This window comes from Corallococcus sp. CA049B, assembly GCF_003611685.1.
GTDB lineage: Bacteria > Myxococcota > Myxococcia > Myxococcales > Myxococcaceae > Corallococcus > Corallococcus coralloides.
The window spans coordinates 1-53,530 of record NZ_RAWC01000040.1; the positions used below are offsets into that span (position 1 = coordinate 1).

General features: G+C 69.7%; 32 protein-coding genes and 1 pseudogene. 15 read left to right on the forward strand and 18 right to left on the reverse strand.

Annotated features, from left to right (window positions below; translation table 11 throughout):
- Positions 1–5,806, reverse strand: a 5,806-nt coding sequence (locus tag D7W82_RS12215; RefSeq protein ID WP_199727732.1) for an FG-GAP-like repeat-containing protein, incomplete at its 3' end; no start/stop codon positions are given.
- A gap of 94 nt (positions 5,807–5,900) precedes the next feature.
- A complete protein-coding gene (locus tag D7W82_RS12220; RefSeq protein WP_120618509.1) occupies positions 5,901–11,219 on the reverse strand; it encodes a hypothetical protein in 5,319 nt (1,772 codons plus the stop codon).
- Between the two features lie 174 nt (positions 11,220–11,393).
- Between D7W82_RS12220 and D7W82_RS12225 the strand changes: the two genes are divergently transcribed.
- From D7W82_RS12225 to D7W82_RS12240, 4 genes are all read left to right on the forward strand, one after another.
- Positions 11,394–14,714, forward strand: a complete 3,321-nt coding sequence (locus D7W82_RS12225) for a kelch repeat-containing protein (protein WP_158617640.1) — start codon at positions 11,394–11,396, stop codon at positions 14,712–14,714.
- Positions 14,715–14,891: 177 nt separating this feature from the next.
- Entirely contained in the window at positions 14,892–15,425 is a 534-nt protein-coding gene (locus tag D7W82_RS12230) for a hypothetical protein (RefSeq protein WP_120618511.1), read from the forward strand.
- A 23-nt stretch (positions 15,426–15,448) separates the two neighbouring features.
- Positions 15,449–16,465, forward strand: a complete 1,017-nt coding sequence (locus D7W82_RS12235) for a hypothetical protein (RefSeq protein WP_171422456.1) — start codon at positions 15,449–15,451, stop codon at positions 16,463–16,465.
- Position 16,466: 1 nt separating this feature from the next.
- Complete coding sequence (locus D7W82_RS12240; RefSeq protein ID WP_120618513.1) at positions 16,467–17,780, forward strand: peroxidase; 1,314 nt, start codon at positions 16,467–16,469, stop codon at positions 17,778–17,780.
- A 12-nt stretch (positions 17,781–17,792) separates the two neighbouring features.
- Here the strand turns inward: D7W82_RS12240 and D7W82_RS12245 are convergent, their stop codons facing one another.
- The 3 genes from D7W82_RS12245 to D7W82_RS12255 form a co-directional block, all read right to left on the reverse strand.
- On the reverse strand, positions 17,793–18,761 hold the full coding sequence (locus D7W82_RS12245; RefSeq protein WP_120618514.1) for a M91 family zinc metallopeptidase: 969 nt from the start codon (positions 18,759–18,761) through the stop codon (positions 17,793–17,795).
- Positions 18,762–18,944: 183 nt separating this feature from the next.
- Positions 18,945–21,818, reverse strand: coding sequence for an Ig-like domain-containing protein (locus D7W82_RS12250; RefSeq protein ID WP_158617641.1), 2,874 nt, complete (start codon positions 21,816–21,818; stop codon positions 18,945–18,947).
- A 222-nt stretch (positions 21,819–22,040) separates the two neighbouring features.
- Positions 22,041–22,853, reverse strand: coding sequence for a hypothetical protein (locus tag D7W82_RS12255; RefSeq protein WP_120618516.1), 813 nt, complete (start codon positions 22,851–22,853; stop codon positions 22,041–22,043).
- A gap of 200 nt (positions 22,854–23,053) precedes the next feature.
- Between D7W82_RS12255 and D7W82_RS12260 the strand changes: the two genes are divergently transcribed.
- Positions 23,054–23,887: a HEAT repeat domain-containing protein gene (locus D7W82_RS12260; protein ID WP_120618517.1), complete on the forward strand. Its 834-nt coding sequence runs from the start codon at positions 23,054–23,056 to the stop codon at positions 23,885–23,887.
- 51 nt (positions 23,888–23,938) lie between these two features.
- Here D7W82_RS12260 and D7W82_RS12265 read toward each other — a convergent pair whose 3' ends face one another.
- On the reverse strand, positions 23,939–24,556 hold the full coding sequence (locus tag D7W82_RS12265; RefSeq protein ID WP_120618518.1) for a glutathione S-transferase family protein: 618 nt from the start codon (positions 24,554–24,556) through the stop codon (positions 23,939–23,941).
- 177 nt (positions 24,557–24,733) lie between these two features.
- Between D7W82_RS12265 and D7W82_RS12270 the strand changes: the two genes are divergently transcribed.
- Positions 24,734–25,090, forward strand: coding sequence for an alpha/beta hydrolase (locus D7W82_RS12270; protein ID WP_233587441.1), 357 nt, complete (start codon positions 24,734–24,736; stop codon positions 25,088–25,090).
- Positions 25,091–25,289: 199 nt separating this feature from the next.
- On the forward strand, positions 25,290–26,657 hold the full coding sequence (locus D7W82_RS42335) for a M57 family metalloprotease (RefSeq protein ID WP_120618519.1): 1,368 nt from the start codon (positions 25,290–25,292) through the stop codon (positions 26,655–26,657).
- Positions 26,658–26,693: 36 nt separating this feature from the next.
- Here D7W82_RS42335 and D7W82_RS12280 read toward each other — a convergent pair whose 3' ends face one another.
- The gene (locus tag D7W82_RS12280) at positions 26,694–27,518 is read right to left on the reverse strand and encodes a hypothetical protein (protein WP_120618520.1); all 825 of its coding nucleotides are present in this window, start codon (positions 27,516–27,518) and stop codon (positions 26,694–26,696) included.
- 14 nt (positions 27,519–27,532) lie between these two features.
- Complete coding sequence (locus D7W82_RS12285) at positions 27,533–27,817, reverse strand: hypothetical protein (protein ID WP_120618521.1); 285 nt, start codon at positions 27,815–27,817, stop codon at positions 27,533–27,535.
- Between the two features lie 196 nt (positions 27,818–28,013).
- Here D7W82_RS12285 and D7W82_RS12290 point away from each other — a divergent pair, with 196 nt between their 5' ends.
- Positions 28,014–28,943 (forward strand): hypothetical protein, encoded by a 930-nt coding sequence (locus D7W82_RS12290; RefSeq protein WP_120618522.1) that lies wholly within the window; start codon positions 28,014–28,016, stop codon positions 28,941–28,943.
- Positions 28,944–28,978: 35 nt separating this feature from the next.
- Here the strand turns inward: D7W82_RS12290 and D7W82_RS12295 are convergent, their stop codons facing one another.
- The 3 genes and pseudogenes from D7W82_RS12295 to D7W82_RS12305 form a co-directional block, all read right to left on the reverse strand.
- Complete coding sequence (locus D7W82_RS12295) at positions 28,979–29,272, reverse strand: hypothetical protein (RefSeq protein WP_120618523.1); 294 nt, start codon at positions 29,270–29,272, stop codon at positions 28,979–28,981.
- Positions 29,273–29,540: 268 nt separating this feature from the next.
- Positions 29,541–29,933 (reverse strand): hypothetical protein, encoded by a 393-nt coding sequence (locus tag D7W82_RS12300; protein ID WP_120618536.1) that lies wholly within the window; start codon positions 29,931–29,933, stop codon positions 29,541–29,543.
- 149 nt (positions 29,934–30,082) lie between these two features.
- A pseudogene (locus D7W82_RS12305) lies at positions 30,083–30,332 on the reverse strand (protein kinase); the annotation flags it as partial.
- A gap of 66 nt (positions 30,333–30,398) precedes the next feature.
- On the opposite strand from D7W82_RS12305, the gene D7W82_RS12310 reads away from it, so the two are divergent.
- Positions 30,399–36,602 (forward strand): Ig-like domain-containing protein, encoded by a 6,204-nt coding sequence (locus D7W82_RS12310; RefSeq protein ID WP_120618524.1) that lies wholly within the window; start codon positions 30,399–30,401, stop codon positions 36,600–36,602.
- Between the two features lie 100 nt (positions 36,603–36,702).
- The gene (locus D7W82_RS12315; protein ID WP_120618525.1) at positions 36,703–37,029 is read left to right on the forward strand and encodes a protease inhibitor I42 family protein; all 327 of its coding nucleotides are present in this window, start codon (positions 36,703–36,705) and stop codon (positions 37,027–37,029) included.
- On the opposite strand, the gene D7W82_RS12320 is transcribed toward D7W82_RS12315, so the two are convergent.
- Complete coding sequence (locus tag D7W82_RS12320; RefSeq protein WP_158617642.1) at positions 36,976–38,946, reverse strand: C1 family peptidase; 1,971 nt, start codon at positions 38,944–38,946, stop codon at positions 36,976–36,978. The two genes, D7W82_RS12315 and D7W82_RS12320, sit on opposite strands and share 54 nt — an antisense overlap.
- A 541-nt stretch (positions 38,947–39,487) precedes the next feature.
- Here D7W82_RS12320 and D7W82_RS12325 point away from each other — a divergent pair.
- Positions 39,488–41,776, forward strand: a complete 2,289-nt coding sequence (locus tag D7W82_RS12325) for a kelch motif-containing protein (protein ID WP_120618537.1) — start codon at positions 39,488–39,490, stop codon at positions 41,774–41,776.
- A gap of 172 nt (positions 41,777–41,948) precedes the next feature.
- Here D7W82_RS12325 and D7W82_RS12330 read toward each other — a convergent pair whose 3' ends face one another.
- Complete coding sequence (locus tag D7W82_RS12330; protein WP_120618527.1) at positions 41,949–42,785, reverse strand: DNA alkylation repair protein; 837 nt, start codon at positions 42,783–42,785, stop codon at positions 41,949–41,951.
- A 212-nt stretch (positions 42,786–42,997) separates the two neighbouring features.
- Between D7W82_RS12330 and D7W82_RS12335 the strand changes: the two genes are divergently transcribed.
- Together D7W82_RS12335 and D7W82_RS12340 are read left to right on the forward strand one after the other, a co-directional pair.
- Positions 42,998–44,080: an alpha/beta fold hydrolase gene (locus D7W82_RS12335; protein ID WP_199727733.1), complete on the forward strand. Its 1,083-nt coding sequence runs from the start codon at positions 42,998–43,000 to the stop codon at positions 44,078–44,080.
- A gap of 279 nt (positions 44,081–44,359) precedes the next feature.
- Positions 44,360–44,782 (forward strand): SRPBCC domain-containing protein, encoded by a 423-nt coding sequence (locus D7W82_RS12340; RefSeq protein ID WP_255417123.1) that lies wholly within the window; start codon positions 44,360–44,362, stop codon positions 44,780–44,782.
- Here D7W82_RS12340 and D7W82_RS12345 read toward each other — a convergent pair.
- Entirely contained in the window at positions 44,770–47,040 is a 2,271-nt protein-coding gene (locus D7W82_RS12345) for a kelch repeat-containing protein (protein WP_120618529.1), read from the reverse strand. The two genes, D7W82_RS12340 and D7W82_RS12345, sit on opposite strands and share 13 nt — an antisense overlap.
- 275 nt (positions 47,041–47,315) lie before the next feature.
- Positions 47,316–47,795 carry a transposase gene (locus D7W82_RS12350; RefSeq protein ID WP_120618530.1) on the reverse strand — a complete coding sequence of 160 codons (480 nt, stop codon included), beginning with the start codon at positions 47,793–47,795 and terminating at the stop codon, positions 47,316–47,318.
- A 136-nt stretch (positions 47,796–47,931) separates the two neighbouring features.
- Between D7W82_RS12350 and D7W82_RS12355 the strand changes: the two genes are divergently transcribed.
- Both D7W82_RS12355 and D7W82_RS12360 read left to right on the forward strand, forming a co-directional pair.
- Positions 47,932–48,297 carry a helix-turn-helix transcriptional regulator gene (locus D7W82_RS12355; RefSeq protein ID WP_120618531.1) on the forward strand — a complete coding sequence of 122 codons (366 nt, stop codon included), beginning with the start codon at positions 47,932–47,934 and terminating at the stop codon, positions 48,295–48,297.
- A gap of 10 nt (positions 48,298–48,307) precedes the next feature.
- On the forward strand, positions 48,308–48,781 hold the full coding sequence (locus tag D7W82_RS12360) for an SRPBCC domain-containing protein (protein ID WP_120618532.1): 474 nt from the start codon (positions 48,308–48,310) through the stop codon (positions 48,779–48,781).
- 292 nt (positions 48,782–49,073) lie between these two features.
- On the opposite strand, the gene D7W82_RS12365 is transcribed toward D7W82_RS12360, so the two are convergent.
- From D7W82_RS12365 to D7W82_RS12375, 3 genes are all read right to left on the reverse strand, one after another.
- Positions 49,074–50,228: a protein kinase gene (locus D7W82_RS12365; protein WP_120618533.1), complete on the reverse strand. Its 1,155-nt coding sequence runs from the start codon at positions 50,226–50,228 to the stop codon at positions 49,074–49,076.
- Positions 50,229–50,388: 160 nt separating this feature from the next.
- Positions 50,389–52,197: a serine/threonine protein kinase gene (locus tag D7W82_RS12370; protein WP_120618534.1), complete on the reverse strand. Its 1,809-nt coding sequence runs from the start codon at positions 52,195–52,197 to the stop codon at positions 50,389–50,391.
- Positions 52,194–53,069, reverse strand: coding sequence for a DUF2381 family protein (locus tag D7W82_RS12375; RefSeq protein ID WP_120618535.1), 876 nt, complete (start codon positions 53,067–53,069; stop codon positions 52,194–52,196). Before D7W82_RS12375 ends, D7W82_RS12370 begins: the two co-directional genes overlap by 4 nt.
- Between the last annotated feature and the right edge of the window lie 461 nt (positions 53,070–53,530).

Genomic DNA, 53,530 nt, shown 5'->3' on the forward strand with positions numbered 1-53,530 from the left:
CGCCACCTCCGCTGGGGGTGGGGCTGTCGCCGCCTCCTCCCTTCTTCTGGAGCGCCAGGAAGCGGGAGGTGGCGTTGGCGATGTGGACCGTGCCGTTGACGCCCACGACCACCGAGCCCGCCATCATCGCGGAGCCCGCGGCGACCGCTGTCAGGCTGACGCCCGCGGTGGCCGGCGTCCCTACCACGCCCGCCACCGCCAGCGTCCCGCCCGCGCCGAACATCGCGTCGGCGAAGACGAGCTGGGCGATGCCGCCCACCAGCTCTCCGGCGATCTGCCCGTACTGGTTCTCGATGGGCAGGTCCACGGGGAGCCGCGGCGCGCCCACCGACTGCGCCAGGCCGGACAGGAAGCCCACGCCGAACTCCCGCGCCTTGGCGGCGAACTCGGCGTCCTTGCCGTCCGGGTCCCAGTAGAGGACGGGGTTCTGGCGCACGTACTGGTAGGGATTGAGGTCCCACGGCGCCAGGAGGAAGCCCTCGTCCGGCGCCTTCACCGGCGGATCCGGCGTCAGCCATTGGGCCGTCTCCGGCGCCAGCCACCGGGCGCCGTGGTCGCTCCAGCCGGTGTGCGCGTCCGTCAGCTTGTTGAGGGTGTTGAGGGGCTCCTGCTGGTGGTCCACGTTCCCCACCACGCCGCCGCCGCCCACCAGCTCCCGGTACGCGTCGATGGGCGCGCCGAAGGGCTCGTAGCGCCGCTCCTCGAAGACGCTGCCATCCGCGCGCGTGATCAGCGCGGGGCCCGCGGCCACGCCGGTGTGGAAGTAGAGCGTGCTCGCCACCTCCACCAGCGCCGCATGCTGGAGTGACCGCTGGGAGGCCCTCACGCCCGGCTCGCACGCGGTCCCCAGCAGGGCCACCGCCACCAGGCCCGCCACCAGCCGGGGCCCTCGCGTCCGCGTGGACGTGCGCGGCAGGAACACCGACAGCAGCATGAGCACCAGCGCGCCCACCACCGTCCCCGTGAGGCCCCGCGACACCGCGCCGTCGAGCGCCGCGCCCCGGGGACCGCCGAAGTCCGCCAGCGGGCCTGAAGCGCCCGTCGCGGTCTGCGTGATGCGCGCCAGCGTCCGGTCCCCCAGCTTCACGTAGCGCTCGCGCGTGGTCGGGGTGCGCTGGGTGAGCTGGGGCGAGAACCAGTACTGGGTGTCCCCCGCGGCGCCCTGGGTCAGGGTGCGCTGGCCGTCGTAGCCGTAGCCGTGCTGTACCAGGGCCAGCGTGCCGCCCGGGCCGGGCATCGTCACGCCGATCAGCTGATCCAATCCGTTGTACTCCAGCGTGCGCGCCCCCTGCCGCACCACGCGCCCCGCCGCGTCGTAGTCCAGCAGCGTGTCGCCGGAGGGGGACGCCACGCGGGTGAGCTGGCGGGGCCCGAAGCCCCGCTCGCCGTGGTGGTAGGTGCCCGTCAGCAGACCCAGCGCCTTGGGCCCGGTCGCCTGACGCTGCAGCAGGTTCTGCAGGCCGTCGTAGCCGTAGCCGAAGCGGAAGGAGTCGGGGCCCTCCGTCAGCATCCCGTCCGGCATCCGCACGGCGCCGATGACGGCGTCGGTGAGGCGTGCGGCCGCGTCGTAGGTGAAGAAGGCGGAGTGGTTGAGGCCCACTCCGTCCAGGTCGCTCACCGTGGCGGGCGCGCCGTAGGCCTTGCGGGTCAGCGTCACGTCATAGAGGGCGGCGCCGGTCCCGCGCAGCGTCTGGACTTGAGAGGCCAGGCCCATGGCGTCGCGCTGGTACGACTGGCGCACGCCGTTGCCGTAGCGCTCCTCCAGCACGCGGCCCGCCGCGTCCAGCGTCAGCGCCTCCCAGTAGCTGCCCGCCCGCATGGGCCGGCCCGCCGCGTCGTAGCCGTTGTCCACGCGCACGCCGTCCACCGTGGTGGCCAGCGTCAGCCCGGAGGGACTGAAGACGGTGGACTCCTCGGCGGACAGGCCGTCGATGATCCGGCGCCGCGCCACCACCCGGCCGGCGGCGTCGTAGGTGAAGTGCACCGAGCCGCGCGGCTCCTCCACCCACGCGAGCCGGCTGGCGGTGTGGCCCGTGGTGCCGCCGCCCTCTGCGACGTCGTAGTGGTAGACGAAGGCGCTGCCGTCCTCGCCCTGCGTGCGCACCAGGCGCCCCGCGTCGTCGTAGAAGAACTGGCGCGTCTGGTTCGCGCCGTTCGTGTGGTGCGTCAGCCGGCCGCTGTCGGCGTAGCGCAGGATGCGCTGCCCGATGTCCGGGTCGTGCGCCGCCACCATCCGGCCCAGCGTGTCGTAGGTGAAGGCGTGGGTGACGGCTCCGCCCTGCAGGCTCACCGTGAGGAGGCGATCCGCGGCGTCGTAGGCGGCGTCCACCGACTCCATCACCGTGCCCACCTGCCGCTGCGTGCGCAGGATGCGGCCCAGGCCGTCGTGGCGGGTGGTGACAGGCGCCAGGTCCTGGACGGACTCGGTGGACTCGAAGGCGCGGTAGGCCATGCTCCGCAGCGCCAGCGTGGGCAGCGTCTGGGTGACGGGCCGGCCCAGGGCGTCGTGGGTCAGCACCTGGCCCACGGCGGTGGATGGGCGCACCGTGGGCAGCGCGCCGTCCGCGTGGAAGCTGTCGGCCGCGTACACCACCTGTCCCCGGGCGTCGCGCTCGCGCCAGCCGGAGACGATCCACCGGTCCGCGCTCAGGCGCGTGGCCGAGTACAGCTCCTCGCCCACGCCGTTGGTCACGGCCACCGTCTCACGCCATGCGCCGCCGGCCTGCCACGCTCCGGTCCAGCTGCCGTCCAGGTCCTCCGCGGCCCCGTCGAAGGAGTAGGTGAACGTCCGGGGCCGCGGCGCGGACCAGTCGTAGACGAAGCGCAGGTGCGGGGGCTGGGTGCCCAGCGCCAGGGTCGAGGGCCGCCCCAGGCTGTCGTAGCTCAAGTGGGTGACGGCGCCCGTGGGGTCGGTCATCGTCGTGGGCCGCCCCAGGACGTCGTCCCAGGCCATGCCCCAGGACAGCGTCTGCCCCACCTCCGGGCTGATGCGCTCCTCGGTGGGGTACAGGTGGTGGCTGTCGTAGACGAGCGTGCGCCAGCTCCCCAGGGAGTAGGTGCGCACCGGGTTGTCCCAGGCGTCGTACTCCGTGGCGGATTGCAGCACCCAGCGCGGGTTGGTGGCGTCCGCGAGGAAGCCGTGCGTCTCGCGCGCCAGCCGGCCCGCGCGGCAGTTCGCCGCGTCCGTCCAGGTGAACACCTGCCCGGCGTCGCCGTAGAAGTTGCGGGTGTGCGCCACGAGCGTGCCGTCCGCCTCGCGCACCTGCTCCTCGCACAGCACGTCCTGCACCCACAGCGTGTCGTCGCTGGCCCAGACGCGCGTCGTGAAGCGCTCGTCCCCTTCGAGGTCCAGCCGCCCGAAGCGCTCCTCGCGGATGGGGCGCACGCGGGCGTCGTAGGCATACAGCGTCTTCGTCACCACCGGCGAGCTGACGCCTTCATGGTGCAGCGTGCGCTGCTCCAGCAACGCGGCCCGGCGCAGGAGCGCCGTGTCCGGCAGGCCCTCCACGGGCCGCGCCTCGTACACGGACGTCTCCACGGTGAAGAGCTGCCCCGTGCCGTCCTGGGTGCGCACCTCCAGGGGCGCTCCGCGCAGCGCGCGCTCGGCGCCCAGGCCCGGGTGGTAGCGCGTCTCCTGGTACAGCGTCGTCGCCGGGGTGTCGCCCGGCGTCGTCATGCCGCCCACCAGGAAGCCGCCGAAGCGCCGCTCCTGGCCATCCCAGAAGCCGTCCCGCACGGTGTACTCCACCGCGCGCACGGGGCCTCCCGCGCCGGGGTCCACCTCCACGCGCACCGGCACCGGCACGGACACCGGCAGCTTGCGCGTCCACGGGTTCGGGGTGGACTCCGCGGCCACGGAGAGCTGCGCGCTGGACGCGTACTGGAGCGTCACCGTCTTGCCCAGGCCGTTGTCCAACCCCACCAGCATGCCCGCCGTCGTGGGGCCCGCCAGGTCCATGGCCCACATGCCGGAGGGGCCGCTCCACACCACGTCCTCGCTGCCGTTGCCGTTGACGTCCGCCAGCGCCACCACCGTGGAGGAGCCGTCCGCGGACGGGGGCACCAGCCGCGTGGCCGTGGCCTCCACGCCGCCGCCCGCCTTGCCCCGGTACCAGTGCACGTAGCCGCCCAGCACGTGCACCAGGTCCATCAGCCCGTCGCGGTCCAGGTCCGCGAGCTTCACGTTGGCCGTGTTGGTGCTGTCCCCCCACGGGTAGGCGAAGCTCCCCGCCGCGGCGAAGGTGCCATCCCCCTTGCCCAGGAAGACCTTGTAGCTGCCGGTGAGGAGCTGGACGACGTCCGCCAGCCCGTCGCCGTTCACCTCGTGGAAGCGCGCGTTGGGGCCGGGCAGCAGCGCGACCCCGTCCACCGCCGGCCGGTTCACCGCCGCGTTGAGGCAGGGCGTCTGCGTCGCGGGAGCGCCCGCGCAGGTGGCGCGGTTCCAGCGCACGGACAGGGACTCGCTGCCGGTGCGCACCACGTCCACGCGGCCATCGCCGTTGAGGTCCGCGAGGAAGGTGTTGGTGGCGAAGAGGGCCAGCGCGTCCGTGCCGTGCCACTTCGCGGCCGTGGTGCCCAGGGACTCGCCCTGGAGGGTGTTCACCTGCCAGGACTCGGAGAAGCTGCGCACCAGCTCCGGCTTGGCGTCACCGTCCACGTCCAGGAAGCGCGCGCTGGCGAGCTGCGCGCCGGAGGCCCCCGCGAGCGTGCGCGCCGGCCCGAAGCCCGCGCCCGTGCCCTTGCGCCACTGGTGCCCGGAGGAGGTGCCCAGCCGCACGAGGTCCGCCATGCCGTCGCCGTCCACGTCCAGGAAGCTGGTGCCCGTCGTGCTGAGCAGCCAGCCGGAGGCGGGCTCCACCTGCACGGAGGTGGGCTCCAGCGCGGGCGCGTAGTGGAACGTCAGCGTGGGCAGCTGCCCCACGCTCCCGCGCCCCAGCATCGTCACCCGCTTGAGCCGGCTCAGGGCCCGGGACTGCTCGTAGCCCAGCGAGTACACGCGCAGCACCTCGCCGAAGGCGTGCACGCGCACCTGGGACAGCCGCTGCGCCGTCCCCACCGCGAAGCCCGTGCGGTAGCTCACCGTCACGTCGGGGCGGGGCTCGTGGAGGAACTCCGCGCGGAAGGCCTCGTCCGGGCCCCACTTCACCTCCGACAGGTACTGCTGCCCCTGGTGCTGGGTGTAGTGGAACGTCAAGACCTGGCCGTTGGGGTGCGCCACCTCCTCCACGAACCAGGCCGCCACGCGCGCGCCGTCCGCCTGGCGTCCCGCCGCGGTGACGCCCAGCCGGAAGCGCACGCCGCCGCTCTCCGTGACGACGAAGCCGTCGCCGTCGCGCTCCACCTTGATGCCGTGGCCCTGGCTCTCCGCGCGCCACGTCCCGTCCGGCAGCGCCACCAGCCGGCCGCCGCCGCCCACGCCCAGCAGCTCCAGCTCATCCGCCGCGGTGTACGCGGGCACGCCCTGGCGCGTGGCGCGCCGGATGGAGGCCTGCGGCAGCGCCCATCCGACGCCCAGCGGGCCGTTGCCCAGCTCTCCCGAGTACGCCAGGTCCAGCTTCGGCCCGAAGCCCGCGATGCCCTCCGGCAGCTCCAGCGGCACGCGGTAGCCCAGCTGCCCGCTGAACACGTTCACGCTGGGGCTGTCCGCGAGCCCCCGCACGCTGCCGGGCCCGTCCGGCAGCTTCACCGTCTGCGCGGTGGCGGCGCCCGGGGCAGGGTCTCCCGCCCCCCATGCCGGTACGCCCAGGAGCAGGGCGCCCAGCGCCGCGCCCCACCCTCCGAATGAACTGCTCCGCCGCCCGTGCATGGACAGCCCCTTTTCTTTGAGATGTGTGGGATTTCGACGTGAAGGACAGACATCCCTCCCGCGCCAGACAGACGCGGGAGGGAGTGAGGCGGCTTCAGGGATAGACGTGCGTGGTGGCGGCGGAGACCTGCTCGAAGCGCAGGTACACGTCCACGATGCCGTCCAGCGGGAAGTGCGTGTCCACGCCGTCCCGCGTCAGCAGGTTCACCCAGGGGAAGATGACCTCGTATTCCCCATAGAGCCCCCGGCCCTTCCACTCGGTGGAGCCCTCACCCGTGGGGGCCTGCTGGAACCCCAGCACCTCCTGTCCCGTGGAGGCGGCCACGCTGACCGGCGTGAAGGTGGTCTCCTCACCCGGCCGGGCGGTGCCGGTGTACCCGCCGCTGCGCAGCGACGGGCGCAGCGTCCGGGTCTGCAGGCCCGGGTGGTCCGGGTCGCACAGGTGGCTGGAGAACGTGTTGCGCTTGCGCAGGATGAGCGGCGCCAGCCCGCGCGTGGTGATCCACGACGTCAAACGGTCATCGCCTGACAGGTGCGCGTGCACCGTCCACACCTTCTCCCCGCAGCGGATGGCGTTGGGGCCCAGGCCGTCGCGCAGCGTGAAGCGCAGGCCCTGGCCCAGGTAGCGGCCGTTGTCGTCGTACACCGCGCTCTCCGGCGACAAGAGCCGGCGGGTGAAGCGCTCCTGCTTCGTCAGGCTGCGGTCACCGGGCACGGTGGCCACCTGGTCCTCCAGCTTGAACACCCCCGAGCGCAGCGTCACCACGAAGGTCTGCGCCTCCACGTCCCGGCCGTACACGGTCTTGTCCAGCACCGCGAAGCTGTAGGCGTTGAGCGCGCCCAGCAGCTGCAGGGGACCCTGCGCCGACAGGATGGCGCCCAGGGCGGCGGAGCTCTGCTGCTTCTCGTACTCCAGGGCCCGCGCGAAGAGGTACGACAGCCGCTTCGCGGTGGCGAAGGTGTCGCGCGCTGCGGTCAGCTTCTCGTGCAGCCAGAAGTCGTGCGAGAAGAGCGGCACCTGGCGGTCCTGCTCGCGCGCGACGACCTGGTCGCCCTCCATGAGCAGCTGGTGAATCCGTCCCTCCAGGCCCTCCAGCTGGAGCAGCGCCGCGTCCACGCTCGTCTCCACCTGGTCCACCTGGAGCGCCGCGGTGTGGATGCCCACCGCGTACATGTTGGACTCCGCGTAGCACTGGCGCACGTTCGACTGGAGCTGGAGCGCCTCCATCTGCGCGCGGTGGGTGTTCTCCGCCTGGGAGATCTTCTCGCTGACGCGGATGGCCTGGTCCTTGTACCGGTTCTCCGCGCCCCCTCCCAGGAGCTTGAGGCCGCCCCAGACGGCCCCGGCGAGGCCTCCCTGCGCGAACGCGCCGATGATGCCGTCAGACTTGCTGTTGATGTCGCTGAGGTTGTTCACGCGCCGGTCCACGCGCGCCTTCTCCGCGATGAGATCGTGCATCTGCTGCTCGAAGGCCGCGCTCAGCGCCAGCTGCGTGTTGGTGTCCTCCTGGAGGAGCGCGCAGCGCTCCCGCGCGACGCGGAGCCGCTCCTGGGCGTCCGCCCACTGGGACTGGGCCACCTGGACGCTCTGGTTCGCGCCGATGAGGGTGAGCACCGCGGCGCCCATGTCCCCCCGGTAGCAGCTGCTCTCCAGCTTGTAGCCCAGGCTGGAGGCGGTGGGCAGCTGGCTGCCCGCCGTGCCCAGCTCCTGGAGGCACGCGGTGTTCGCGGCCGTGAGCGCGTCCGGGGCCAGGTCCTTCGCCGGCAGCGGCAGTCCGTACAGCTTCGCCACGGGCATCGAGGTGCCGCCCCAGGAGACCACGCCCGAGCCCGCCGCCACGGTCGCGTCCGCGTAGTGCTCCACCAGGGCGCGGACCGCCGCGTCGGTGTAGTCGGCGGGCGAGGCCACCAGCTTGCGCCAGGTGCACAGGGTGAAGCGCGCGTGCTCCGTCTTCACGCGGGAGTGGATCACCGCCGCGGGCTGCTGGCACTCGGGCTTCACGAAGCAGGTGGCCGGGCTCAGCGGCCAGGCCGTGCGCGCTGGATCGAAGCGCGCGAGCACGTCCTCCGAGGCCACGTCCGTCAGCCCGCACATCTGCACGATGGGGGCGCCGTACTGGCGCTGGAGCTCCAGCACGCGCTGGTCCTTCATGCTGCCCTGGAACTCCTCCTGCACCTCGCTGTTGCGCAGGTTCACCCAGGCCGCCTCTGCCTGCACCTTGGTGGCCACCGCCGTCTCCACCGCGCCCTTCGCGTTGGCGTGCAGGTACGTGGAGCTGCCGAAGTAGCGCTCGATGGGGCCCGTGGGCGTGGCGCCGAAGGCGATGGGCGCCTCGTCCAGGGGCATGCCGTAGGGCGTGCAGTCCGTGAGCGCGCGCAGCTTCTCATAGGCCTGGCGGCGCACGGCCTCCAGCTCCGCCTGCGCGTCGCGCCAGCGCTTGTCCCAGGACAGCTCCCCCAGGCCCATGGCGGGCGTGCACGCGGCGCGCTCCCTCGCGTACGCGGAGCGGGCCATCGCCTCCACCAGCACCTCGTAGCGCAGGGTGCGCCCGAAGCGCGCCAGGGCCAGGTCGCGCACGGAGCCCGCGGACACCGGGCCGCAGGAGGCCAGCGTGGTGCGCGCGGTGGTCTCCAGGTCCTCGTTGAGCAGGCGCAGGTGCGCCGTCAGCCCCTCCAGCATCAGCGCGGGCAGCCCCGCCGTCGCGTCGTGCTGCGGCTGGGAGCCGGGCAGGGGCGACAGGTCGCCGGCCGGCGCGTCGTAGAGCGTGCCCTGGGTGATGGCGTCCTGAAGCTGCGCGTCGTCCACCAGGAAGTCCCACGCGGCCAGCCGGTTGCCGGCCGTGCCGGACACCTTCTGCCGGAAGGGTGGGACGAGCGAGAAGTGCTGGAAGCCGATGTCCACCGTCGAGGGCGCCACGTACGCGCCGCTCGCGTCCATCCGCCGCCAGTCCGTGCCCCGGTCCACCACCGCGAGGGCCAGGGCGCCGGTGGTGCGCGGCACGCTCCACGTCCAGGTGGACACGGAGCTGCCCGTCAGCCCCTTCTTGCGCGCCGCCACCGCGGTGAGCTCCCACGCGTCCGTCCGGTCCAGGCACGTCACCTGGAGCGAGCGCGGCGCGCTGGCGACGCCGTCCGCCGCGTAGGAGGCGAACGCCAGCTCCACGGGCGTGGTGGTGCTGGTGCAGTTGGCCGCGAGCGACGGGGTGTGGAAGAAGAACGTGCTCTTCGCGCGGTTCCAGCGCGCGCCGGGGCCCCGGTCCTGCACGGACGCCTGGGAGGCGTTGACCGTCCAGGACGCCACCGGCGGGGGCGGCAGCCGGTAGTCGGGGTTGAGCAGGCTGCACGTGCGGGTGGCGTCATTGCCCGGCACGAGCGGCGCGTAGGCGTTGTCCAGGAGCAGGTCCCAGCCCTTCTCGAAGCGCGCCATCAGCGCGGGGACGGCGTCCCAGTCCGACGGCGGCGTCTCGTTGAGGAAGGCGGACAGCTCGCGCTGCTGCACCACCTGCTGGGCCACGTAGCCGTGCGTGGCGATCCACTGCTGGAACAGGCGCCACGCCAGGCGCTGGTCGCGGCTGGTGGACTCCCGGGCGCTCAGGTGGAGCGCGCCGTAGAAGCGCGCCAGGTTGAAGCAGCGCCCCGGGGTGATGCGGCTTGGGGAGGACAGGCTGGCGCGCTGGGTGAGGACCGCGTAGCGGGTGCCGTAGCGGTTGGCGAACCAGGGGCCCGCGGCCAGGCTGGGGCCGGACACCACCGGGCGCTTCAGGTCCGCCATGCACTCGGAGAGCATCTCCAGGTCGGTGAGGCGGTCCGGGTTCTTCAGGCCGTTCGTGTCCGGGTAGCGGTCCCACGTGTTGAGCAGCTCGGCCTCATAGGGCAGGCCGCCGTTGGCGCAGAGGAAGTCGCCGGAGCGGGCGCGCACCAGGGCCTGCGCCGCCGTCACGGTGGCGGCGGCCGGGAAGCCGCTCACGTCCTGGGGGCTCGAGGGGTTGCCCTGGTGGCAGAGGATGCCGCGCGCCAGCCGCGAGGGCGTCAGCGTGGCGTCCAGGGCCAGGTACTCGGTGAGCTTGGAGGAGGCCTCCTGGTCCCAGGCGGCGCGCTCCTCGCTGACGACGGTGTTGGTGGGCGCCGTCGCGCCGACGCCGGACCACGCGCGCACGCCGGGCACGCACACGCCCAGGTCCGGCTCGCACACCTCGCCGGTGGCGCACGCGGAGGCCGGGCAGGCGGTGAGGGGCAGGTCGTCCACCCCCGTGGCGGTCTCCACGCGCAGGCGGGACAGCTGGTAGCGCGCGGCCACGCCCCACGTGCTGCCCACCGGGCGGGGCAGGCGCACGGTGAAGGTGCCCGACAGCCGGGGGCTGGAGGCGCCCGAACCGTCATACCCGCCCTCCACGTCCACGGTGACGGCGTCCGCGGTGTTGGAGCCGGAGGAGGACGGCAGCCACTCCTCGCCGTGGCGGTTCGTGCCGGAGGTGAGTCGCAGCTTCCCGGACGGGGACAGCGTGCGCGACGCGTCGTACAGGTACAGGTGGGTGTCGTTGGCGAAGCCGCGCACCGGCAGGACGATGGGATCCACGCCCGCGTCCGCGGAGGCGTCCACCGCCAGCGTCACCGTGCCGTGGAAGGGCCGCACGCCGCCCACGCCCGGAGAGGACTCCAGGAACTCCGCGTCCACGCGGGTGCGCCGGGGCGTGCCCCGGGCGGCCTCCAGCGTGACGTACCAGCGCGACAGCGTGCTGTCGGAGCGGGGCCGCACGTCCACGTTCACCGTGGCGCGCTTGCCCGTGCCGAAGTCGCTGAACGTCCACGTGCTCACCGTGCACTCGCTGGCGAAGACCGTCGCCGGCGCGTCGCCCACGCTGCACGCCACCTCCATGCCCGGGCCGCCCACCACGCGCACCGGCTGGTTCGCCGCCTTGGTGGCCTCCGTCGCGTTCAGCGCCGCCACGCCCACCACCAGGCGCTGTGCCGTGAAGGGCGCGCTCGAAGCGGGCGTCGCGAAGGACAGCGCGCCGGGGGTGACGTCCACGCGCGGCAGCGTCCCGGGCAGCTCCAGCGGCACCTCGGGGCCCTCGGCCGCGCAGCGTCCCTCGCAATCACAGACCTGACCCGTGGCGCAGCCGGTGCCCGCCGGGCCGCCCGCGAGGCAACTCCAGTCACACTGGCCCGTGCTCTCATTGCAGAAGGACCCCTGCGGGCAGTCCTCGTCATAGGTGCACGCGCGCGCGGTCAGCGGCGACTTGAGCGACTGGAGCAGGGCGTTGTTGCGCTCCTCGCAGGTGGTCTCCAGCGCCTGCCGGGACAGGCGCACGAGGGTGTCTTCGGGGACATCAGGAGGGGCGTCGGGGATGCCGCAGGCCGTGGCCCAGAGCAATCCCAGGACGCCTGGGGCGAACCAGCGGGACGAACGCATGTCGGGGGACTCCAGAAGGGAAAGGCAATGACTTGCATTCCTCATACGGGGAGTGGCTCCGGCGCTGGTCGTGCCGGGGCCATTTCGCGAAGGGTTGAGCCAGGGGCGCCGGGCCCTTGCGTATCAGCGCCAGGAATTCGAGGAGGCGCCTCGCCTTCTTCAAAGGAGCAAGGGATGCAACGCAATGTGAGTGCGGCGCGGGGCCTGGCGCTGGCCGTGTTGATATGTCTGGGGTGGGGCTGTGACTCCGCCCCGGCCGTCTCCTCCCGTCCCAGGTTGCCCTCCCACGCGGGCAGCCTGTCGCGCGCGGCGGCCGGCGGGGGAGGGGAGCTCGCGCGGGCGGAGCAGGCGTTGGTGGCAACCCCGCCGTCCACGGCGCACCAGTGGAGCACCACGGGCAGCCTGAGCGTGGGGCGCACGGGCGTGGCGATGGCGCGGCTGCCGGATGGCCGGGTGCTCGCCAGCGGCGGCTGCACCGGGTCCTCGTGCATGGCCTCGGCGGAGCTGTACGACCCGGCCACCGGCACCTGGACGTCCACCGGCAACATGCTGCGCATGCGCGCGGGTCATCATCTGGTGGCGCTCCAGGACGGCCGGGTGCTGGCCCTGGGCGGCGTCTGGTGGCCGCTGGGACAGTGGGGGAACGGCGTCACCGACACGGAGGTCTACAACCCGGCCACGGGCACCTGGTCCTTCGCGGGCACCATGTCGCACGAGCGCGAGCTCTTCACCGTTACCCCGCTGGCCAACGGCCGCGTGCTGGTGGTGGGCGGGGAGGAGAACTATTCGCCCGACGCCGCGGTGGAGGAGTTCGACCCCACCGCCCCCAGCGAGAGCGCGTGGACCCAGGTCTCAAGCCTGCCGGTCGGGCGCGCCTACCACAGCGCCACGAGGCTGCCGGACGGCAGCGTGCTGGTGGTGGGCGGTACGGACGGCGAAGGGGTGATCTACGACGACGCCTATCGCTACCACCCGGCGACGCGCACCTGGACGCCCGCGCCGGGCCTGTACCAGGCGCGCTACGGCCACACCGCCGTGGCGCTGTCCAATGGCCGGGTGATGCTCTTCGGCGGGTGGGTCTGGGGCTGGACCGAGTGGGGCGAGGAGACGCAGATTCCCGCGGACTCCGTGGACGTCTTCGACCCGGTGGCGGGGACGTGGGGCTATGGCGCGCCGCTCGCGCTGCGCAGCGAGGGCTTCGCCGTGCCGCTGCCGGGCGGTCAGGTGCTGGTGGCGGGCGGCCACCGCAACTACGACTACGCGGTGGCTTCCCATGCGGAGGCGTGGTCCTGGACGATGGGGCCCCGCTCGGCCGGCACGTCGATGCAGCGCTCGGGGGCCGCGGCGGTTCCCCTGGCGGACGGGCGCGTGCTGGTGGCGGGCGGCTACCGCAATGGCGCGATCTCCGCGTGCGAGCTGTTCACGCCCGCGAGCAGCTTCGGGCCCGCGGTGCGGGATTGGGTCTACCGCGAGCATCCCCTGCGCCGCTCGCGCGCCGAGTCGGCGGCGGTGGTGCTGCCTTCCGGGAAGGTGCTGGTTTCGGGCGGTTATTCGGATGAGGACTACCTTGCGGCCGCGGAGCTGTACGACCCCGCCACGGGCACCTGGGAGCTCACGGGCTCCATGGCGACCCGCCGCGCACGGCACTCCCTGCGGCTCCTGCCCAACGGCAAGGTGCTGGCCCTGGGCGGCGTCAACGGACAGGTCCTCTCCTCAGCGGAGCTGTACGACCCCGTCGCGGGGACGTGGAGCGCCGTGCCCACCCCGGTCGTGGGGCGCACGGACGCCACGGTGACGGTGCTGCCCTCCGGCCAGCTGCTGGTGACGGGAGGCCGGACGCTGGCGGGCCTCACGGTGAACACCGTGGAGCGGGTGGAGCCGCTCACGGGCACGCGCACGGTCCTGGGCAGCCTCCAGAAGGTCCGGCACGGCCACCAGGCGGTGCTGCTGCCCTCGGGCAAGGTCGCGGTGTGGGGCGGCTGGAAGCCGGACTACTACCCGGAGGACCAGGCCGAGCTGTACGACCCCGTTACGGGCACCTCGTCCGCCGCGGGCACGGTCCCCGTCCGGGGCTCGGACGGCGTGGTGCTGCGCTCGGGGGCGGTGCTGCTGACGGGCGGCACCTCGTCCTCCGGGACGGTGGTGGCGCCGGCGCTGTGGAACCCGGTGACGGGCACCCTGAGCCCCGCGGGCACGCTGGCCTCGCCCCGGACCAGCCACCGCGCGCTGCTGCTGCCGGACGATCGCGTCCTCGTGGTGGGCGGCTACTCCGCGACCGCCTACGCCATCCTGGCGGAAGGCACGGAGCTGTACGACCCCGCGACGAACACCTGGAGCGCGGCGGGGCGGCTGGGCACGCGGCGGTCGATCTTCGCCGCGGTGACGTTGGCGAGCGGCCAGCCGCTGGTCATCGGCGGAGCGAGCGCCGCCCGCGTCCTGGACTCGGCGGAGCTGCTGCCGCTGGGCGCGTGGCGGACCGTGCAGCCCCTCACCACGGCGCGCTATTCGCACACGGCCACGCGCCTGGACTCCGGCAAGGTGCTGGTCGCGGGAGGCATCCGTGACGCCTCGAGCGCGCTGGCGACGGCGGAGGAGTACGACCCCGTGGCCGACACCTGGAGCCTGACCCCGGCGATGCCGGTGGCCCGCTACAGCCACACCGCCGTGGCGCTGGACGGCGAGCGGGTGATGGTCACCGGCGGCCTGGCGTCCACGGACGTGGCGCTGGCGTCGTCGCTCATCTACGACGCCACGGCCGGGACGTGGGCCGGCACGCGCGCCATGGCCGTGCCGCGCCTCCTGCACACCGCGACGCGGCTGCCGGACGGCAAGGTGCTGGTGGTGGGCGGGCACGACGGCAACAACGTCTTCGCCTCCGCGGAGCTGTACGACCCGGCCACGGACTTCTGGACGTCCGCGGGGATGCTCGCGAACGCCCGCTTCGGCCACACGGCCACGCTGCTCGCCAACGGCAAGGTGCTGGTGGTGGGCGGCCAGGACGTGGATCCGGTGCTGGGCTACCCCGTCCCCATGGCCACGGCGGAGCTGTACGACCCGGCGACGCACAGCTGGAGCGCCGCGGGCTCCATGGCGTCCGCGCGCGCCTTCCACGCGGTGGCGGCGCTGTCCACGGGCCCGGTGCTCGTCGCGGGTGGCCACGACGGGACGGGCTACACGGCGACGGCGGAGCGGTACGACCCGGTGACGAACAGCTGGAGCGTCACGGGAGCCATGGGCACCCCGCGCGACGGCCACGCGCTGCACCTGCTGTCCACCGGCAAGGTGCTGGCCTTGGGCGGCTTCGACGGCGCGGCGCTGACGCGGGTCACGGAGCTCTACGACCCCGCCACGGGCACCTGGGCCGTGTCAGGCGCCATGTCCACGCCGCGCTACAACCAGGCGACCACCGCGCTGGCCACGGGAGACATCCTGGTCGCGGGCGGCTACCTGAGCCCCAGCGCGCTCAACACCACGGTGGAGCTGTACCGCCCGTGACGTGAACCGGGGACTCACCGCTGTCTTTCAACGGGGCGGTGAGTCCTTGATGCGTCCGTCCCCCAGCCTCAGGAGGTCTGGCGCTTGAAGCGCAGCCTGGCCGCTGGAGGCCGGCGGCCCTTGCCTGCGCCGGGCCCCGTCGCCAGCTTGAATCATGCGTAACAGAGGAGCTTCGCGATGGAACTCACACCTCAAGCAGTGGCCATCCCCAAATCGACCGAGCACCTTGAGAAGGGGAAGTACGGTCCCATCTTTCCGAAGACCCCCGCCTGTTACGGCTTCACCATCGTCGCCAACGTCAAACCGGGGCGCGCCGAGACAATGCGCGGCTACGGTCAGCGATTGGCCGAGTCCCTGAAGACAGAGCCCCACCTGCTGGCGCCGCTCAAGCTCCACTACCTGCGCTGGGTGCTCTTCGATAACGACACCCGGTTCATGTACCAGGGCATCTTCGATACCGACTTCGACAAGTACACCGAGGACGCGGTCGTCATCTTCACACGCTCCGGCATCAACACGGCCTTCGAGAACCTCGAGGGTTTTCCCTTGGACTGGAAGACCAACACGCAGGCGTTCATCCAGTTCATCCGGGACCACCAGTGCACCAGCTTCCTGGAGTACGGGGAGTATCCGTACTTCACGAGCGATGAGATCAAGAAGGCCCTGAAGCTCAAGGCCGCGTTCTCCGAGATGATCGAGCAGATGCAGTAGGACCGCAGCGAGAGGGGCCTGTCATGAGCACCCAGCCCGCACGGACGTACAACCAGGACCACGCGCCCCGGCGATACGCGAAGGGGCATCGGCGCGTCAGCGTCTACACGTCCTGGAGCTACCCCGGAGAGGCCAATCGGGATCCGACCGGAATGGACAATCGGTTCTCGACGATGACCGAGGTCCGCCGGGTGCTCTGGCCCACGTATGAGTCCCCGCAGTGGGCGGACCCGCGGAGGTTCCAGCAGGGCATCTCCGGCTCGCTGGAACTCTTCTTCTGGGCCTGGGTGCGGTTCCAGAAGGTCGTCGAGGAGGCCACCGGGTACGCGGTCCCCATGTTCCAGCGGGTGGATCAGGCGGGCTTCACCCTGCCGCTGGACGAGCGGGTCCTCGCCGACGCGGACACGCTGCTCGTCTTCAGCCTGGACCACAACGTCACCGGGCAGGTGGCCGCTCCGGAGGAGATAGAAGCGGTCCGCGCGTTCCTCGCGCGCGAAGGCACCTGCCTGGTGATAGGCCCCCACCATGATGTCGGGCACTCGGAGGACATGCAGGAGCGCGCCCTCGAATACGCCCACCATGGCGACGCGCTGGTGCCCCGCCAGCAGCGCTTTGGCGGTTATGCGCGCTCGTTGATGCAGGGGCTGGGAATCCCCGTCGAGAATCGCTGGGGCCTCCGCCCCGCGGTCGTCGAGGGAACGAGCCGGAGCGTCCCCCTGACGGTGCGCGAGGACCTGGACACCCGCGGCTGGCTCAACGGGGTCCAGAACTTCAACTTCCACATGCACCTGCCGCACTACGCGGTCACGGCGGACGACGCCCGTTCGGTTCGCGTCCTGGCGACGCAGCCCATTGACATGAGCCGGCCCCATCCCTTCACGAACGCGGGGAACACCGAGTTCAACGCCCTGGTGTGGATGCCGCCTGGCGACGGCAGGGCCGGCGACGTGCTGGTGGCGGACTCCACCATCTTCAGCACCCTGTTCGGGGCGGACGAGAGCCTCGAGCGCTTCTGGAAGAACCTGGCCACCGACCACTGACATGCTCGAACTGGACGACATCCAGAGCGGAGTGCTTCGGCCCCGGCCCACGCCCTATGTCGCGACCTACATCCTCCTGCGCATCGACGACCGGAGGGCAGGGCGGGAGCTGATGCGCCGGCTTCTCCCGGTGGTGTCCTCGGCCGCGCATCCGGAGCGCCCGGCCGCCGAATGCTGGGTCAGCGTCTCGCTCACGTATTCCGGGCTCGAGGCGCTGGGCGTGCCAGGGGACTCCCTGGACAGCTTCGCGTGGGAGTTCCGGCAGGGGATGGCGGCCCGGGCAAAGGCGCTGGGGGACGAAGGGGAGAGCAGCCCCGAGCATTGGGAATCACCGCTGGGAACCCCGGACGTCCATGTCGTGCTGACGGTGCTTTCACCTGAGCAAGCCCGGCGCGATGCCGCGCTGGAGCGCGCGGGCGGGGCCCTGCGGGAGCTGGGCGGCGTCCAGGCCCTCTGGCGTCAGGACTGCCACTCGCTCAGCACGGAGCGGGAGCCGTTCGGGTTCAGGGATGGCATCAGCCATCCGGCCGTCGAGGGGAGCGGCATTCCAGGAAGCAACCCCCACGAGGCGCCGCTCAAGGCAGGTGAGTTCGTCCTGGGCTACCCCGACGAGACAGGCAACCTGCCACCCATGCCCCAGCCCGACGTCCTGGGCCGCAATGGGACGTACATCGTCTTCCGCAAGCTCCATCAGCGGGTGGCCGCGTTCCGGCAGTACTTGAAGCAAAGCGCGAGCAGGCCCGAGGACGAGGAGCTGCTGGCGGCGAAGATGATGGGGAGGTGGCGCAGCGGCGCGCCCCTGGCGCTGTGCCCGCACCATGACGATGCCTCCCTGGGCGCCGACCCCCGGCGCAACAATGACTTCCACTACGCGGACGACCCGACCGGCTACAAGACACCTCCCGGGTCGCACGCCCGGCGCGCGAACCCCCGTGACGCGTCCGTCGCGGGAGTGGTGAGGCTCCACCGGATGATCCGTCGCGGAACCGCCTACGGGTCCGAGCTCCCCGAAGGCGTCCTCGAGGATGACGGCGCCGACCGGGGGTTGATGTTCGCCTTCATCGGCTCGCACCTCGGACGGCAGTTCGAGTTCGTGCAATCCGAGTGGATCAACGGCGGCGAGTTCCTGGGGTTGGGGGAGGCGAAGGATCCGCTCGTGGGCGCCCACGACGGAGCCGGGGAGTTCGCCTATCCCAGGCGGCCCATCCCCCGGTGTCTCAAAGGCCTGTCGCGGTTCGTGGTCACCCGCGGAGGCGAGTACGGCTTCATGCCCGGCCTGCGCGCCCTGCAATGGCTGGCGGACCTGCGGACCTGAACGCCCGGCACATCACTTCTCCAGGTCGCCGACGATCTTCTGGAAGGGCGACGGCTGGCCGGACAGCTTCTGGAAGAAGTTCCGGGCGTCGGTGCCTTCGTCGTAGTTCTTGAAGGCCTGGTCGTTGCTGTTCTTCCCGTCGGGCTTCAGGCCCGAGTAGTCCTGGCGGGAGGGCAGGCCGTGCTCGGCGCGGATGGCGTTCTCGGACGGGGCCCAGTTGTTCTTCGTGTGCGGCGTGGGGCGCAGGCCAATGGTCTCGAACTCCTCCGAGAGGCGGAGGCGGTTGTCGACGGTGGACTTCATGTTGTCCGAGTGCGCCGGGTGCTGCTTGAAGACGTCCGCGTTGCTGTGCTTGCTGGCGGCCAGGGGGCTCACCTGGAGGCCGTTGGACGCACGCCAGGCGTGGACCGACTCGTGGCCCAGGCTGTTGAAGCGCTGGCCGCCGCCGTTCTCGTTGTACTTGATGTCGCTGGCCGTGCCGGCGCCGGGCTGGCCGTCGAAGCGGTACGCCGGGCGGGTGGACGACAGGGTGCCGTCGTTGCGCGGCACGTGCGAGTTGGGCATCGCCGAGTTGCGGCCCGAGTAGATGTCCACCGACGTCAGCGGCTGGCGCAGCGTCCCCGTGGCGCCGGGGTTCACGGCCTGGGTGCGGCCGTTGAGGTCGTTCAGCATCTGGTTGCCCACGGGCCTGCTCGTGAGGCGATTGGTGGAGTTGCGCACGTCCTGCGTGAAGTCCGCGAACTGCGCGCCGGACTGGCCGCTGTCACGGCGGGTCCGGATGCCCTGGAGCTTGGGGTCCACCACGCCGTAGTCCGTGGGCTTGAGGTTGTTCTTGCCCGCCTGCAGCTCCGCGGGAGACGCCACCGGCTTCGGCTTCGCCGTCTCCGGCTTCGCCGGCACGCTGCCGCTGCGGGGACGGGAGCTGGAGCTGGGGCCGAACGACGAAGAGGGCTTGGAGAACGAAGAGGAGCGCAGCTTCATGGGAGGGCCTCGGAAGTGGAGTGCGGCGACGGACCACCCCTACTGCACCCCGCGTGCCCACCTTTTCGCGGCCCTTCACTTCGTGATTCCAGGAGTTTACGTCGAAGTGGAGGCCCCGCCCTGGTGACTGGCGTCGGGGGCCTGATGTCTCCAGACATCAGGCCCCCGATTCACCACCGGCTGTTACTGGAGGGTCCAGGCCACGGTGCCGCTGCAACTGCTGCTCGAGTAGCAGCCAGCACGGAGCTGGTAGGTCCCGCTGCCGCCCGCGGGCACCGTGTAGACGAAGTTCGAACCCACGCCCCCGCACGCGTCATCGCTGAAGGTCACCAGCGTGCCGCTCGGACCGTAGAGCCGCAGGTAGGTGTCACCGGAGAAGCTCGAGCCCGTCACACCGCAGGTTCCCATTGTGAGGACCTGCCCCGCCGTCAAGGTGAGCGTCTGGTTCACCGTGTTCACGGTGGCGCTGCTGGTGTAGCTCGCGCTGTACTGGAGAGGCCCGGCGCCCGGCGCCGCGCTGAGCGTCCAGGCCACGGTGCCCGTGCAGCGGGTGCTCGCGGAGCAGCCCGCGCGGAGCTGGTAGTTGCCGCCGGCGCCCGCCGGCACCGTGTAGACGAAGCTCGAGCCCGCACCCCCACACGCGTTGTCGTTGAAGGCCACCTGTGTGCCATCCGGGTTGTAGAGCCGCAGGTAGGTGTCTCCGGTGAACGCCGAGCCCGCCACGCCGCAGGTTCCCACCGTGAAGGTCTGTCCCGCCGTCATCGCGAGGGTCTGGTTGGCCGTGCCCATCGTCGCGTCGCTCGTGTTGCTCGCGCTGTAGCTGAAGGGGCTGTGGTTGGGGAAGGGCGGATACTGCACCGTCACCATCACGGACGCGCTGGAGGTGACATTGCCCGCGGCGTCATATGCCTTGGCGGATACGGAGTGGAGCCCGGCGGTGGTGTAGATGTACCAGGGCACCGCGTAGGGCGCGGTGGTGCTGGTGCCAGCCGGCATCCCGTCCAGGAAGAACTCGACCCGGGCCACCCCGACATTGTCGCTGGCCGAAGCCGTGACGATGTACGACGTCTCGCGGAGGAGGATGTCGTTCGGCGCGGGGTAGGTGATGGAGACCGTGGGGGCGATGAAGTCATTGTTCAGCGTCACGTTGAGGCTGGTGCTGCCCACGTTCCCCGCGCCGTCGTACGCCTTGGCCGTCAGCGTGTACGCGCCGTTGACGAGCGCGCGCGTGGCCCAGTCATGGGTGAAGGGCTCACTCGTGTCCGTCCCGAGCAGCGTGGCGCCCCGGTAGAACTCCACGCGGGTGATGCCGGAGTGGTCGTCGCTCGCGCTGGCCGCCAGCGTGACGGTCCCCTGGAGGACGGCGCCCTCCACCGGCGACGTGAAGGAGACCCCCGGCGCGACGGCGTCATTATCCACCGTGATGTTCACGGTGGCCGAGTTCGCCAGATTGTACGCCGCGTCCCAGGCCCGCGCGGACACCGTATGGGAGCCATTGGCCAGCTGGGTGCTGGTCCACGTGAGGGTGTACGGCGCCGTGTTGTCGACGGCCACGGTGTTGCCGTCCACCTTGAACTCCACGGAGGTGACCCCGCGGTTGTCGGAGGCGTCGGCCGAGAACACCAGACTCCCCCGCACGGTCGCTCCCGCCACGGGCGAGGTGAGGGTGACAGTGGGCGGAGTGAGGTCGTTGTCCAGCGTGAAGGTGCGCCACTCGGAGTAGACGAGATTGCCCGCCGTATCCAGGACCTCGGCCCGGACCCGGATGGGGCCATTGGGCAGGTTCCGGGTGTACCAGCTGCAGCTGTACGAGGGACTGTAGGCGTTGCACAGGATGGTGTTGTTCAGCTCCGCGCGGAAGTCCACCCGGGAGATGGGCGCGTTGTCCGCCACCGTGGCGGTGAGCGGCACCGAGCCGCTCAGCACGGCGCCCGCCGCGGGCGACGCGACGGCCACCGTGGGCGGTGGGTCCACCGTGATGTGCACGGGCGCCGACGTCGTCACCTTCCCGGAGGCGTCGTATGCGCGGGCCGTCAGCGTATGCGGGCCGGGCGGCGCCGTCTGGGCGTTCCAGGGGATGCCGAACTGGGCCTGGACGCTCGTGCCGAGCAGCACGGTGTCATCGAGGTAGAACTCCACGTGGGTGACGCGGAGGTCGTCGGTGGCGTTGGCCACCACGCTCCTCGACCCGCCCACCGTCGCTCCGTCCACGGGGGCGATGAGGCTCACCGTGGGCGCGGCGTAGTCGTTGCGGATGTACAGATTGACGGACGAGGCCCGGGCATTGCCCACGGCGTCGTAGACCCGCACCATCCAGTAGACCATGCCGTTGGGCACGGAGAAGCTGTCCCAGCTCGCCTCGAAGGGCGCGCTGCTGTCGCTGCCCACGAGGACGTTGTCGATGAAGAAGTCCACCCGGCCCATGGCCTGGTCATCCACCGCCTGGGCCACGAGCGTCACCTGCCCGGAGACGGTGGTCCCGGCGGCGGGCACGTGCGTGACGGTGGGTTGGGTGACGTCCGGTGCGGAGACCGCGAAGGCAAGGTCGTCGTGGTCATGGACAGCCCCGGGGGTGCACGGAGCGCCCTGGGCCTGGGCGGCGTCCACGAGCACGGCGCGCACGGCCTGGAGGCCGCCCGCGGGGAGCTTGAAGGTGGTGGAGAGGGTCTCGGCGCCGCCGGTGGCGGGCAGCGTGGCCAGGTACACCCACTGCGGCGCGGTGGCATCCACGGCCCGGAAGAGCATCAGCGCGCTGCTGGCCGAGGGGGCACCCCACACGTCCGCCTCCACCTTCACCGTCCGCCCCTGGGCGAGCCACGAGACGCCATCCACGGTGGAGACGCGGAGGGCCTCCACGGAGGCGTCGGATTGGAAGGTGCCGTCGTTCCCGTCGGCGCAGCTTCCGCCCAACGTATTGGGCGCGTTGGACTCGGGGCCCACGGTGCCCCGGCCCGTCAGCGTGGTGTTGGAATCACAGAGCGCGCCGTGGGAGGTGCACGCGGGCGCCGCCAACTGGGCGTCATACCGCGCGTCTGTTGATGCGAGCGTCTGGGCCACGGAGGCGCTCGCATCCGGGGCGGAAGTCGTATCGGAAGGGCCGGGGGAGCAAGAACCTCCGGCAAGGCACAACAGCAGGGTTTGGGTCAGTCGGAGTGAAACTCTCATCACGCGTCCTTGGGGTGAGTGGCCAACGCCGGACGCGGTATGGGAAATGGCCCTGACGCGGGCCAGGCGACGGGGCACGTGGGGTGAAATTGCCACGGCCCCTATGGGTTCAGCCTACTGGCAAGACGCCGGATACGACGGGGCGATGACGGTCTGCCCCGACTCCGTGAGGGTCAGGACGGAACCCTCCGTGGCGCCCGTCACGGCCTTCGCCGTGGCGGTAAAGCCAGTCGTTCCGTTCAGCGTGACCTTGTAGATGAACCGGCAGCCCGCCACCCAGGACGCGTCCGGGACGGCGGCGCGGGTGCCATTCGAGCACCCCTCCGGCACGAAGCCGATCAGCGGCAGGTTGGTGGAGTACTGATCCCTCTCCGCGAAGTACGACTGCTCCACCACGTGGATGTAGTTGAGGTTGCTCCGGGCCTCTCGTAGCTGGGCTTCGCAGGTGAAGGATTGCGCCGGCAGGCACTCCGCGGAGTCCACGTAGCGGCGCACGCCCTGGCGCTCCAGCCAGAAGAGGCGGCCGGAGACGGGGTGGGTACCAATCTGGAGGGTGATGCCCGCGGACGGCGTCCCCGCCACGCCCTGCGCCACCGCCGTGAAGCCCGGCGAGGGATGCGGCGTGATGCCGGTGACCTTGTAGGAGAAGTTGCACCCGGACACCCAGCCCGCTCCCGGCACGGGGGCGCGGCTGCCGTTCGGACACGCCGCGGGCGCGAAGCCGGCGCTGGCGAGGCTCAGCGTGAAGACATCATGCTCCGCGAAATACCCAGACTCCGCCGTGAAGAGCGACCGCATCTCGCGGATGGCCTCGCATTCCACCGTGCCGCAGTCCACCGGTGTCCCCGCGTCCGCCCAGGCGGTCGCGGACAGGCCAGTCATTCCCATGCACAGCACGGACAGCCACTGCTTCAGGTTCTGCTTCATGAGGCGTGAGCTCCTTCTCGGGGGAAAGTCGCGCCTTGGACACGCGCGCCCTGTCACCGGTTCCGTTCGCCGGTCGAATGTCGGGTCCAGGCGCCAGCACGCTCTCGAACCTGGGGGGCTCGCGTCCCCAGACGCAGGCTTTGTCCTATTCATCTCGGCCCTCGGGCGCGCTGCTGGCGTCCGGCGCTAGGCTGCCAGGCATGAGCTCCCCGCCCGAAGCCGACCTCTCCACCGATGAGCTGTTCGCCCGCACGCTCCAGGGCGACGAGGAGGACGAGGACGCGTGGTTCGCCATCTGGCAGCTGCACCACCGCGGCGGGGAAGAGATCTTCCAGCGGGCCGCGGCCTGGCTCCAGTCCGCTTCCCCGAAGGAGCGGGGACGCGGCGCGAACATCCTTTCCCAACTGGACTTCCGGCACCGGCCCCCGGAGCGCATCGCACGCTTCGTGGACGCGCTCCTGCCGGCGCTCGCGAAGGAACAGGACGCCGCCGTGTTGCAGGCGATGACCGCCGCCCTGGGCCACCTGGGGGATGATCGCCGCGGGGTGCCCGCGCTCCTTTCCCTGAGGGAGCACCCGGATGCCCACGTCCGCTTCGGCGTCGTCATGGGGCTGTCGCGGTTCCGGGATGCCCAGGTGCTCCAGGCATTGATTCAGCTCTCCCGCGACTCCGACGAAATCGTGCGCGAGTGGGCCACGTTCACGCTCGGCTCCCAGGCGCGGGAGGTGGACACGCCGGAGCTGCGCGAGGCGCTGGTGGACCGGCTCTCGGAATCCAACGTCAAGATTCGCGGGGAGGCCCTCTTGGGATTGGCCCTGCGCAAGGACGCGCGTGTCCTCGAACCGCTGCGGCGCGTGCTGGAGGGGCCCGGGGTCACCACGCTGGACGTGGAGGCGGCCCAGGCGCTGGAGGACGTCTCGTTGCTCCCGCTGCTGCGGGGGCACCGTGAGGCCTTCAACCAAGAGGACGAGGACCACGAGTTCCGAGCGGTCCTCTTCGAGGCCATCCACGCCCTGGAGTCGCTCTCCCGGTGACGGCTGTGGGGTCGGGAAGGAGCATGCCCCCGGGCTACACCTCTCCAGGGCCTACGGCGCCTTGAGGACGTCTGTGATGCGCAGGTGGCGGGGCTGGGCCTGCACCCGCTCGAACCAGGCGCGGATGGCGGGATGGCGGCCCAGGTCGAACCGGCCCTCTTCCGCCACGTGCGTGTACGCATACAGCGCGATGTCCGCGAGGCTGTAGTGCTCGCCCGCGAAGAAGGGCCGCTTGCGCAGCTCACCCTCCATGATGTCGAGCGCGGCGTAGCCCTTCTGGATGCGCTCCTCCAGCTCCTTTTCCTTGCCGGAGGGGATGCCGAAGAAGGTGAGCCACGCCCGGGCCACGGCGATGTAGGGCTCGTGGCTGTACTGCTCGAAGAACATCCACTGGAGCATCCGCGCCCGCTCCAGCCGGTCGGTGGGAATGAAGGGCGTGCCCTCGGCGAAGTACCAGAGGATGGCGTTGGACTCTGCGAGGAAGACCCCGGGCTCCAGCTCCACGGTGGGAGTCCGGGCAATGGGGTTCATGGCCTTGAACTCCGGCGTGCGCGTCTCTCCCGCGGAGAGGTCCACCTCGCGCGTTTCAAACGGAATCGCGAGCTGATGCAGCAGCAGGCGGACCTTGTAGCAATTGCCGGAGGGGTGGAACTGGTGGAGCTTGATCATGGGCGGTGAGTCTATCCCCATGCGAACGCGCGTACCTTTCTCTGCGCAGTCGAGGACACGCGGCTGGCCTGCCGGGGCTTGGACCGCGGTCTGCGTTGGCATGTCCACGGACGCCATCCACCCTCACGGGCCCCATCGTCCGGCGGTGGCCAATCCGAGCTCGGCAACCACCTCATCTTGCGCCCCTTCCCTGGAGCCGGGGCAGGGGATGCTGACGGCTACATCGACCCCGCCTTCTTCCACGAGCTCTTCGCGGGCGACCTCTCCGAGGAGGACGCGGCGGTCCTCGCCGCGAGCCAACGCCCGGCCGCCGCCTCCATCTTCCAGAGCCCCGCCGGCCCGCCCGCGTGGAAGGACCTTCCGTCCTGGTATCTGATTGCCAGCGAAGACCACACCATCCCGCCGGAGGCCCAGCGTGTCATGGCCCAGCGCGCTGGCTCCCAGGCCGTCGAAATCCAGAGCTCCCACGTCGCGATGATCAGCCACCCGGACGCCGTGACAGAGCTGGTCGGCAAAGCCTCCGGATGCCGGTGACTCCGGAGGCTTCTCCTCTTCGGAGGTTCCACATCCAGCAAGGAGGCCGACTGCCATCGTCCCGGCGCTGATGTGCATTTACATGAAATGTCGTTTAGTTAATTTTTGCCTGATTTGCAGTTTTTGGATTGCGTTTGGGGCATGCATGGATGGGGATGCGCGGTCGCGCGCTGTCCTTTCCTCGAACAAGAGGTTTTGCATGCGTAGCCTTTCCATGGCGCTGCTCGTGGGTGTCTCCATTGCCGGTTGCGGAGGCGACCCGGAAGTGGAGAACCGGGAGATCATCTCCAACCTGATCGAGGCCGGCTTTCCGGCCAATGACATCCAGGTCTTCGACGGGAGCGTGTACGTGGGCCGCGACGCCCACGTGACGCTCGAAGCGTCCCGCGAGCTGCTCCAGCCCCTGGAGGAGGGGAGCGCCGAGCAGTACCGCACGACGAACCAGGTCGGCACGGGCGTGACGAAGATCTGCGTCAACCCCACCGCCGCGTTCAACAGTTACTCCAACCTGAGCCAGGGCCTTGACCTGGCCATCGCCAACTACAACGAGCAGGGGCTGCGGCTCACCTTCGCTCGCGGACCGGCCACCGGCTGTACGGCGAACATCTCCGCGGAGACCACGACCGGCACTGGCGGCCAGGCGGGCTTCCCGTCGAACGGGCTGCCCTATGGCGTCTTCTATATCGGCACCGGCTTGGACAGCTACAGCGCGGACGTGAACGAGCACGTCATCACCCACGAGCTGGGCCACGCCATCGGCTTCCGTCACTCGGACTACTACAACCGAAGCATCAGCTGCGGCATCGGTGGCGACGAGGGCGATGCGGGCGTGGGGGCCATCCACATCCCCAACACGCCCACCACGGCCACCGTGGGCGGCTCCATCATGAACTCGTGCTTCCGGTCGACCGAGACGGGCGAGTGGACCGGCTCGGACATCACCGCGCTGGCGGCCCTCTACTCCACGGGCGGCGGGGTCCAGAGCTGCTCGAACTACAACATCCTCTCCTATCGCGGGCAGAACGGGACGCAGATCCGCTGCGGCTGCGACGCGGTGGGCGGCGGCGCCGTGTGGGGGACGGACCTCTACACCGACGACTCGAGCGTCTGCGTGGCCGCGGTGCATGCCGGCGCGATCGGCACGGCGGGTGGGACGGTGGTGGTCACCATCCAGCCGGGGCAGTCCAGCTACGCGGGCACCACGCGCAACGGCGTCACCACGTACTCTTACGGCGCCTGGGCGGGGAGCTTCTCCGTCAGCGGCACGACGCCTCCGCTGAACACCTGCTCCAGCTACAGCTTCACGTCCTACCGCGGCCAGAACGGCACGAGCATCCGTTGCAGCTGCGGTCCGGTGAGCGGCGGCACGGTGTGGGGGACGGACCTCTACACCGATGACTCGAACGCCTGCGCGGCCGCGGTGCACGCGGGGGTGATTCCGGCTTCGGGTGGCAACGTGTCCGTCACCATCCAGCCGGGGCAGTCCAGCTACACGGGCACCACCCGCAACGGCATCACCACGTTGTCCTACGGCGCCTGGCCGGGGAGCTTCTCCCTCAGCCCGTAGGCGCCGTGGAGCTGCTCGGCTCCTGAGCGCAGCGCCTCAGGGGACGCGGATGCCGTGGCGCGAAAGCGGCGCGCGCACCTGCGTCTCCGCCGTCTCCTGGCTCACCGTGACGTAGTCCCGGGACTCCATCCAGCCCAGCTCCGTCACGTGCTCCAGCAGGAAGCCCTCGCTGGTGACGCCGTCCTTCGTGGTGCTGCGAAGCTTCTCCCAGAGTGGGGCCTGCGCATCCAGGGCCTCGCGCGCCACGCGCCCCAGCCGGTCCTTCTCCGCGGCGTCCAGGTCCGGGGCAATCCAGTCCAGGTACAGGAAGCCCAGCCGTCCGTGCAGGGCCTCCTCCTGGACCAGCGTCGTGAGCACCGCACGCGTCAGCGGGTGAGACGTCGCTCGGAGGCAGCCGGACAGGAGCGCGAAGGAGAGCGTCTCTCCCACGCAGCACACCCGCACGATGAGCTCGCTGGCGCGCTGGAGGTAGGAGAGCGACGGGTCGAACGCCACGGCGAATGCCCCGGGAGAATAGGACAGCCGGGTGCCGCCCCCCAGCCGCATCGCCATCCGCGCGCAGAGCTCCACGTGGTGGATCTCCTCCGAGGGGAAGCGCGCCGCCAGGCTCCACAGGTCCAGGGGCACGCGCGCTTCACCCATCACCTGGACCAGCTGTCCCATCACTGTCGCGCTGCCGAACTCGTTGAGCGCCCGCAGCGTCCACGAGTACCGCGCCCGCTCCAGCAGCGCCGCGGGGTAGCGCGACGGCTCCAGCGCATCCCATGGATAGAGCTCCGCCACGTGGCCATACGCCCGCTCATGCAGCGTCAGCGCCGGGCCGTCCGTCAGGTCCAGTTCAAAGAGCGCCTCGGTGCCCATGCCGGACGCCTCCTTCAGGGATCCTGGGGAAGGCCTGCGTCCGTCCCCGCGTCGGTGCCCGCGTCCCGGATGGAATCGTTCGTGCCATTGGACGGGTTGCAGTCATCGTCAACAAGGCCACCGTCGTAGACGCACGGCGCGGGATTGGTCGTCATGAATGGATCGCACGCGACCATCGTGAAGGCCGCGCTCGCGGCGGTGGCGGCCAGCAGCACCCGGCCCCGGCGGCGCTCCGGCGAGGCGGACTCCAGCGGCAGGGGAGGGGATGGCACAACAGGCTTCGGGGGGAAATCGCTCATGGCTTCCTCGCGGTTCGCCGGCCCGACAGCTCGCCCCGGCACCCTATCCCAGACGGTCTGGACCTGTCATGCCCCCGCCCATGGGAGGCGGGGGGCTCATCCATGGCTCGCGCACCAGGCGGGGCACTTCAGTTGAAGAGCAGCTCCGGCTGAGCAACGCGACACCCCGGCCCCGGTCCGTAGTAGGAACGCTCCGATGTCCGAACTCGACGACGACGCGCTCCTGGAACTGCTGGACCTGACCTTCGACGCGCTCTGTGCCTCCCGCGTCTCGGACTGGGTGGACCCCGACCGGGTCCTCGCCGCGGTCGACCTCGCGCTGACGCCCGCGCGGGTGATGGACTGGCACGCACGGTTGGTGGCCCCCATGCGCACGCGCCTGCTCGCGCGCGCGGCGAAGAGCCGCGTCAAGCTCGGCGCGTGGCTGCCCCCCGACGCCACCGCGTCCCTGACGGCGCTCCTGGGGCAGCCGGTGCACCTGCCTCGCAAGGCCATCGACGAGATGGTGGCGTCCGAGCAGGTGCGGGAGACGGTGCGCACCACGCTCCAGGAGACCCTGTCGTCCCTGGTGAGCAAGGTCATCGCGGGTGCTCCCGGGGCGGGTGGCGGCGGGCTGCGGGATGCGCTGAGCTGGGGCGCGCGAGCGGCGGCCTCGGCGGGCAAGGGAATCCTGGGAGGCCTGGGCGGCAGCCTGCAGGACCGCGTGCGCGAGGTCATCGACGGCTCCATGGCCCTGGTGCAGCGGCGGATCGCCGAGCGGCTCGCCAGCGAGGAGACCGCCCGGTCCCTGGGGGCACAGCGCCAGAAGGTCTTCCTGTCCACCCTGGAGAAGACGGAGGCGGACGCCGCGCAGGCGCTGAACCGGGTCCCCCACGAGCAGCTCGACTCGCTGACGCCCCAGGTGATTGGCCACAACCTCGCGCGTCCCGAGGTGCGCGAGGGGTTGAAGGCCGAGCTCCACGCCGTCCTGGAGGACCTGTCACGGCACACCGTGGGAGAGTTGCTCGATCAGGCCGGGCTGCGGGACGCCACACGCCAGTGGCTGCATGCGCACGGTCTGCCCTTCGCGCGCACGCTGGCGCGCTCCGCACCCATCAGCGCATGGCGGGCCCGGCCCGCGGGGTGAGCAGGCCAGGCCCATGCATCGCGAAACGACAGGCTTCAGTAGTAATAGGTGTAGCGGATGTAGAGCTGGTAGTTGATGGCCACGAGTTCACAGCTGCCCATCTTCGCGAAGCTGCTGTGATTCTTGACCATGTGTTCCTCCGCGAGCTTCCGCTGCTCTGGGTTGCAGGACACGCCTGACTCCACGTCGGCCTTCACTTCAAACTCGTCGGCCATGGCGCCCTGGGCCTGGACCGTGCGCTCGTCGCCTGTCGTTGCATCCGACTCGACGCCGCCACAACCGAGCATCAGTCCGCCGGCCAGAAGTCCCACGATGATCCGCATGTGCATTTGTCTTCCTGAGTTGAGGTTGGTCTTACGTCGTGATGACGCAGGCACGAAGCAAAGCAGGCTTCATGCCAATCATCGCGGAGTCCAACGTTCCCAGGGATTCCAGAGTGTGAGTCGGGCACGGGCCGGACGTGGCGAACGGAGATGTATCGATTCACGTCACAGGGGCCTGCCTGGTTGTAGCGCTCCACGCCATGGATGGATATTTACGCTGACGGTGGTTGCAATTGCCTCTCCGCGTGAGGGCCCGTGCCCGGATGCAGCCCGGCTAGTAATTGAGCCAGCGGTAGCCCGTGGTCGCCGAGCCCGAGCACAGCAGGGAGTCCGGCGTGTGGCTCGTGGCGTTGCAGCAGGCCTTCGTTGCGTTCGGGGTCGTGCACCGCTGGTTCACATACAGGCTGCATGACGGCAGGCCGCCGCACGATGACGGGCACGCGGTCGAGACGCCGTCGCACGTCACGCCCTGGTTGTCCGTCGACGTGCAGGTGGTCCCCGTACAGGAGACAGAGGTCCCCCCTGCGCAGGTCGCCGTACAGGTGCCGAACTGGGACACCGTCCGCGCTTCGGCCTCGGAGGCCATCGCGTCGTCAAGGGCCGGGCCTCCGCACCCGACGAGGGAAAGGCCGACCCACATCACCATCGCAGCGAGAGAGAGCTTCATGGAAAACCCCTGGAGGTCCTTCGGGTGGACCTCAATCCCAACCATTTCCGCGCTCCAGGTCTAGCCCCCAATCGTTGGCCGCGCCTGACGCCCATGCCCTCGCAATGGGCACGGAGGTCAGCACGGATTCACCGGATTGATGAATTGGTGAAGAAGGCATCCAGCTCCGGCGGCACCGGCGCGCCCTGGCGCTTGCTGTTCACCGGAGGCACGGGCTGCGTCAGTGACGCCTCAGCGCCTTGCGCGCCGTAGGGCGAGCTGCCCGTGATGCAGAAGTAGAGCACGCCCGCCATCGAGTAGAGGTCGGTTCAGGTCGCGGTGGACGCAACCCTCTTCGTGCGCCAGCCCCAGCGTGGCCTGCTCCAGCAGGTTCACCGCGCGGCGCAGCGTCATGGGCCCTCCGCTCCAGCCCTCACCTTGCACCTGGAGCGCGATCCATTTGACGTCCGTCGCTCAATCTAGAGTATGCGGATTTTTCCATTGCTGGTGGCCGCCAGCCTCACGCTACTGGCTTGCGGCTCGAAGACCTCTTCCGGCACGGCGGAGGCCGACTCCCCGGTGCGCGCGAGCCCGGGCGGCAAGGCGTTCGTCGCCGGCACCCGGCTGCTGAAGACCGAGAAGGCCTTCCCCGGGCGATACATCGTCGTCCTCGAGGACAAAGCCCCGCTGGCCGCGCTCCAGGCGCCGACGCAGCGCGTGGCCTCTGAAGTGGCATCGCTCCACGGGGCGAAGGTCGGGCACGTGTATTCGCACGCCCTCCCGGGGTTCGTCGCGACGATGACCGAGGCCGACGCACGGCGGCTGAGCCTGGACCCGCGCGTGCGCTACGTCGAAGAGGACGGAATGATCAGGGCCGCCAGCACGCAGCCGTCTCCTCCGTGGAACCTGGATCGGATGGATCAGCACGACCTGCCGCTGGACCAGGGCTACTCCTACAGCCGGACGGGCAGCGGGGTGCATGTCTACGTGCTCGACACGGGCATCTGGACGCCCCACACCGAGTTCGAGGGGCGCGCCCGCTTCGAATACGACGTCGCCAGCTACAGCTGGAACCAGGGCAACCCGGACTGCAATGGCCACGGCACCCACGTGGCGGGAAGCATTGGCGGCAAGACCTACGGCGTCGCCAAGGGGGTGAAGCTCCACGCGGTGCGCGTGCTCGGCTGCGACGGCGCGGGTTACGTGTCCGATGCCATCCTGGGCATCGAGTGGGTGACGGCCAATCACATCAAGCCGGCGGTGGCCAACATGAGCCTGACGGCCTATTCCGACACGCAAGCCCTGGAGGATGCGATCACCCGCTCCATCAACGCGGGCATCCCCTACGTCGTGGCCGCGGGTGACACCGAGGGCGGCCCCTTCAACTTCGGCGCGGATGCGTGCTCCCGTTCTCCCGGGAGGCTTCCGGCGGCGATCACCGTCAGCGCGACCACCGACACGGACCAACGGTTCTCGTATGCCAATTACGGCAGCTGCGTGGACCTCTTCGCGCCGGGTTCGGGGATCACCTCGGCCTGGCCGGGTGCAACGGGCACCTATGGTCATTACAGCGACACCCTGCTGACCAGCGGCAGCTCCATGGCCGCCGCCCATGTGACGGGCGCGGTCGCGCTCTACCTGGAAGCCAACCCCACCGCCACGCCCGAGGAGGTCGCGAACAGGCTCATCAGCCGCGTGACGCCGGACAAGATCTCCGGCACCGAGGGCGCGCCGAACCGGCTGCTGTACACCCCGTGCCCGGTGCTGGAGGCGACCGGGTCCCCGCAGGTGGCCCTGACCGCACCGGCGGTCGGAGCGGCGCTGAGCGGCACGGTGACGCTCACGGCCAACGCCACGGATGACGTGGGTGTCACGAAGGTCGAGTTCTACGCGGGCACGCACCTGCTGGGCACGGTCACCTCGCCTCCCTACACGTGGGCCTGGGACACCACCACCGCCAGCAGCGGCCCCACCACGCTCACCGCCAGGGCGTACGACGACGGCTGCGGCTGGACGCAGAGCGCGCCCGTGGACGTGGCGGTGCAGAACGCGGGCAACGCGGCCTTCGATACGCAGTGGCAGGTGCCCGCCTGTGCGAGCGTGAGCAGCCGGTGTGACTCGGTGTGGCTGCTCGAGGGGAGGGGAGCGCTCGGCCCCGAGCCGCATGCCCCGAATACCCTGACGGGGAGCTGCGCGGATGGAACGGACCGGCCGGACCTCCCCAGCCCCGCGCTGCAGCGGCTCGCCGTCTTCCGGGACGCGGGGGATGCGCTCGCGGAGGGCAAGCGGGTGACGATCCAGGCGACGGTCCGGGCCAGCCACCAGTACGGGCAGGAATCCCTGGACCTCTACACCGCGGTCGACGCGAGCAACCCCGTCTGGACCTACCTCACGACCCTCTCTCCCGGCGGCTATCGGGACCGGATCCTCTCGACCCAATTCCTCCTCCCTCCAGGCGGCCTGCAGGCCATTCGCGGGGTGTACCGCACCGGAGGAAGTGCCCAGGCGTGCAACCCGGACTCCCGCTCCGACCACGATGATCTGGCCTTCGCGGTGGGACAGGAGCCGGACCCCTCCGCGCCCACGGTGGCCATCACCTCGCCCACGGCGGGCGCGGCGGTGGAGAACACCGTCACCGTCGGGGTGGCGGCGAGCGACAACTTCGGCGTGGCGCGCGTCGAGCTGTACGACGGCGCGACCCTCGTCGACACCGCCACCCGTCCTCCCTTCTCCCTGACGTGGAACACGAAGGGACTGCCCAACGGCGTCCATCGCCTCACGGCGCGCGCCTACGATGCGGCGGGCCTCGACACCCCGTCGGACCCTGTGGACGTCATCGTCAACAACGACCTCGTCCCGCCGCAGGTGTCCTTCCTCGCTCCCGCGGAGGGCGCGGCCGTGAGCGGGGATGTCCACCTGACCGCCAATGCCAGTGATGACCGGGGCGGGAACGTGCGTGTCGAGTATTACTATCTGCTCCCGCCCTCCAACTATCGCCTCATCGGCGGTAGCTCGACGGCGCCCTACGATGTGACCTGGAGCGCCCGCTATTTCACGAACGGCTCCTGGGCGCTCTATGTGAAGGCCTATGACACCGCGGGCAACGCCTCCATGGCGGGGCCGCTGAACGTCGTCCTGGACAACGACAACACACCCCCGACGGTGGCCCTCGTCTCGCCGGCCTCCGGCGCGAATGTGAGCGGCACGGTCTCCCTCCAGGTCTCCGTGAATGACGATCGGCAGATGGGGAAGGTGACCTACTTTGTCGATGGCAAGCTGCTCGGCACCCGTCTCTCGGCTCCCTATGCGCTGACGTGGGACTCGACGTTCCAGGCCAATGGCAGCCACACGCTGATGGCCACGGCCATGGATGCCGCGGGCAATGGCTCGACGAGCGCCTCCGTCACCGTGACGGTGAGCAACCCGGGCGCCGCGGCGTACGACGCGACCCTGAAGGTCCCGGTCTGCACCACGCCGTCGTCCTACTGCGACTCGGTCACGCTGCTCGCGAACAGGGGCTCTCCCTCCGAGGCCCACACGCCCAACACGCTGGATGGATGCGCCGACGGCACCGCGACCTTCTATCCGGGCACCTCGACCGCCATCGAACGGATCCGTGTGTACCGGCCGGATGGGACGAACCTGGCGGCCGGGAAGCGGGTCCGGATCGATGTCACCGTCAATGCCCTCAGCCCGAACCGTGAGGGGGTGGATCTCTACTACACGAGTGACGCGGCCCACCCCTCATGGACGTACCTGACCACGCTCGGGCAGGGCAATTATGGCTCGCAGACCCTCTCCACGGAGTACCGGCTGCCCTCCGGAAGCGTGCAGGCCGTGCGCGCGAGCTACTGGTTCAGCACGCACACCCAATCCCCGTGCAGCGTCAGCTCCGGCAATGACGTTGACCACGATGACCTGGTCTTCACGCTCGCGGACGAGCCGGACACCACGCCGCCCTCCGCGCAGCTCACCTCTCCGGCCGGGGACACGGTCCTGACTGGGATGGCCACGGCCACGGCCAGCGCGAGTGATGACTACGACGTGGCGCGCGTGGACTTCTACGAGGGGACGACCCTGCTGGGCACCGATGACACGCCGCCGTACAGCGTGAGCTGGAACAGCTGGAACACGCCCAATGGCAGCCGCTCGCTGACGGCGGTGGCCCGGGACGCCGCGGGGAACGCGGGCCCCTCGAGCCCCGTGGTGGTGACGGTGAACAACGACCACGCTTCCATCCTCACAGCGATCACCAGCCCCTCGGACGGGGCGACCCTGGTGGGAACGGTGACGGTCTCCGCCACGGCCGGCAATCCGAGCAAGGTGGCGCGGGTCGAGCTCTACGCGGGCACGCGCCTGCTCGGCACCGATTCCACGTCTCCCTACGCCTTCAGTTGGAACACCCTCGTCGAGCCCACCGGCCCGTACTCCCTGACCACCCGCGCGTACGACGCCTCGGGCAACGTGGAGGTGTCCGCGCCGGTGAACGTGACCGTCGTGCGTGACAACACTCCGCCCACGGTGACCATCACCTCGCCCTCGGCGGGTGCCACGGTCCGCTCGACCGTGCAGGTCCAGGCCACCGCCACCGATGACACGCAGATCGTCCGGGTCGAGCTCTACGTGGACGGTGCGTTGATGGGGACGGACTCCTCCTCGCCCTATGCGGTCTCCTGGAATCCGAGCGCGGTGGCCAATGGCAGCCACACGCTGACGGTCAAGGCCTATGACGCCTATGGCAACGTGGGGACCTCGCCCGTGGTGGCGGTGACGGTGGCCCGCGACGTCACCGCGCCCACGGTCTCGGTGAACTCACCGGTTGAGGGCGCCACCGTCAGCTCCTATGCCTTCTTCGCGGCGAACGCCGCCGATGATGATGTCATCTCCAGGGTGGAATACTTCCTCGATGGACAGTTGCTGGGGGCGGGTGGAGGCAGCTCACCCTACACCCGTGTCTGGGACAGCCGGAGTGTCGCCAACGGCGCCCACACGCTGAGCGCCAAGGCCTACGACGGCGCCGGCAACGTGGGCGTATCGGCCACGCGCTCCTTCATCGTGGACAACGACTCAACGCCTCCGACGGTGTCCATCACCTCGCCCTCGCAGGGGACGAGCCTGGCGGGACGCATCTCCATCCAGGTGAGCGCGAGCGACGATCATGGCGTGCGCGGGGTCGACCTCTACGTCGATGGCAGCTACGCCGTGTCCAGCTCCTCGCCGCCCTTCACCATGACCTGGGACAGCCACTCGGTGAGCAATGGCAGCCATACCCTCACCGTGAAGGCCTATGACGCGGCGAACAACCTCACCACCAGCGCCCCGGTCACGGTGAGCGTGGTCCAGCCGGGTACCGCCGTGTACGACGCCACGCGCAAGGTCCCCGCGTGCGCCCAGGTGTCCAGTGTCTGTGATTCCGAGTCGCTCCTGCAGGGCCGCGGTGTTGTCTCCCAGTTCCCGGAACTCCACCCGCCCAACACGCTCGATGGCTGTGCCGATGGGGCAGGGGGCTCGTCCCCGTCCGGGCGGGTCGGCTGGATCGCGGTCTCCGGCGTGAATGGGGCTTCCCTGGTGGAAGGCAGGCGCGTCCGGATCGAGGTCGGGGCCATGGTCGACAACAGCTACTCCGATGCGCTCGCCCTCTACTACGCGAGCGACGCCGCCGCCCCCGTGTGGACGTACATGATCACGCTCCGGGCGAGCGCGAGTGGCCCGCAGGTCCTCTCGACGGAGTACGTGTTGCCCACGGGAAGCGTGCAGGCGGTTCGCGCCAGCTACCTGTCTGGCGGCAGCACCGCCTCGGCCTGCAGCACCGGCCCCTATGATGATCATGACGACCTGATGTTCGCGGTCGGCCCGCCGGAGCTGGACGTGACGCCCCCGACGGTGGTGCTCACCGCTCCGGCCGCGGGCTATATCCAGGGGACCGTGCAGGTGACAGCCACCGCCAGCGACAACCGGGCCGTCGTGAAGGTCGAGTTCTATGACGGAGCGACGCTGCTGGGGACGACCACCACGGCGCCCTACAGCGTGAGCTGGAATACCGCGAGCGCGGCTGCGGGCACCCATACGCTCACGGCCAAAGCCTACGACGGTGCTGGCCTCACGGGGACCTCCGTGGCGGTCCCGGTGATCGTCGACAACACCCTCCCCACGGTGTCATTCACCGCTCCGGCGGCTACCTCCGTTCGGGGGAGCGTGCAGGTGACGGCCAGCGCCAGCGACAACCGGGCCGTCACGAGGGTCGAGTTCCATGACGGCTCGGTGTTGATCGGCACCGCCACCACCGCGCCGTACTCCGTGAATTGGGACACGGTGGGGATGGCCAATGGCAGTCATACGCTCCAAGCCAGGGCCTATGATGCCGCCGGGAACGTCAAGGTTGATTCGCGCAACGTCACCGTGGACAACGCCGCTCCGGCCGTGGCCATCACCTCTCCGGCGAATGGGGCGACGCTGTTGTCCCTGTTCCTGAGCACCACCCTCCAGGCCAGCGCGAGCGACAACGCCGGTGTGACCCAGGTGGTGTTCTACGATGGCGGCACCGTGCTCGGCACAGACACCAGCGCGCCCTACAGCGTGAGCTGGAACCTCCTGAGCGCGGCCAAGGGCAAACACACGCTGACGGCCAGGGCCACCGACGTGGCGGGCAATGTCACCACGTCCGCGGCGATCTCCGTGACGGTGCAATAGCGGTGTGTGGACGCAACCGCGCGCAGGCCCCGGCAGGAGGGCGTCCAGCACGCGCTCCTGCCGGCTCCGCTCCCGCCCCGCGCGTGCCTAACGTCCCTGCATGAGCCAGACGACGGACGTCCACATGCAGGAAGCAGACTCGGGGCGCACCCTGGACCTCTCGGTGGGGCAGTCGGTGGCGCTCGAGCTGCCGGACCCGGGCCCCACCGGCTACCGGTGGAAGGTGGAGGCGCTCGACGAGTCGGTGCTGTCTCCCGTGGGGACACGCACGCAGCCGGCCGCGGCGGTGGGCGGCACCGGGAAGGCCACGCTGAGCTTCCAGGCGAAGGCTCCCGGCACCACCCACCTAAGGCTCAAGCTGTGGCGCGAGTGGCTAGGCGATGCGTCCGTCATCCGGCGCTTCGATGCGCTCCTCCACGTTCGCTGAGGGCGGCACCCCGGCCTCCTCCGGCCGCACGGCCTCCTCTCGCGCGGCGGCGGCGGCGCTCACCGGGAAGGCCATCTTCGACCAGCCCGTCCAGGGGGCGTTCGCCGGCGTGCCCTGCTTCCAGCACGTCCACAGTGTGTAGAGGCCTCCGCCCGCGGGGCTCGTCAGCCAGAGCTGCAGCCGCCGGTCGGAGAGCACGCCCACGGCCACGCCCTCGATGTTGGCGGTGGGCTGGGAGAAGGACGTCCACGCGCTCCAGTCCGAGTCCGGAGCCGTGCCCTTCTGCACGCAGGCGTACAGCTCGCCCTTGTGGGTGATGACGAAGAGCTGCGGGCGCCCGTCGGACAGGCGGGCCGCGGCGAGCTGCACCAGCTTCCGGTCCTTCACGCCGGAGAAGTCGTGCCACGACGTCCACTTCGCCCCGGGCTGGGGGCTCTGCTTGCGGCAGGCGTGCAGCTTGCCGTTCGTATCGGTGGCGAAGAGCTGGAGCGCGCCGTTGGCCAGGGGCACCGTCGTCAGATGGGCCACCTTCACGTCGTGGATGGGCTGGAACTCGTTCCAGTCACTCCAGGGCAGCGAGGGCTCGTCACGCTGGAAGCGGCTGTACATCTTCCCATCCGTGCCGATGCACCAGTGCTGCAGCCGCCCGCCAGCGATGGCGCCCACGGCGATCTCCACGGGCTTCACGCCGGAGGGCGCGGGGATGGGCGGCTGCCACGTATTCCACTGCGGCGTGTCGCCCCCGCTCGTGCTCTCCACCAGGCCCCAGATCGTCCCGTCGGCGGCGAGCGCGAAGAGCTCCACGTGCCCGTCGGGCAGCTTCGCGGCGGCGACCTGAGCCGCCTGGATGCCCGGCAGCGTGGAGGCGGGCTGAGACCAGTAGGTCGACCACTGCGTCCACGGCGCGTCGGAGGCCGGTGTGGACTTGGCGCAGCTCCAGACGTAGCGCTCGTTCACCGCCCACAGCCGCACGCGGCCGTCGTCGTGGCTCGCGCTGGCCAGCTTCACGCGGCTGGTGAGCGTGGCCGCCTGCTCATGGGGGCGGGTGATGTCCGTGGGCAGCCACATGCTGTAGTCGATGCCGCACACGCCGTAGGCAATCTTGAAGAAGCCCTTGTCCCCCCACCACGGGCCCCAGCTGTTCTTGCAGATCCAGCACCGCTCCGTGTCGCTGTAGCCCACGACACAGACGCAGTGTCCACCCACGGGCTGCGCGCTGCTGGTGGGGGAGTAGACGCCGCCCGAGTAGCCGAAGAAGTCGTCGTAGACGTTGAAGCAGGTGATGAGCTGCCCTTCGTGGGCGAGCCACGCCTTCATCTGGTCGAGGTCCAGCGTCATCTTCGAATTGGCGAGGGTGTAGCCCTGCTTCCAGTTCTCCGGAAGCTGGGCCGGCTGGTCTCCCGGGGTGTAGGGGTAGAGCGACGCGTCGGTGACGCCGTCCTTCAGGTGTCCGGCCGCGCTGTCGACGAACCAGCCCGTGTCGCAGCCGTAGCCCTCCTGCTGCGCGTAGACGTAGAAGAGGTGCGCCTCCGAGCCGAGGATGGGCAGGTAGGGGTCATCCCGCTGGATTCGCAGGGTGCCCTCCAGCGCCGCCAGCGTGCCGAAGGCCACGCACGAGCCGCAGAAGCTCTGGTCCTTCACGGGCGACGTGTAGTCGCGGCCCTGGTGGTCGCGCCAGTCCACCGCGATGGGGACGCCCGGGGTCTCCCCACGCTCGCCCATGGAGGCGCGCCAGGCGGCGTAGCGGTTCCTGGCGATGCGCTCGGCATCCTCGAAGCCAGGCTGGTTGGGGCCGGGAAGGGCGCCCAGCTTCAGCTTGAGCTGGGACAGCGGGAGCGAGGTGAGCGGGTTGGGGGCCGCGCGCCAGTGCGCTCCTTCACGCTGGATGGCGTCGTTGATGCTCTTCACGTCGGTCATGGTGGGTTCCCCTCGTGTGGTTCCCACTTGAAGTGGGGGGAGGCTCGGGCCGGGACAAGCCCCCGTGGGAGGCCCCCTGCACCGTGACGTGGAGGGGGGCGCTGCCTGCCGCATTGGGAGTGCGATAAGGCATGCACTCTCCCAAATGGCTCCTCCTGGCCGCCCTGGCATTCGCTTGCGGAGCCTCCGCGGCCAGCCCCGTTTCCACCTACCAGACCCATACCCTCGGGTGGAGCACCTGGGGTTGCCCACGGCGAGTGCGCACCTGGCCCCTGCGCGAGGGCCGCCCCAGAGCGCGGTGTGTTGAAGCTCAAGCCGCCACTGTTCCTGCCGCGCTGCTGCATGCTCACCGTCGTCCAGTAGATGACGGCGAGCCGCCTGCCCGGGTCATGGACGGTGATGCCTGCCATCCTGGATGTTCGTCTTCATCGCCAGCAGGATGGGCACTCACCGGTGGGGTGTTCTCGCGCCCTGCTCGAAGTCCTCTCATCCGCTGCGACTGCTTCGCGAGGTTCACACTCGCGGCAAGAGGGGGACGTTCATGAAAAGAGCAGGCATTCAGCTGGTGCTGGCGCTCGCGGCGGCGCTGTTCGCGGGCTGTGGCGCCACGCCCGGGGACACGGGGACGGCGCGGTTCGCCGTATCCGTGCCACAATCCCTCTCATCCACCATCGCCCGCGTCGCGGTCGCCTCGGGCGGGCCGGACATCCGCACCGTCTGGGTGGACCTGGCGCCCACGAATGGGGTGTGGGGCGGCACCATCGGCAACATCCCCGCCGGCACCGGCCGGGCCTTCGCCGCGCGCGCCTATGACGCCTCCGGCGCCTTGCTCTTCTCGGGCTCCGCCGACGGCGTCTCCATCCTCGCCAACCAGACGACCCTCGTCGCCATCACCCTCCAGCAAATCAACCCGCCGCCCCCTTTCGACAACGAAGCGCCCATCATCGACTTCGTGGCGGCGAACCCGAGCGCCGTTGCGGCCGGTGGCACCGTCTCCCTCTCCGCCTCCGCCCATGACCCGAACCCGGGTGACACGCTCGGCTACGCGTGGAGCGCCACCGCGGGCACCTTCTCCTCGACCTCCGAGCGCTTCACCTCGTGGACGGCGCCGGCCTCCGCCGGGATTCAAACGCTGACACTCACGGTGACGGACTCACGGGGACTGGCCTCCAGCGCCCTGCTGGTCGTCAACGTCCTGCCCGAGGGGGAGGGTGAGGCTGAGCTGTCCATCTCCTTCAACAGGACCCCTGAAGTGACCTTGCTCGTGGCCTCGCCCACGCAGCTCGTCGTCGGGCAGCCGACGTCGGTGTCCGTCACGGCTTCGGATTCAGACGGGGACAGCCTCGCCTACTCCTGGAGTGCTTCGTGCGCAGGCACCTGGAGCAACGCAAGCTCCAGCATCGCTCGATTCACGCCCTCACTCGCGCCGGCCGAGGCCTGCAACAACTGCCGGCTGAGCATCTCCGTGTCCGACGGGCGCGGAGGGCACAACACGGGCACCGTCGCCCTGTGTGTCAGCAACACGCCCCCCGTCCAGCACCTCTCGCCCGTCATCCTCCGCTCCTACCGTTCCTCGGACACCGCCAATCCCAGCGATGTGCTCACCTACGAGGTGGCCGCCAGCGACCCGCAGGGCTCTGCGCTCACCTTCTCCTGGGAGACCACTGCCGGGGCGTTGGGCACGCCGACCGGCGACTCCACGCACAGCCGCATCACCTGGACGGCCCCGTCTTGCGCTATCGCCGGCACGCCCCCTGTCGTGACCGTCACCATCACGAATGTCTTCGGCCTCACTGCCACGCGAAGCTTCGAGGTGATGGGGCTTCCGGCGTGTTCCTTCACGGGTTGGACGACGACGGGCCCCATGGTCAGGGGTCGTAAGTTCCACACGGCGACGCTCCTGCCCAACGGCAGGGTGCTCGCCTCGGGAGGAATGGGGCCCAACCTGCTCGAGACCGCGGAGTTGTACGACCCGGCGACCGGCACCTGGTCCGCGACAGGCTCCCTGAACTCCGCTCGTGAAAGTCACACGGCGACACTGCTGCCTGACGGCAGGGTGCTCGTCGCGGGGGGAGCTGGCGGCAACTTTCTTGCGAGCGCGGAGGTGTACGACCCGGCGACCGGTATCTGGAGCATGACCGGTGACATGGCTGCACCTCGCTACATGCACACGGCGACACGGCTGCTCGACGGCAAGGTGCTCGTCGTCGGGGGAACCAGCGGAATTGGTCAACTCGCGACGGCGGAGCTCTACGACCCGTCCTCGGGCACCTGGAGCATGACGGGCGCCATGGCCTCTGCTCGCGCGTGGCACACGGCGACGCTCCTGCTCGACGGCAAGGTGCTCGTCACGGGAGGGCGCACCGGGACGGGCGATCCTGCGACAGCGGAACTCTATGACCCATCCTCGGGCACCTGGATCACGACAGGCACCATGAGCGAACCTCGCGCCTACCATCTGGCGACACGAATGCCCGACGGCAGGGTGCTCGTCACCGGCGGAGTCAGCGACGACGCCCTCATGACCGCGGAGGTGTATGACCCGGCCTCGGGGACGTGGAGCTCGGCGGGCGTCATGACCCAACGCCGCCTTGCTCACACCGCGACACTCCTGCCCGACGGCAAGGTGCTCATCGCGGGAGGCAGTAACAGCAGCATCGAGCTGGCGACGGCGGAGCTTTACGACCCGGTCGCCGGCACTTGGAGTCCGACGGCCACCATGGCCTCTGATCGAGCGTGGCACACGGCGACGCTGCTGCCCAACGGCAAGGTGCTCGCCGCGGGGGTGGGGATTCGCGGGACCACGACGGCGGAGTTGTACACGCCCTGAGCTGGGAACCGAGCCCCATCTGTCCTACCGGCAGTGGACGCTGTCCTTTCCGCATTGGGTGCGTGCGGTGGGGGTTCAAGGACGTGGGGCTTTTCTCGGACGTCCTCACAGGAAGCATGAGGGGGACGCGCGATTCTGAAGCACCTGGGCCTGCCCACTGCGCCCGCCGACGTCAGCGCGCGCGCGTTCCGACGGATGGCTTCTTCGCGGCGCTCTTCTTCCTGGCCGAAGCAGCCTTCCCCTTCTTCGCGGCCGTCGGCTTCCCTTCTCCTCGCGTCGCCTTCGACTCTGCTGCTGCCTCCATCGCCTTTCGGGCGTCAGTCTTCTCACCCTTCCGCAGCGCGAGCGCCGCGGCGATCCACTCGGGTGCGTAGCTTGACGTGCAACCCTTTGGAATCGGTCGCGGGTCCCAGCGACCGAGGCGTTCGCCGACGGCGATGGCCTCCGACGTGTACGCGGGCAGGTGGAGGCCCATCCAGACCAGGCAGAAGTTGATGCCCTCCTTCACCCGGTACGGCGCTTCCGGGAGCTCACGCTCGATGCGCTTGAGCGTCGCGCCTGCGTCGAGCTCCTTCTCGAGCCCTCGCGCGATGCGCCCTGCAAGAAGCTTCCATCCGGCGCGGCGAGGAAGTTCCTTGCTGCCGTCCATCCACCTTGCCTGAAGCTTCGGGGCGACGGGCGTATGCACGAGCACGCGACCGACGAGCTCGTCGACCAGGGGCGGGTTCGAGAGTGGCTCGAGGAGCCCGCGTGCCTCCTTCTCGGTGAGCGCCGCGGGCTCGAGCAGCATGCACGCCAGGATGCGCGCATCGTGATTGCCGGTCTCCCACAGCTCCAGTCCGAGCCCGTGGTTCGTTCCCAGCGTCGCCGCCAGGCTGCGAAGCTTGCCGAGCAGGACGCCGAAGACATTGTCGACAACCCCGTCGCGTACGTAGCGCTGACGCACCCGCTCATCACCTTGGCTCTCGAGCAGCTTCATCACCTGGGACAGCGTCATCGTTTTCGGCATGGGGAGCCCTTCGGTGGGGGGATTGAGAGCGACCGGAAGGGTGGCACAACGAGCGAGCCCCTCGGAAGCGAGTACACCGACCTCATCACCGCGCAGCGGAGGGGCCCGGGCAATCGGTTCCCGCTCCGGACGTTGCATCGTATGGGCCCAGACACGTCTCCCGGAGGACCGCCCCCATGTCGCCTGTTCCATCCCCACGCCCCAGGATCGCCGTGTTCTTCCGAGGCCTCGCCGCCTGTGGGCTGGCCCTGTTCACCGCCTGCGCGGCCCCCCGCCCGGTGGACGCGCGGGCGATCATCGCGGACGCGCGGAGGATCGCCACGCGTGACGGCGTGGAGGAGTTGCTGGAAATCCCGGTGGGCGGGACGAAGCAGTGGCTCTCCGTGCGGGGCCGCGACCGGAAGAATCCGGTCCTCCTGATGATCCACGGCGGGCCGGCGTCGCCGGAGCTCCCGACGAGCTGGGCCTTCCAGGGCGGCTGGGAGGACTTCTTCACCGTGGTGCAGTGGGACCAGCGCGGCAGCGGCAAGTCGTACACCGCCAATGATCCGGCGACCCTCGCGCCCACGCTGTCGCTGGAGCGCATCACCGAGGACGCAGTGGAGGTCGTCCAGTTCCTGCGCCAGCGCTACGGGAAGGACAAGGTCTTCGTCGTGGGGCACTCGTGGGGGAGCCTCGTGGGGCTGGGGCTCGCCCGACGCCACCCGGAGCTGCTGTTCGCCTACGTGGGGATGGGCCAGGTCGTCAGCGGCCAGGAGAACGAGCGCACGGGCTACGCCCTCACGCTGGCCGCCGCGGAGGCCGCCCACGACGCGACGGCCCTGAAGGAGCTGAAGGCCCTCGCGCCCTACCCGGAGCCGGACGGGACGCTCCCCGTCGCGAAGGTCATCACCGAGCGCAGGTGGTCCAACACGTTCGGCGGCCTGGTGCATGGCCGCGACGACGTCCTCCACTTCCTGAACCTGGCCGAACTCTCCCCCGACTACACGCCGGAGGACGTGGAGGCCATCAGCCTGGGCTCCCAGCTCTCGTTGCCGCTGCTGCTGCCGGACCTGGCGCGGTTCGACTTCTCCCAGGTGACGCGCTTCGGCTGTCCCATCATCGTCTTCGCGGGCCGACACGACACCACCACGCCCTCCCAGGTGGCGGCGGACTGGCTCACCCGGGTGGAGGCCCCCGACAAGCGCATCGTCTGGTTCGAGCACTCCGCCCACATGATGATGCTGGAGGAACCCGGGCGCGTGCTCCTGCACCTGGTGCGGGACGTGCTGCCCCTGGCGGACGCCCCGCGCTGACGTCGGCTCGCCCTACCGTCGGACGAGCGGGGCATCCCTCGAAGCCCCGCCGCTGGAATCTTCAATGCCTCTCACGAGTCGTGTGTCCCCGATGAATGAGTCCTCGCGGCACGGGGGATTGAATCGGAAGGAGCAGGTCGATGGACGCAAAAAGAGAGTGAGCCCACACCCATGAAGAACCGCACGACCGTGGAAAGGAAGTCCGAGCGTGAGACCGTCGTCACGCGAACCTTCAATGCTCCGGCACGCATCGTGTTCGAGGCGTGGACAAAGCCCTAGCTGTTCAAGAAGTGGTGGGTGCCAAAGTCGATGGGAATGACCCTGGCTTCCTGCGAGATGGATGTTCGTACCCGGGGCACGTACCGTCTGGTGTTCGGCGAAGGGATGGCGTTCTTCGGTAGGTACACCGAAGTGACACCGCACTCGCGCCTCGTCTGGACCAATGAGGAAGGGGGCGATGATGCGTCCGTCACCACGGTGACGGACGAGGAAAAGGAGGGCAAGACGCTGCTGGTCGTGAGCGAACTCTACCCCTCGAAGGAAGCGCTCGACGCTGCCGGCGGAGCGGCGGATGCGCTGGTCGAGACGTTCCAGCAACCCGGATCACCTGCGCGCCGATCCGTTTGCGCCCCCTCACTCTGGCGGGCTCGTCTCGGCGCAATCTCCCCGTCGAATGGAAGATGTCGGGCTCAGGGGGTGTAGAGCTCCGATGAGTAGGAGGAGTAGCTCCCGCCCACGGCGAGGACCCTTCCGTCAAGAAGCAGCGTCGCCGTGTATTCCTCCGGGGAGCGGGGCTCGATCATCGAGCCGGTCGGGCTCCAGGTCCCTGAGACCGGGTCGTACAACTCCGCGATGGTCAGGGTGCCGCCCTGACTGCTCCCCGTGACGAGCACCTTGCCAGTGAGCAGCAGCGTCATCGGGCCGCCGAGGGGCTCCGCCGGTGAGCCCGTGAGGCTCCAGGTCCCCGAGGACGGGTCGTAGAGCTGCGCCGCCAGCCCCTCCACGACGAGCACCTTGCCGTCGGGCAGCCGCGCCGCCCATTCGCCGGCCGGCGCGACCGGGGAGCCCGTGAGACTCCAGGTGCCCGTGGCCGGGTCGTACAGCTCCGCCGTGGTGAGATTTTCGCCCAGGTCGTTGCGCCCCCCAGCGACGAGCACCTTGCCGTTGGTCAGCAACGTCGCGGAGTTCACGAAGCGAACCTCGGCCAGTGAGCCGGTCGCGCTCCAGGTCCCCGAAGCCGGGTCATAGAGCTCCGCCGTCATTCCGCTCTGGACGAGCACCTTGCCATCGAGCAGGAGCGTCGCGGTCTGGCCGGCGCGGGGTTTCGTCATGGAGCCCGTCGCACTCCAGGTGCCCGAGGCCGGATCGTACAGCTCCGCCGTCTCGGTATTGACGACCTGGCCCCTGCCTCCCGCGACGAGCACCTTGCCGTTGGGCAGCAGCGTCGCCGTGTGCCCATAGCGGCAGGCCAGCATGGAGCCTGTCGCGCGCCAGAGGTTCGCGGCCGGGTCGTACAGTTCCGCCGAGTATTGGCAGGTGTGTCCCTGCTCCTCGCGGCCCCCCGCGACGAGCACCTGGCCGTCGGGCAGCAACGTCGCCGTGTTGGACAGGCGAAACGAGTTGTAGGCCCTGGGAGCCGTCAGGTTCCACGTCCCCGGAATGGAGCAGGCCGGCAATCCCGCCACCGTGAAGGTCCGCGTGGCCGTGAGTCCAAAGGCATTCGTCAGGGTGACGGCGATGGCCGGGGCCGCGACCTGGATGCACGAGGGCGCCGTCCAGGTGATGCGGCTGTGCGTGGCGTCCCCGGTCGGCGTGCCGGGCGTGCCGGCGGTGGCCTCCCAGGAGAAGGTGATCGCGGAGCCCTCCGGGTCGCTGGTGGCCACCTCGTAGGTGAGCACGTCTCCCGGCTGGGCGGTGTCCGACGAGCGATAGGAGCGCAGGACGACGGGCTCGAGGTGATTGGAAGGGGGCGTGTCGCTGACACACAGGGCGACCGTGCCCGAGTTCCGCCCCCCGTGCCCGTCGGCCACGGAGACGGTCAGGCGGCAGTTGTTGCAGGCCCCGGCGGGCAGGAGCGAGGGTGTGAAGCGGGCGGTGCTGGAGGACGCATCCACCCAGGTGCCCGCGCACGAGGCGCTCCATGCGTAGGAGAGGCTGTCGCCATCCGGGTCCGAGGCCTGCGCGGAGACGGTGGTCGGCTGTCCCACGGCCAGCCGCGTTGCCGTCGCCGTGATGGAGGACACCTGGGGTGAGCTGTTGAAGGAGATGGATAGCTCGGCCTCGCCTTCTTCTGGCTGGACGTTGACGGCCAGCTGGGCGCTGGAGGACAGGCCGCGTGAGTCCGTCACCGTCAGCGTGATGGTTTGGATTCCAGGGGAGTCGGGCGCCGTCCATACGGCGAAGCTCTCGGAGATGGAGGAGAACGAGCCCGCGGTGGCGCTCCACGCGTAGGTCAGCGTGTCCCCCGGGTTCGGATCATGCGCGGAGGCCCTCAGGAAGAGGGTGCCTCCTACCGGGAAAGGGGGTGGAAATGGCGTGGAAGCCACCAGGGAGTCGATGATCGGCGCTTCATTCTCGAACGGCGGCGGCGGGTCGAGCTGCTGCAGGGTGATGGCGACGAAGGCCGTCTGGCCCGCGGCGATGGTGACGCCGTCGGCGGAGCCCGCGAAGAGCAGCGTGCCCGAGGCGTCGAACGCCCGCGCCGCGAAGGCTCGGCCGGTGCCCGCGGGGATGTTGCCGATGGTTCCGCCCCACACGCCATCGGTGGGGGCCAGGTCCACCCACACCGTACGGATGTCCGGTCCCCCCGAGGCGACCGCGACGCGGGCGATGTTGGATGAGAGGGATTGAGGCACGGACACGGCGAAGCGCGCCGTCCCCGTGTCGCTGGAGGAGACGCCGCAGCCCGCCAGCAGCGCCACCGTGAGCCCCAACATCCATGGAATGAATCCCCGGTTCATGAAGCGTCCTCCCCCCGCCGCGAACGTGATGCTCGCGAAACCATCGAAGGCGGATGGGGGTTCGACCGATGCCACGCGGGCACCACCGACGAGCGCGCATCCCACGAACGATTGGACGCGCAATATCCAGGTGGGAGGCCTGCACTGGCCATGACCCGGAGAGGTGGCCCGTCGTCCTCTGCGGGACGAAGCGGATGCTCCGCTGGCCCTCGTCCCGCGGCCTGGATTGGAGGTAGGCGTTCAGGGGGCTTGGCGACCGCGAGCGTGAGATGGATTCAGGTTCCGGGCAGCAGCGATGGTGCGGGAGTGCCGTGGAGATGGGCTTCAAGGGACGCAGTGAGAGCGTCGAGCACGTTGCGCTCCTGCTTCCTGAGGCTCATCACGGCCGTGAGGATGCGCTCGACGAAGCGGCTACCGTCCTCGCTCTGGGTGCCAAAGCTCGCCTTGCGCCAGATGCCGGCCACCGGCTTCGGGCACAGCTGCGCGGCCTCCGCCAGGAGTCGCTCCACCTCGCGCATGAGAGGACGCATCTTGCGCTGGAAGGTGGCGCGCTTCAGGAGCTCATCGCGGGCCAGATGCCACCATTCGAAGAGGACGAAGACTTCCGCCAGCAGTCGTTCTCCCAGCCGCTTCACCTCCCCTCCACGCTCGACGAAGCCTTCGAATTCGCGCACCAGGTGCGCCCAGCAGACCTGCCGTTTGAGGGCGTGCACCTGATGCACGGCAGGCTGCGTCTGGACGTAGGCGCGCCTCACTCACAGAAGCCGCGAGGGCCTGGCCACTGCAGGGGCGAGGGTGGCCCCGGCGCGAGGGCCACCCCACGCCGCGGGGTGTTGAGGCGCTCGAATTGCCCTTGCGTGCCATCTCTCCGCGCGCTAGACACTGAACCATATGGTTCAGTATGCAGATGCCGGCCTCGATGCTTCGTTCGCCGCGCTCTCCGACGCCACCCGACGCGGTGTTCTGGAGCAGCTCGGGCGTGCGGAGGCTTCGATCACGGACCTCGCCGAGAAGTTCAACATGACCCTCACGGGCATGAAGAAGCACGTCGGTGTCCTGGAGCGGGCCGGGCTCGTGATCACGGAGAAGGTCGGGCGCGTGCGGACCTGCAAGATCGGCCCGCGCCGGCTGGAGGAAGAGAGGGCATGGCTCGAGAGGTACCGCCAGCTCTGGGACGCACGCTTCGACGAGTTGGACAAGGTTGTCGAGGAATTGAAACGCAAGGAGCAGGCCCATGGACGCAAGAAGAGAGAGTGAGCCCACACCCATGAAGAACCGCACGATCGTGGAACGGAAGTCCGAGCGTGAGACCGTCGTCACGCGAACCTTCAATGCTCCGGCACGCATCGTGTTCGAGGCGTGGACAAAGCCTGAGCTGTTCAAGAAGTGGTGGGTGCCGAAGTCGATGGGAATGACCCTGGTTTCCTGCGAGATGGATGTGCGCACCGGGGGCAAGTACCGTCTGGTGTTCGGCCAGGGGATGGCGTTCTTCGGGACGTACACCGAAGTGACACCGCACTCGCGCCTCGTCTGGACCAATGAGGAAGGGGGTGACAACGCGTCCGTCACCACGGTGACCTTCGAGGAAGAAGGGGACAAGACGCTGCTGGTCGTGAGCGAGCTCTACTCCTCGAAGGAAGCGCTCGACGCTGCCGGCGGGGCGGCGGATGCGCTGGTCGAGACGTTCGAGCAACTGGACGCGCTCCTCGTCACCCTGGGCGCGAGCGAAGGACGGGCCTGAAGTCCTCGCTCCCGCGGTCGGCCGCCTGGCGCTTCACTCCTCGACGACGAGAGAGGAAGCTAGGTGAACCAGGGGCTGGGCGGGATGGAGACGGCGGGATTCGAACCCGCACCGGGCGGTGCGAAACTCCCAGCAGGATCGCGCCCTTACTTCGCAACCGCTCGGAGCGACCAGGATTCGCTATCCCGCCGCATGACCTGTTGTCCCGCCATGTTCCACCCCATGCCGCAGTTTCATGCGACATACGTGCAACATGGCGGGGCTGGAACTGCCCCCTCGCAGGCAGCCGTGGCTAGTTCGTGCTGATCTCGTCCTGGGACACCTGGAGGCCACGGGGGCGCCGCATGCCCAGCTCGACCATCACCTCGCGGGATCGCTTGGCCATCTCGTGCAGTTCAGCCACCGCTTCCTTCCGGCCGTAGGCATCTCCCTCTCCGAGCCAGCGGCGCAGGTCCGCCGCCAGTTCCCGCGCCGTCTGGTAGCGGGCTTCCGGGCGGGGCTGGAGGAGCTTGCGCAGCGCCAGGCCCAACCCCTGCGGAAGCGACTCCGTCAACGCCTCCAGGTCCGCTTGCGAGTAGGTCGCCGCGCGCCAGATCGCGTCCTCCACGCCAACAGGGCTGCCTGCGAGCCGAGCCCGCCTGACGGCACGTCGGACCCGCACGCGCTGCCTGACTGAGAGCGTGCCCTTCACCTCTTCGGTCAAGGCATCCGGGGCATCCAGGAGGTTCTTCCCCGTCGCGAGTTCGAGCAGGACATTGCCAAGCGCGAAGAGGTCCGAGCGCGCATCCACGCGGCCCGTCAGGAGCATTTCCGGGGAGGAATAGAACGCATCGCCCTGCGGCTGGCGCACCGTGGATGAAACGCGGCCCGGCAGGTCCGATAGGGCGAGTCCGAAGTCGGAGACCTGCACGTCACCGTTCCAATCGACGAAGATGTGCTCAACGTCGAGCGCCCGGTGGACGATATTGAGGGAGCGCCCCCTTTCGTCCTTCGCCTCGTGGGCATGCTCCAGGGCCTCGGCGACGCGCGCCCCGACATGGAGGGCGAAGAGGGGAGAGAACCGGCGACCGCACTCCCCCGAGAGCGTCAACAGGGTGTTGATGCTGTGCCCCGACGGATGCTCGGTGATGACGTACCAGCACCCCTCCGCCTTGTGCAGCCCATGGACACCGAGGATGCCCGGATGGTCGAGGTACGTCGCGAGGCGCACCTGCTCTTCCAGCTTCGCCCGCGCCCGCTTGATGCGAGGCAGCTCCATCAACTTCGGAACGCCCACCGCTTTGAGCAGCACCTTGCCCCGGATGTTGCCCTCGGAGGTGCGGCGCCGGGCCAGCAGGAGACTCAAACCGTGGTGGACCTCTCCCAGGTCTTCGCGGAACTCGTACTGGAAGCCATCCCGCGTGAAGAGAATCGCCCCGCGTGGAAGCCTGAACTCCCTTTCCGACATGCTCTTTCCTCCTCTTCGCGCAGGCATCCGAAGGCCGACGCGTCGTGGACGACGTTACCTGTGGGATGGGCCGTCATGGAACGACCCTGGGAGGTCATGTCGAGTTTGAGGAGGAGGGGGCGAAATCAAGCACCTACCCACCACGTCGCCCCAGGACTGCTCAGGGCCAGCGATCCACCACTGTCCCTGAGCCCCGATTGACCGCCTTAACCCTGCCGTCCTTGAACGCCACGGCAGTCCCCTCATGCACGAAGCAAATGGGTTGCTCGTCTTGCCCTGGGAGCTTCACGCGGTCGTACCGGATGACGAGTGCCGGCCCATCCGCACGCCCCAGCTTGTCGGAGAGGTAGTAGGCCTTGCCATAGAAGCGTGTCCCAACAGGGGCGATTGCACGCTGCCGGTCATCGTTGACGCCTTTGGGGACCACCCCCACCACCTCCGCGCCAGCGGTGAACCATACATTGTCAAAACCCGCTTGGCGGTCATCGAGTTGAAGGGAGAATCTGTCCCCTTCCTTCCAGTGAAGTTGCTCCCGCATGGCCTCTTCAGCCCCAGCCGGGCAGGTGAAGGCCTCGGGCCGGATCTGGGCACCCGGACAACCCACCGCCAGCGCCGCGACAAGCGACAGCGACGCGCACTCGACGGCAGCAACGGACTTCTTCGGCAGGCGGAGCGCACGTCCTGGGGGCGAGGCTTCGGGTGCTGGGTTCTTCAAGGCGGATCCTTCCTTCGGGGCTGCGGTGACGGCTGGCCCCGGGACTGTCACGGACGAAGGGCCAGCAGGTGTCATAGCAGGAGGGTGTGTTTTGGGCGGTGCGGAATGGGTGGTGGTAGGAGGAGGGCGCGGGGCTGCGGCGTCGTACGGCCCGGCAGGCCCGCCGGTGGCGCTCCCTGACGAGCGCCAGAGGGCCGCAGCCATGACGAGCGCGACGATACAAACGACGCCTGCGAGCCACCTTCCCGCGCGAAGCGGTCGCTCCATCATGGCCACATGCCGCTTGAGGGATTGCGGCGTGGGAGGCATCGCCAGTGCCCCAGGTGTTGGCCCTCCGTAACGCTGTTCAGCGGGTGGATGGGCCGGCACATCATACTCAGCGGAGCGCTCGTCACGGAGATCCGCCAGCTCGCGGCGCAGCGCCTCGGTATCGACCGGACGCCCCTTGGGGTCTCGGGCCAGGATGATCTCGACGAGGTCGCTCAGGGCCGCTGGCACCCGCGCATTCGCCAATCGAGGGGGCGGCGGTGGGAGGGCAGGGCTGTTCAAGTCGAAGCGCGGACGAAACTGCGTCGGGCGTGGGTCGGTCAGCAGCTCATGGAGCATGACGCCGACCGCGAAGATTTCGTCGGCGACCTGGAAGGCGTAGCGGGCCCGGTGCTCGTCCTTGTGCTCGCGCAGGAACTTGAACTGCTCGGGTGCGCGATAGCGGTCTGTCCCTGGAGGCAACCCCCCATCCGTCAGGTCTTCGGCGAAGGTGTAGGTCGCGCAACTGAAATCGATGATGACGGGCTCACCGTCGCTCTTACGGATGAGCACGTTGGACAGCTTCAGGTCCCGATGCAGGATGCCCCGGCGATGCATGTATGCCAGCGCCCCGGCGATCTTCTCGAAGACCCCGAGGATTTCGCGAACGGTCGGGTGCTTGCGCTCCGCCCACTCCGCGAGCGTCCAGCCGTCCACGTAGTCGAGTGCGAGGTACAGGTTTCCACTCTCCGCCAGGCCGTACCCCTGCGGCCGGACGATGTGGGGGTGGTCCAGCATGAGCAGCGCCGTCAACTCCCGCAGCGTCCGGGCATGGGTCTGCTTGGGGTCGCCGCTGGACTCCCGGTGCTGGGCCACCTTGATGGCCCGGTGCCTGCCGTTCTTTTCGCCAAGGAAGACGAACGCAAAGCCTCCGTCACCGAGTGGCTTGGAAACCTGCCACCCGTCAATCAACGTACCGGGCGGAACGTGAAGCAGCGTCGCGCTCATTGGGCATCCTCCGCGGCGGGCTTCGGGAAGCGCACGTCTGGAATCGTGAGCCGGCGCCCCCCATCCCCATGCAGCTCCAGGGTGAGGACGAGGTCTGCTTTCGTCTCTGGCACTTCCATGACCGCCAGAACGCGCCCGTCCTCCCCCGGAGGGATTGCTCCCGGCTTCTTGGCTACGAGTCGCGCCCGCAGGGGCATGCCGACTCGCCCCACGAACATCGCTTCTCGTGGTGTCCAAGCGGGGTGGTCAGGGCGGTTCACAATCTTCACGTCCGCCAGAATCCAACCTGGGCCCCGAAAGGCTACAATTGAGTCCAAAATCAACCCCTGCACAGCATCGAGCGTGCCTTTGCTGCTGGACGTCGTGACGCCCTTCGCGTCCACGTAGCCGAGTAGCACGAAGTCTTCCGGCCTCGGCGCCGGGGCTTGAGCCGTGGGCTGGCAGGCCGTGCTCGGCGGCTCAGGGCGTTGCACGTCGATCCGAGAGTCCACTTCGGCCGGGTCGGTCACGAGCACGAACGCTGCCCGTGTCGGCGCTCGGACGTCAGTGAAGAAGACCCCGATCTCCTGACGCTCGCCCTCAGCGAGATTGGCAACTGGCTGAACGATGATCGACCGCTCGCCGGCATCCAGGACGCGAATCCGAGACTCATCGTAGGTGAGGGTCTTCCGCTGAATCGGCGAAGAGAAGAGGAACACAGTCGGCGTGTCCGCCGCGACGTGGACAACGGGAAGCGGTTCGGCGGGTGTGCTGGCGATGGTCACGGGACGTTTACGGTCAACGCGCGCCCCCGGTGCTGGCTGAGCCTTCGCGGCAGCTCCCCACGCGAGAGTCAGCGCCAGAGGAAGGGCCAATCTGAGGGGTTGGAGCAAGGATACGTGACCTCCCGAATGGGCACGCTACCATCACCGACGCCCGCGCAGTGGGGCTCTTTCCTACGTTCGGGCCGCAGACCAAGCCGCGACAGGGCCTACGCCCTCAACAGAACCGATGTGGGCTCCCGCGACGCGGCATTTCTCCGCGCTTCGCGCCTCTCGGCGTTGATTTCTAGAGAGCGGTTTGGGCGCTCCCGCTGGGACGTGGAGCGCACAATGGTCTGGAGGAATCAGCTCCGCCGACTTTGGGGCCGCGACGAACGCAAAGACGTCGCCTGCTTCAAATGCCTAGTCCGTGGATACTGTGCCATGCTGCTGCGCCAACTCCGCGCTAGCAGGCTGTTGAGAAACCCCTCCGAGGGATCGACAGCCCGCACCGGGGCGTGGTGTCCTCCGCGCATCGGAGGCAGCGATGCGTGGACGCCCCAAGCAGCAGACGACGCTCTTCAGCCTGAGGA

Bases quoted from the DNA above. Each gene is read 5' to 3' on its own strand.
- D7W82_RS12220 (WP_120618509.1), bottom strand. From the start codon at position 11,219: ATGCGTTCGTCCCGCTGGTTCGCCCCAGGCGTCCTGGGATTGCTCTGG.
- D7W82_RS12330 (WP_120618527.1), bottom strand. From the start codon at position 42,785: ATGCCGAAAACGATGACGCTGTCCCAGGTGATGAAGCTGCTCGAGAGC.
- D7W82_RS12360 (WP_120618532.1), top strand. From the start codon at position 48,308: ATGAAGAACCGCACGATCGTGGAACGGAAGTCCGAGCGTGAGACCGTC.
- D7W82_RS12300 (WP_120618536.1), bottom strand. From the start codon at position 29,933: ATGAAGCTCTCTCTCGCTGCGATGGTGATGTGGGTCGGCCTTTCCCTC.
- D7W82_RS12355 (WP_120618531.1), top strand. From the start codon at position 47,932: ATGGTTCAGTATGCAGATGCCGGCCTCGATGCTTCGTTCGCCGCGCTC.
- D7W82_RS12280 (WP_120618520.1), bottom strand. From the start codon at position 27,518: ATGGGCACCGAGGCGCTCTTTGAACTGGACCTGACGGACGGCCCGGCG.
- D7W82_RS12240 (WP_120618513.1), top strand. From the start codon at position 16,467: ATGCTCGAACTGGACGACATCCAGAGCGGAGTGCTTCGGCCCCGGCCC.
- D7W82_RS12310 (WP_120618524.1), top strand. From the start codon at position 30,399: ATGCGGATTTTTCCATTGCTGGTGGCCGCCAGCCTCACGCTACTGGCT.
- D7W82_RS12345 (WP_120618529.1), bottom strand. From the start codon at position 47,040: ATGAACCGGGGATTCATTCCATGGATGTTGGGGCTCACGGTGGCGCTG.
- D7W82_RS12230 (WP_120618511.1), top strand. From the start codon at position 14,892: ATGGAACTCACACCTCAAGCAGTGGCCATCCCCAAATCGACCGAGCAC.
- D7W82_RS12325 (WP_120618537.1), top strand. From the start codon at position 39,488: ATGAAAAGAGCAGGCATTCAGCTGGTGCTGGCGCTCGCGGCGGCGCTG.
- D7W82_RS12265 (WP_120618518.1), bottom strand. From the start codon at position 24,556: ATGATCAAGCTCCACCAGTTCCACCCCTCCGGCAATTGCTACAAGGTC.
- D7W82_RS12260 (WP_120618517.1), top strand. From the start codon at position 23,054: ATGAGCTCCCCGCCCGAAGCCGACCTCTCCACCGATGAGCTGTTCGCC.
- D7W82_RS12320 (WP_158617642.1), bottom strand. From the start codon at position 38,946: ATGACCGACGTGAAGAGCATCAACGACGCCATCCAGCGTGAAGGAGCG.
- D7W82_RS12315 (WP_120618525.1), top strand. From the start codon at position 36,703: ATGAGCCAGACGACGGACGTCCACATGCAGGAAGCAGACTCGGGGCGC.
- D7W82_RS42335 (WP_120618519.1), top strand. From the start codon at position 25,290: ATGCGTAGCCTTTCCATGGCGCTGCTCGTGGGTGTCTCCATTGCCGGT.
- D7W82_RS12255 (WP_120618516.1), bottom strand. From the start codon at position 22,853: ATGAAGCAGAACCTGAAGCAGTGGCTGTCCGTGCTGTGCATGGGAATG.
- D7W82_RS12365 (WP_120618533.1), bottom strand. From the start codon at position 50,228: ATGTCGGAAAGGGAGTTCAGGCTTCCACGCGGGGCGATTCTCTTCACG.
- D7W82_RS12285 (WP_120618521.1), bottom strand. From the start codon at position 27,817: ATGAGCGATTTCCCCCCGAAGCCTGTTGTGCCATCCCCTCCCCTGCCG.
- D7W82_RS12225 (WP_158617640.1), top strand. From the start codon at position 11,394: ATGCAACGCAATGTGAGTGCGGCGCGGGGCCTGGCGCTGGCCGTGTTG.
- D7W82_RS12235 (WP_171422456.1), top strand. From the start codon at position 15,449: ATGAGCACCCAGCCCGCACGGACGTACAACCAGGACCACGCGCCCCGG.
- D7W82_RS12295 (WP_120618523.1), bottom strand. From the start codon at position 29,272: ATGCACATGCGGATCATCGTGGGACTTCTGGCCGGCGGACTGATGCTC.
- D7W82_RS12245 (WP_120618514.1), bottom strand. From the start codon at position 18,761: ATGAAGCTGCGCTCCTCTTCGTTCTCCAAGCCCTCTTCGTCGTTCGGC.
- D7W82_RS12370 (WP_120618534.1), bottom strand. From the start codon at position 52,197: ATGAGCGCGACGCTGCTTCACGTTCCGCCCGGTACGTTGATTGACGGG.
- D7W82_RS12290 (WP_120618522.1), top strand. From the start codon at position 28,014: ATGTCCGAACTCGACGACGACGCGCTCCTGGAACTGCTGGACCTGACC.